This window comes from Gilliamella sp. B14448G11 (assembly GCF_016101765.1).
Taxonomy (GTDB): Bacteria; Pseudomonadota; Gammaproteobacteria; order Enterobacterales; family Orbaceae; genus Gilliamella; species Gilliamella apicola_N.
The window spans coordinates 1-51,886 of the sequence record NZ_JACFPX010000021.1 but is presented as its reverse complement, the minus strand read 5'-3'; the positions used below and the strand labels follow the sequence as shown (position 1 = coordinate 51,886).

48 protein-coding genes, 1 tRNA gene and 5 pseudogenes are annotated in these 51,886 nt (G+C 31.3%); 12 read left to right on the top strand and 42 right to left on the bottom strand.

From position 1 onward, the window contains the following. From H3S88_RS11800 to H3S88_RS11785, 4 genes and pseudogenes are all read right to left on the bottom strand, one after another. A pseudogene (locus tag H3S88_RS11800) lies at nucleotides 1-377 on the bottom strand (hypothetical protein); the annotation flags it as partial. A gap of 1,707 nt (nucleotides 378-2,084) precedes the next feature. Further along, complete coding sequence (locus H3S88_RS11795) at nucleotides 2,085-3,131, bottom strand: type VI immunity family protein (RefSeq protein ID WP_198228989.1); 1,047 nt, start codon at nucleotides 3,129-3,131, stop codon at nucleotides 2,085-2,087. 861 nt (nucleotides 3,132-3,992) lie between these two features. After that, nucleotides 3,993-4,784 carry a phosphatase PAP2 family protein gene (locus H3S88_RS11790; protein ID WP_086351263.1) on the bottom strand — a complete coding sequence of 264 codons (792 nt, stop codon included), beginning with the start codon at nucleotides 4,782-4,784 and terminating at the stop codon, nucleotides 3,993-3,995. A 228-nt stretch (nucleotides 4,785-5,012) separates the two neighbouring features. Next, entirely contained in the window at nucleotides 5,013-5,729 is a 717-nt protein-coding gene (locus H3S88_RS11785) for a GntR family transcriptional regulator (RefSeq protein ID WP_039127950.1), read from the bottom strand. Nucleotides 5,730-5,908: 179 nt separating this feature from the next. Here H3S88_RS11785 and H3S88_RS11780 point away from each other — a divergent pair, with 179 nt between their 5' ends. Both H3S88_RS11780 and H3S88_RS11775 read left to right on the top strand, forming a co-directional pair. Next, entirely contained in the window at nucleotides 5,909-7,237 is a 1,329-nt protein-coding gene (locus H3S88_RS11780) for a 6-phospho-alpha-glucosidase (RefSeq protein ID WP_065602594.1), read from the top strand. 113 nt (nucleotides 7,238-7,350) lie between these two features. After that, entirely contained in the window at nucleotides 7,351-8,931 is a 1,581-nt protein-coding gene (locus H3S88_RS11775) for an alpha-glucoside-specific PTS transporter subunit IIBC (protein WP_198228988.1), read from the top strand. A gap of 173 nt (nucleotides 8,932-9,104) precedes the next feature. On the opposite strand, the gene H3S88_RS11770 is transcribed toward H3S88_RS11775, so the two are convergent. The 25 genes and pseudogenes from H3S88_RS11770 to H3S88_RS11655 all read right to left on the bottom strand — a co-directional run bounded on the left by H3S88_RS11770 (nucleotide 9,105) and on the right by H3S88_RS11655 (nucleotide 30,709). Next, nucleotides 9,105-9,947, bottom strand: coding sequence for a hypothetical protein (locus H3S88_RS11770; RefSeq protein WP_198228987.1), 843 nt, complete (start codon nucleotides 9,945-9,947; stop codon nucleotides 9,105-9,107). Nucleotides 9,948-10,299: 352 nt separating this feature from the next. Next, nucleotides 10,300-11,538: a M20 family metallo-hydrolase gene (locus tag H3S88_RS11765; RefSeq protein WP_198228986.1), complete on the bottom strand. Its 1,239-nt coding sequence runs from the start codon at nucleotides 11,536-11,538 to the stop codon at nucleotides 10,300-10,302. Then, complete coding sequence (locus H3S88_RS11760; protein WP_198228985.1) at nucleotides 11,528-12,013, bottom strand: L-2-amino-thiazoline-4-carboxylic acid hydrolase; 486 nt, start codon at nucleotides 12,011-12,013, stop codon at nucleotides 11,528-11,530. The genes H3S88_RS11765 and H3S88_RS11760 overlap by 11 nt, the downstream gene beginning before the upstream one ends. Nucleotides 12,014-12,051: 38 nt before the next feature. Continuing rightward, nucleotides 12,052-13,557: an amino acid ABC transporter permease/ATP-binding protein gene (locus H3S88_RS13600; RefSeq protein WP_370528611.1), complete on the bottom strand. Its 1,506-nt coding sequence runs from the start codon at nucleotides 13,555-13,557 to the stop codon at nucleotides 12,052-12,054. A gap of 99 nt (nucleotides 13,558-13,656) precedes the next feature. Further along, nucleotides 13,657-14,433, bottom strand: a pseudogene (locus H3S88_RS13595) (transporter substrate-binding domain-containing protein); the annotation flags it as partial. Between the two features lie 993 nt (nucleotides 14,434-15,426). Further along, the gene (locus H3S88_RS11750; protein ID WP_198228984.1) at nucleotides 15,427-15,864 is read right to left on the bottom strand and encodes a hypothetical protein; all 438 of its coding nucleotides are present in this window, start codon (nucleotides 15,862-15,864) and stop codon (nucleotides 15,427-15,429) included. 995 nt (nucleotides 15,865-16,859) lie between these two features. Continuing rightward, a complete protein-coding gene (locus tag H3S88_RS11745; protein ID WP_198228983.1) occupies nucleotides 16,860-17,048 on the bottom strand; it encodes a hypothetical protein in 189 nt (62 codons plus the stop codon). A 1,477-nt stretch (nucleotides 17,049-18,525) separates the two neighbouring features. Beyond that, nucleotides 18,526-18,792 (bottom strand): YkgJ family cysteine cluster protein, encoded by a 267-nt coding sequence (locus H3S88_RS11740; RefSeq protein ID WP_198228982.1) that lies wholly within the window; start codon nucleotides 18,790-18,792, stop codon nucleotides 18,526-18,528. Continuing rightward, the gene (locus H3S88_RS11735) at nucleotides 18,789-20,360 is read right to left on the bottom strand and encodes a hypothetical protein (protein ID WP_198228981.1); all 1,572 of its coding nucleotides are present in this window, start codon (nucleotides 20,358-20,360) and stop codon (nucleotides 18,789-18,791) included. The genes H3S88_RS11740 and H3S88_RS11735 overlap by 4 nt, the downstream gene beginning before the upstream one ends. A 45-nt stretch (nucleotides 20,361-20,405) precedes the next feature. Beyond that, on the bottom strand, nucleotides 20,406-21,494 hold the full coding sequence (locus H3S88_RS11730; RefSeq protein ID WP_198228980.1) for a hypothetical protein: 1,089 nt from the start codon (nucleotides 21,492-21,494) through the stop codon (nucleotides 20,406-20,408). Nucleotides 21,495-21,624: 130 nt separating this feature from the next. Continuing rightward, complete coding sequence (locus H3S88_RS11725; protein ID WP_198228979.1) at nucleotides 21,625-22,500, bottom strand: WYL domain-containing protein; 876 nt, start codon at nucleotides 22,498-22,500, stop codon at nucleotides 21,625-21,627. A 774-nt stretch (nucleotides 22,501-23,274) separates the two neighbouring features. Then, complete coding sequence (locus H3S88_RS11720) at nucleotides 23,275-23,619, bottom strand: hypothetical protein (protein WP_039127924.1); 345 nt, start codon at nucleotides 23,617-23,619, stop codon at nucleotides 23,275-23,277. Beyond that, on the bottom strand, nucleotides 23,619-23,807 hold the full coding sequence (locus tag H3S88_RS13590) for a DNA/RNA non-specific endonuclease (protein ID WP_144093467.1): 189 nt from the start codon (nucleotides 23,805-23,807) through the stop codon (nucleotides 23,619-23,621). Before H3S88_RS13590 ends, H3S88_RS11720 begins: the two co-directional genes overlap by 1 nt. 291 nt (nucleotides 23,808-24,098) lie before the next feature. Further along, on the bottom strand, nucleotides 24,099-24,446 hold the full coding sequence (locus tag H3S88_RS11710) for a hypothetical protein (RefSeq protein WP_039127922.1): 348 nt from the start codon (nucleotides 24,444-24,446) through the stop codon (nucleotides 24,099-24,101). Further along, the gene (locus H3S88_RS11705) at nucleotides 24,446-24,616 is read right to left on the bottom strand and encodes a hypothetical protein (protein WP_232352590.1); all 171 of its coding nucleotides are present in this window, start codon (nucleotides 24,614-24,616) and stop codon (nucleotides 24,446-24,448) included. The genes H3S88_RS11710 and H3S88_RS11705 overlap by 1 nt, the downstream gene beginning before the upstream one ends. Before the next feature lie 290 nt (nucleotides 24,617-24,906). Next, nucleotides 24,907-25,257: a hypothetical protein gene (locus H3S88_RS11700; protein WP_198228977.1), complete on the bottom strand. Its 351-nt coding sequence runs from the start codon at nucleotides 25,255-25,257 to the stop codon at nucleotides 24,907-24,909. 2 nt (nucleotides 25,258-25,259) lie between these two features. Then, a pseudogene (locus tag H3S88_RS13585) lies at nucleotides 25,260-25,487 on the bottom strand (DNA/RNA non-specific endonuclease); the annotation flags it as partial. Between the two features lie 237 nt (nucleotides 25,488-25,724). After that, nucleotides 25,725-26,096, bottom strand: coding sequence for a hypothetical protein (locus H3S88_RS11690; RefSeq protein ID WP_198228975.1), 372 nt, complete (start codon nucleotides 26,094-26,096; stop codon nucleotides 25,725-25,727). Between the two features lies 1 nt (nucleotide 26,097). Further along, a complete protein-coding gene (locus H3S88_RS11685; RefSeq protein ID WP_232352592.1) occupies nucleotides 26,098-26,307 on the bottom strand; it encodes a DNA/RNA non-specific endonuclease in 210 nt (69 codons plus the stop codon). 238 nt (nucleotides 26,308-26,545) lie between these two features. Further along, entirely contained in the window at nucleotides 26,546-26,899 is a 354-nt protein-coding gene (locus H3S88_RS11680) for a hypothetical protein (RefSeq protein ID WP_198228974.1), read from the bottom strand. A gap of 2 nt (nucleotides 26,900-26,901) precedes the next feature. Next, nucleotides 26,902-27,129, bottom strand: a pseudogene (locus tag H3S88_RS11675) (DNA/RNA non-specific endonuclease); the annotation flags it as partial. 237 nt (nucleotides 27,130-27,366) lie between these two features. After that, on the bottom strand, nucleotides 27,367-27,738 hold the full coding sequence (locus H3S88_RS11670; protein WP_198228972.1) for a hypothetical protein: 372 nt from the start codon (nucleotides 27,736-27,738) through the stop codon (nucleotides 27,367-27,369). 1 nt (nucleotide 27,739) lies between these two features. Further along, nucleotides 27,740-29,449, bottom strand: a complete 1,710-nt coding sequence (locus tag H3S88_RS11665) for a DNA/RNA non-specific endonuclease (protein ID WP_198228971.1) — start codon at nucleotides 29,447-29,449, stop codon at nucleotides 27,740-27,742. Between the two features lie 591 nt (nucleotides 29,450-30,040). Next, entirely contained in the window at nucleotides 30,041-30,322 is a 282-nt protein-coding gene (locus tag H3S88_RS11660) for a hypothetical protein (protein WP_198228970.1), read from the bottom strand. Nucleotides 30,323-30,622: 300 nt separating this feature from the next. After that, nucleotides 30,623-30,709 (bottom strand) — tRNA-Leu (locus tag H3S88_RS11655). 372 nt (nucleotides 30,710-31,081) lie between these two features. On the opposite strand from H3S88_RS11655, the gene H3S88_RS11650 reads away from it, so the two are divergent. Beyond that, nucleotides 31,082-32,017 (top strand): esterase family protein, encoded by a 936-nt coding sequence (locus H3S88_RS11650; protein WP_198228969.1) that lies wholly within the window; start codon nucleotides 31,082-31,084, stop codon nucleotides 32,015-32,017. A 130-nt stretch (nucleotides 32,018-32,147) separates the two neighbouring features. On the opposite strand, the gene H3S88_RS11645 is transcribed toward H3S88_RS11650, so the two are convergent. The 3 genes from H3S88_RS11645 to hemA all read right to left on the bottom strand — a co-directional run bounded on the left by H3S88_RS11645 (nucleotide 32,148) and on the right by hemA (nucleotide 34,078). Beyond that, complete coding sequence (locus H3S88_RS11645; RefSeq protein ID WP_025315648.1) at nucleotides 32,148-32,390, bottom strand: zinc ribbon domain-containing protein; 243 nt, start codon at nucleotides 32,388-32,390, stop codon at nucleotides 32,148-32,150. A 129-nt stretch (nucleotides 32,391-32,519) separates the two neighbouring features. Continuing rightward, the gene (locus H3S88_RS11640) at nucleotides 32,520-32,771 is read right to left on the bottom strand and encodes a DUF1289 domain-containing protein (RefSeq protein WP_065736973.1); all 252 of its coding nucleotides are present in this window, start codon (nucleotides 32,769-32,771) and stop codon (nucleotides 32,520-32,522) included. A gap of 35 nt (nucleotides 32,772-32,806) precedes the next feature. Continuing rightward, nucleotides 32,807-34,078 carry a glutamyl-tRNA reductase gene (gene hemA, locus H3S88_RS11635; RefSeq protein WP_198228968.1) on the bottom strand — a complete coding sequence of 424 codons (1,272 nt, stop codon included), beginning with the start codon at nucleotides 34,076-34,078 and terminating at the stop codon, nucleotides 32,807-32,809. Nucleotides 34,079-34,250: 172 nt separating this feature from the next. Here hemA and lolB point away from each other — a divergent pair, with 172 nt between their 5' ends. Then, nucleotides 34,251-34,868, top strand: a complete 618-nt coding sequence (lolB, locus tag H3S88_RS11630) for a lipoprotein insertase outer membrane protein LolB (RefSeq protein WP_065736971.1) — start codon at nucleotides 34,251-34,253, stop codon at nucleotides 34,866-34,868. Nucleotides 34,869-34,880: 12 nt separating this feature from the next. Beyond that, on the top strand, nucleotides 34,881-35,720 hold the full coding sequence (gene ispE / locus H3S88_RS11625) for a 4-(cytidine 5'-diphospho)-2-C-methyl-D-erythritol kinase (RefSeq protein ID WP_232352589.1): 840 nt from the start codon (nucleotides 34,881-34,883) through the stop codon (nucleotides 35,718-35,720). A 79-nt stretch (nucleotides 35,721-35,799) separates the two neighbouring features. Here the strand turns inward: ispE and H3S88_RS11620 are convergent, their stop codons facing one another. Both H3S88_RS11620 and H3S88_RS11615 read right to left on the bottom strand, forming a co-directional pair. Next, entirely contained in the window at nucleotides 35,800-36,447 is a 648-nt protein-coding gene (locus H3S88_RS11620) for a DUF421 domain-containing protein (RefSeq protein WP_198228967.1), read from the bottom strand. A 157-nt stretch (nucleotides 36,448-36,604) separates the two neighbouring features. Next, the gene (locus H3S88_RS11615; protein WP_039128737.1) at nucleotides 36,605-37,372 is read right to left on the bottom strand and encodes a transporter substrate-binding domain-containing protein; all 768 of its coding nucleotides are present in this window, start codon (nucleotides 37,370-37,372) and stop codon (nucleotides 36,605-36,607) included. A 295-nt stretch (nucleotides 37,373-37,667) separates the two neighbouring features. Between H3S88_RS11615 and H3S88_RS11610 the strand changes: the two genes are divergently transcribed. Then, nucleotides 37,668-38,735 (top strand): bifunctional transcriptional activator/DNA repair enzyme AdaA, encoded by a 1,068-nt coding sequence (locus tag H3S88_RS11610; RefSeq protein WP_198228966.1) that lies wholly within the window; start codon nucleotides 37,668-37,670, stop codon nucleotides 38,733-38,735. Between the two features lie 41 nt (nucleotides 38,736-38,776). Here the strand turns inward: H3S88_RS11610 and H3S88_RS11605 are convergent. Next, nucleotides 38,777-39,181 (bottom strand): annotated as a pseudogene (locus tag H3S88_RS11605) (response regulator transcription factor); the annotation flags it as partial. Between the two features lie 256 nt (nucleotides 39,182-39,437). On the opposite strand from H3S88_RS11605, the gene apt reads away from it, so the two are divergent. The 3 genes from apt (at nucleotide 39,438) to H3S88_RS11590 (ending at nucleotide 42,462) form a co-directional block, all read left to right on the top strand. Beyond that, entirely contained in the window at nucleotides 39,438-39,989 is a 552-nt protein-coding gene (apt, locus tag H3S88_RS11600) for an adenine phosphoribosyltransferase (protein ID WP_198228964.1), read from the top strand. Nucleotides 39,990-40,236: 247 nt separating this feature from the next. Continuing rightward, the gene (gene ddaH, locus H3S88_RS11595; protein WP_198228963.1) at nucleotides 40,237-41,007 is read left to right on the top strand and encodes a dimethylargininase; all 771 of its coding nucleotides are present in this window, start codon (nucleotides 40,237-40,239) and stop codon (nucleotides 41,005-41,007) included. A gap of 45 nt (nucleotides 41,008-41,052) precedes the next feature. Beyond that, nucleotides 41,053-42,462 (top strand): basic amino acid/polyamine antiporter, encoded by a 1,410-nt coding sequence (locus H3S88_RS11590; protein ID WP_198228962.1) that lies wholly within the window; start codon nucleotides 41,053-41,055, stop codon nucleotides 42,460-42,462. A 14-nt stretch (nucleotides 42,463-42,476) separates the two neighbouring features. Here H3S88_RS11590 and H3S88_RS11585 read toward each other — a convergent pair whose 3' ends face one another. Continuing rightward, nucleotides 42,477-43,226, bottom strand: a complete 750-nt coding sequence (locus H3S88_RS11585; protein WP_198228961.1) for a tRNA1(Val) (adenine(37)-N6)-methyltransferase — start codon at nucleotides 43,224-43,226, stop codon at nucleotides 42,477-42,479. Further along, nucleotides 43,216-43,881, bottom strand: a complete 666-nt coding sequence (gene nfi / locus H3S88_RS11580; RefSeq protein ID WP_198228991.1) for a deoxyribonuclease V — start codon at nucleotides 43,879-43,881, stop codon at nucleotides 43,216-43,218. Before nfi ends, H3S88_RS11585 begins: the two co-directional genes overlap by 11 nt. Nucleotides 43,882-43,941: 60 nt before the next feature. On the opposite strand from nfi, the gene H3S88_RS11575 reads away from it, so the two are divergent. Continuing rightward, complete coding sequence (locus tag H3S88_RS11575; RefSeq protein ID WP_198228960.1) at nucleotides 43,942-44,523, top strand: YigZ family protein; 582 nt, start codon at nucleotides 43,942-43,944, stop codon at nucleotides 44,521-44,523. Between the two features lie 762 nt (nucleotides 44,524-45,285). Here the strand turns inward: H3S88_RS11575 and H3S88_RS11570 are convergent. The 5 genes from H3S88_RS11570 to H3S88_RS11550 form a co-directional block, all read right to left on the bottom strand. After that, complete coding sequence (locus H3S88_RS11570) at nucleotides 45,286-45,708, bottom strand: hypothetical protein (protein WP_198228959.1); 423 nt, start codon at nucleotides 45,706-45,708, stop codon at nucleotides 45,286-45,288. A gap of 838 nt (nucleotides 45,709-46,546) precedes the next feature. Beyond that, the gene (locus tag H3S88_RS11565) at nucleotides 46,547-46,717 is read right to left on the bottom strand and encodes a hypothetical protein (protein ID WP_198228958.1); all 171 of its coding nucleotides are present in this window, start codon (nucleotides 46,715-46,717) and stop codon (nucleotides 46,547-46,549) included. Between the two features lie 233 nt (nucleotides 46,718-46,950). Next, on the bottom strand, nucleotides 46,951-47,742 hold the full coding sequence (locus tag H3S88_RS11560; protein WP_198228957.1) for a hypothetical protein: 792 nt from the start codon (nucleotides 47,740-47,742) through the stop codon (nucleotides 46,951-46,953). 65 nt (nucleotides 47,743-47,807) lie between these two features. Further along, on the bottom strand, nucleotides 47,808-48,599 hold the full coding sequence (locus H3S88_RS11555; RefSeq protein WP_198228956.1) for a hypothetical protein: 792 nt from the start codon (nucleotides 48,597-48,599) through the stop codon (nucleotides 47,808-47,810). 65 nt (nucleotides 48,600-48,664) lie between these two features. After that, entirely contained in the window at nucleotides 48,665-49,456 is a 792-nt protein-coding gene (locus H3S88_RS11550; protein WP_198228955.1) for a hypothetical protein, read from the bottom strand. Nucleotides 49,457-50,499: 1,043 nt separating this feature from the next. Here H3S88_RS11550 and H3S88_RS11545 point away from each other — a divergent pair. Both H3S88_RS11545 and H3S88_RS11540 read left to right on the top strand, forming a co-directional pair. Next, nucleotides 50,500-50,994, top strand: a complete 495-nt coding sequence (locus H3S88_RS11545; RefSeq protein WP_198228954.1) for a GNAT family N-acetyltransferase — start codon at nucleotides 50,500-50,502, stop codon at nucleotides 50,992-50,994. A gap of 51 nt (nucleotides 50,995-51,045) precedes the next feature. Next, nucleotides 51,046-51,780, top strand: coding sequence for a rhomboid family intramembrane serine protease (locus tag H3S88_RS11540; protein ID WP_198228953.1), 735 nt, complete (start codon nucleotides 51,046-51,048; stop codon nucleotides 51,778-51,780). Nucleotides 51,781-51,886: the final 106 nt, after the last annotated feature.

Below are 51,886 nucleotides of genomic sequence, written 5' to 3'. Positions count from 1 at the left end.
AACTGTTTTAATGGCCCAGACTGTTTTAATGCATCTAATGGATTAGCCGAAGTTAAGGAATTAAGTGCATTAAGTCCTTGAGTTGCAAAGTCGCTTAAACTGCCAGAATTAGCAGGATTAAAACTCAAACGGGCATTTTGGTTAAGAAATGGCTCAACAGAAAGTTGTTTATCCGAGCTGGTAAAGGTAATGGTGTAATACCAAGGCTGGTTAAGTTGCTCATTACCCTCAACTTGTAAAACTGATACCTCAGCAGACAAACCATCAATATTTAACGTATAGCGATTATGGCCGACTCCATTAACTAAACCTTGCTTTAAGCCCCGACTTAAACCATTACCCAATTGATTCACCAAATTGGTTAATCCTTTATCCATGCTATCCTCGATATATTTCAAGTGCGCTGCAAATAAAACTTTGTTTTATTGAACTATTTATTATTAATATTTATTTAATATTATTTTTTACTAAAAAATTGATTATTTTAATGATTTACCATTATTAGTTAAATATTTTTATGAAGTTACGTTAAAAAATAATCTAAAGAGCATATAAAATACGCTTTTTTACGTTTTTTGCAATCTTTTTTTAATATTTCTTTAAGTTTAATTACACATATAACTTACTGATATTATTAATTATATTTATAACAAATCATTAAATATTTGTTACTTAAACATGATCAAACAAGGATTAACAGAACTTGGATTTTGCTGATTTTTTATTAAATATTTTGCACCGAATTTTTATTGAGATTTGTAACTAGAAAATCATTTTTACTCAAACATAGCTATAACCTGAAACCTTTTGGCATAAATAACTAACCACCAATTACAAAAAAATTTCTCTTTAAAAATAACAATAAAATTTTTGAGTAATTAAATAATTGAGTTAAAGATATTTAAAAATTTAATTATATAAATAAGTTATGATTAATTTTGTAAAAATATTCAGGAGTCTATACCATTTCATCATAAAATCACGCCAATTTTAAATTCAAAGAAAGAATGATCATTGTGAATTGTAGATAGAATTTGGATTTTATGTATTCTGCATAAGTATTTTGTAGAGTGTTTTTTAAATCATTAGGCCTAAAAATTGATTTTTACTCAAACATAGCCATAACCTGAAACTTTTTGACAAAATAACTGATTTTTCAAATATCAAAAATAGTGGCTTTATAAAGCGATCAATTAGGCTATAAACAGGATTTTAGTGTGATTAAATAATTGGGTTGAAGTTATTTTAAATAATCTAATTATATTATTGGGTTATAATTTACTATGTAAAAAATATTCAGGAGTCTATGCCGTTTCATTATAAAATCACGCCAATTTTAAATTCTAAACAACAATGGTAATTGTGAATTGTAGATAGAATTTGGATTTTGTGTATTCTGCAAAAGTACTTTTTAAATCATTAGGCCTAAAAATTGATTTTTACTCAAATATAACCATAACCTGAAACCTTTTGGCATAAATAACTAACCACCAATTACAGAAAAAATTTCTTTTTAGAAATAAAAATAAAATTATGAATAAAATTTTTAAGTAATTAAATAATTGAGTTAAAGATATTTAAAAATTTAATTATATAAATAAGTTATGATTAATTTTGTAAAAAATATTCAGGAGTCTATACCATTTCGTCTTTTTAATTGAGTTAAATTTTCTGATATCAATGAAAAGTTATGTATGATTGGAAACATTCAGATTTTTTAAACTTTTTAAGTGTTGTGTTGTGTTGTGTTGTGTTGTGTTGTGTTGTGTTGTGTTGTGTTGTGTTGTGTTGTGTTGTGTTGTGTTGTGTTGTGTTGTGCAATAATCTTACATCTAATATTAGTATCTAAAACGATTTTTTTATAAACTCTATTTTTAGCATAAAGCTTTTTTATAAAATAAAACTACAATTTAAAATTAACCATTTTTTTATATAAAATAGACTTAAATCAAAATACATACCCGATCTAAAACTTTTCAACAATAGTCAAAAAAACTAATGTTAATGGTAAAAGATCAGGTATTTTATAATTTAGTTTAAAAAAGCCTAATTATTGGGATAAAACATACTTTAATAGACACATCTCAAGTTTCATTTATCCCAACACTTTCCTCTTCTTCAGATTCCTCTGGAGGAAGATCAGTTGGGGTTACATCGTCAAAACGAGATTGCCATTCTTTAGAAGTTTGGCTATCTTGAATTTTACCATTATTGGATGTAAAACCAAATGAAGCAATCATTGGAGCACGTGCTTGTTTTAATAAAGCATTAGCATTAACATAATGTTCAGGATAAGGGTTACGACCAATATCACAAAATTCTGGTACTTCACCAGCCTGAACAACGACTCCCCCATCGTAGGGATGAAAAATAACGCTTTCATCACTATTTTTTTGTTTAACGTCATCGAGACTACCTAATTTTTCAGTAAAAAGCTCTTCACTAAGAATAGTTAGCCAGTTAATACTTTTAAATCCGTCTCTAAAATGTATATCTTCTTCATCAGTGGAAATATCTAAACCTAAATATTTACGCGCTAACTCACCTTCTAAATATTGATAATCATAATATTTATAACGTTGTCTTATACCTAAACCAAAAAAACCATGCATAGGTTTTAAAATTTGGCTGACTTGTCGGATGAATTCTACCATTTTATCAACACCAAAATATTTTAATTCATAAATTGGCAAGTAAAATTGTAAATAACTCACTGTGTTATATTCTTTTTCAACAGATTCTGCTCTTGATAAAACTTTAATTAAATAATCAGGGATTAGATATAGTTTATCTACATTACTCCAATAAAAACTTAAAGTATCTAAACAAAATCCGTTATTAAGTATTATTTTTTGAGCTAAACTGATATTTTGATAACGATATAGAGTATTGGGATCACCATCCCCAAAGCCATGAGTGAGGTGGTCACCCCAATTTTTATCATATAATGCGAGGACTTGGTTAATTGCTTGACGCTTTTCAGATTTATAAGATTTATCTAAATAAAAGCATCCTACTAAACCGACTTTTAAAGCACTTTCGGTGTGATCAAAGTCCAAATAATGACCGAAACCAAATTTATCATAGTTTAGTTTATATTCATCTAAGAGTTTCTGCAATTTATCGTTCATTAGTTTATCCTATCTTTTTATGTGACATTGCATTAGTCAATATCTTATTATATTACATATAAAACGTTTTATTTGTATAAAGGAATTGAGAATTATTAGATAACATATTAAATATACTGAAAAAAATGGTGGCATTATACCTGTAATGGTTTGATTGTTCATTATGAACAACAATTAATAAAGAAATAATTAAATATATCTCATCAACTGTTAAAGTATAATGATTATAAATAAAATTTTCATGCAACTGTTTAATGAATTCGAATGATTCATTTTTCATACCTTTCTCCTTTTATAATCCCTACATTATTTTGTAATGATTAATATTTCTATATTTTTTTAATATTGAGTTTTTTAGAATTTTGATTTGACATCATGATTATCATTATAACTGGAGTAATTCTACTGATATTGATTCAATTAGTAACTTACAAAAGTTTACAAAAAATAACCAAATGTAATGTATAAACTACCTGTTTTATAATAATTTGCAACCATTTTTATCTGATTATTTTACTTTTTTAAATTAGCCTCAATATTTTGAGTGAAATTTATACAATAATGGTGCGGATACGCTTCTATAAATTGTATTATCACCTCATAGATAGCACTTTTATTTTTTGGGAATGGATAACTCAACCTTATTTTTAAATAAATAATATAGAATTATATAAAAAGAGTTATACAAAAATGGGATATTAATAGTCTTATTAAAAATAACCATAAATCATATAGTTAATACATATTAGTTAATTTTTAATTCTTTGTTCGGTAATTATTTTTTAACCTATTAAGGAAAATAATTTTCCATTACTTTCCCTAATCATTATATAGAATGATAAAAATTCATATCATTCATCTTTATTTATTAACTAAATTAAGTTGATTTTGAACTTCTTCTGTTGCTTTTTTAAGATCTTCTTGAAATTTGGGAATAGTAAGTAAGCGAGAATATTCAACCGCCCCCACAAGTCGTCCTGCATCCACATCACTTTGCCAATGAGCACCACAGATCATACGACTCTGACCAAATTCATATCCACGTTTTATAATTGCTTCAGCGTGTGATGGAGCTATTTGAGCAAGAACTAATGCTAAAGTCCACCCGTATGAAGTATGACCAGACGGAAACGATCCATTTTGACGTAGACGTTCTTCTTCATCTTCAGGTTGACAGCTATGATTACCGAAGTAGACAAATGGACGCCCTCTATTATATGCTTCTTTCGCTGTTTTAGTCGCATTATCCGCTGAATCCACCAGAAGATCGCCTAGCATTTTATATAAAGTTGGAGTTGTTTCAGGTGAAATTGTGATACCTAAAGGAGCAGAAAAAATTTTAGCCACGTTTGGGGTATGCAAATCAGCATCTGTGGTTGCCTGTTTCCAACGTTCTGTTCCTTTAAGGTTATACCCATGAAGATAAGCAATCTTGTCTGCTTCAAATTCAGGAGTACCTTCTTTTGGATAGATTGGCAAATAGGCCTTACTACTTACAGCTTGCTCAGCAGTATGATAAGTAATCCCTATTTCATGACCTAAAAAATCCTCAGTTGAGCCTTTTTGAAAAGCGAATGATGATGAAAAAAATAGAGAACAATAGAGTGCAGAAATCAATATTGTCAGTTTATTAACGCTTACATTTTTTTTCATTATTTACTCCTATTACCTAATTTATGATTAAACAACAATGAATTAATTATGGAGAACTTGAAATTATAAAAAAGCGATTAACTAATGGAGCACTAACGCTCTAAATTTTTATAGATTATAAAATATATTTAACATAAATTATACGATATTTTTACAGTTTACAATAATATTAGGACTTTTGTATTTATATAAAACACCTTTAAGTGATATATTTTCCAAAATAGCATGTTAACCTAATCCCCTACGGGCAATATATTCGAATCGATACTGAAATCCTCTTAAATATTGAATACTGTATTCAAACCTTTCACCCGTCTTTAATTCACTCACTGAGCGAAGCCGTAATATTGGATGATTTGTATCAATATTTAAATGTTTAGCAACGATATTTGTCGCCAAAACGGGTTTTACATCTTGCTTACTATGGGATATTTGATAGCCTTTCTGGTGCTCTACATAATAGTACTTTGATGATTGCATGACTTTAACGCTTAAATCAGGAAATAATGAGAGTGGCATATAGCTTTGTTCTAAAATTTCTGGCTCATCATCAATTGTTCTTATACGTATTATTGAAAATATTGACGCTCCAACTTCTATTTTTAAATGTTTAGCAATAGCCGGTAAAGCTTGTTCTAATTGGAAATGTATTACTTTTGTACCCGCTATTCGACCTAACGAAGTAATATTCTCATCAAATCCTTTCAATTGAATCGCATCATGCTTGGCTGAATTATATTTTACATAAGTCCCACTTCCTTTAATTCTCTCTACTAATCCAAGATTTTCCAATTGCTCAAGCGCTTTGCGAACAGTCACACGACTGACTTTATAGAGGTCTTGTAAAGCCTGCTCTGTAGGTAACACATCTTCTAAATCCAATTCACCAGAATAAATTTTTTGTTCAAAGGTTTCAGCTATTTGTCGGTATAGTGGTTTTGCCATTTAAAGTCTCAACAGATTAAATTTATGTCATTTTATCATTTAATTAGCAAATTGAGGTTAAAAATATTTTGTGATCATTTTCACATTTGTATTAAATAAGTATTATTTTAAATAATACTTATTGATAACATATTTGTACTTTATTTGTTTTTTAATCAACAATACAATTAGGAAAAACTATGAAAAAGATAAATTTAACTGTTGTTGGGGCGGGAAGCACTTATACGTTAGGTATTATGAGAAGTCTGATTACTGAAAAAGATAACTTTCCTTTAAAACGAGTTGTTTTCTATGATATTGACGCACCACGCCAAGAACTAAATGCTAAAGCAACAAAAATAATGTTTCAGGAACTTTATCCAGAGCTTGAAGAATTTATCTATACCACAGACAGAAAAGTGGCTTTTGAAAAATCCGATTTCTTTTTTATGCAAATCCGAACGGGTGGATTGAAGATGCGGGAACGTGATGAGCAAATTCCTCTATCGCATCAGTGCGTAGGTCAAGAAACCTGTGGCGCAGGCGGAATGGCTTATGGCCTACGTTCTATTGGTGACATGATAGATCTTATTCGTGAAATCCGATGTTATCAAAAAGAGGCTTGGATCTTAAATTATACTAACCCTGCCGCTATTGTTGCCGAAGCTTTAAATAGAGAATTTCCTGATGACAAACGAATTTTAAATATCTGTGATATGCCTGCTGCTATAATGGTGAGTTATGCCAAATTACTTGGCTGTCAAATTTGGGATTTTGTACCTGAATATTTTGGTCTTAATCATTATGGTTGGTTCACAAAAATAAAAAATAAACAGGGAGAAGATCTTACTCAGAAGATTAAAGACATTATCTTAAAAGAGGGTATTAGCGCCGTTGATTCGGTTATTGCTAATGACCCTTCTTGGCAAGCAACTTTCAAGAATATGGAAATAATGCTAAGGGATAATCCAGAATTCCTACCAAACACTTATTTACAATATTATTTGTATCCGGAAAAAATGGTTAGCAAAGAGGATATCAATAATACCCGAGCTCGTCAGGTTATTAATGGACGAGAAAAACAAGTATTTGAAATGTGCCGTCGCATCATTGAAAAAAATTCAATTCAAGGGGAAGATCTTCATGATGATATACATGGTCGGTATATGATCCGCGTAGCATCATCTTTAGCGTATAACAAAGGCGATATCTACCTTGTCATTGTTCCTAACAATGGCGCTATTAATAACATTCAAGATGATGCAATGGTTGAAATCCCATGCATGCTCACATCAGATGGACCTAAATCGTTTACTATCGGTAATATTCCAACATTCCAAAAAGCAATGATTGAAATTCAATTAGGTTATGAAAAACTTGTCGTTGATGCTTGGTATGAAGGTTCGAAGCAAAAGCTTATTAATGCATTAACACTAAATAGAACAGTGGTTAATGTACCTAAAGCGAAGACAATCGTCGAAGAAATATTAAACGAAAATAGAAAATATCTACCTCAATTTTTTAAATAATTAATTTAATTGAAACAAATAACACTAGGTTTGCTATCAAACCTTAGTGTTAGCATAAGTTATCAATAAATTAAAATAAATATTAATCAATTTGTTAAAGGATTAATGTCTATATGAGAAATACAATTCAACGCTTTGGTGCAGCAATGTTTGTTCCGGTTTTATTATTTCCTGCTGCCGGTATTTTGTTAGGTTTAACCGTTGTTTTACTTAATCCCCATTTGTTTCCATTCGCTACTGAGGGTTCTACATATGTAAAAATTCTTGGCATACTACAAAAGGCATCGATGGTTTTATTTCAAAATATGCCAATGCTTTTCGCTCTAGGTTTACCTATTGCTTTAGCCAAAAAAGCATCAGGGCGTGCAGTACTTGAAGCTTTTATTTCATATCTAACATTCAATTATTTTATTGGTGGGATTATTGATGTATGGAGTGAACAATTAGGGATAAATTATCAAATAGGGCAAGCTGGATTAATTCAAATTTGTGGTGTCTTAACTTTAGATACGTCAATCGTTGGCTCAATTTTAACTGCAAGTTTCACCGTTTGGCTCCATAATCGCTTTTATGATTTACGTTTACCTGAGTGGGCAAATGTATTTACTGGAACCCCAATTATTGTCATTCTTAGTTTTCCTTTAATGCTAATACTAGCTATATTAACCGTTATTGTTTGGCCTCCAATCCAAAGTGGAATACAAAGCCTACAAGTGATTATTTTAAATTCTGGGGCTATTGGTGTTTGGCTATTTACTTTTTTAGAGCGAATTTTAATACCAACGGGTTTGCATCATTTTGTCTATGGCCCAATTTACTTCGGTCCAATTGTTACTGATGGCGGGACTGTAAATTATTGGATTTCACACATTTCAGAATTTGCAGATAGCACTAAACCATTAACAGAACTTTTCCCTCAAGGCGGATTTATGCTTATTGGTATGGGAAAGGTATTTGGTTGCACGGGCATCTCGATGGCGATTTATTCAACCGCCAAACCTGAAAATAAAAAAATGGTTTTTGGATTATTAATTGGTGCAACAATCACTGCAGTTTTGACCGGTATTACTGAACCCATTGAGTTTACTTTTTTATTTATTGCACCAATGCTATTTTTAGCTCATGCTCTTTTAGCTGCAACAATGGCAACAATCATGTTTATGTTTGGCGTATCCGGAAATTTCTATTTAGGTGTGATCGATTTCATCTTCCAAAATTGGTTACCATTAGGTGCAAATCATTGGGTTACTTATGTTATTCAAATTGTGATTGGTTTGACTTTCACCGTAATTTACTATTTTGTATTTAAATTTCTTATCCTCAGATTTAATTTAATGACTCCGGGACGCGCAGATACCAATATAAAATTGTTTACTAAAGCTGATTATAAAAATAGTAAACATAACTCAACAACGAGTACCCAAACAGATGAGGAAGAAAAACAAAATGATGAAATTAGACAGAAAGCGATAGCTTTTCTTGAAGGTTTAGGAGGAAAAGATAATATTTCACATTTAACTAATTGTGCAACTCGGCTTCGTGTTCAAATTAACAATCCAGAATTAGTGTATGACGTCGAATATTTTCAAAGTAATGGTGCAATAAATATCGTAAACAAAGGCAAATCTATACAAATTATTGTAGGATTAACGGTTCCTCTTGTCAGAGAAGAGATAAATGCATTAATGAAATAAAACCAATCTAGTAAAAAAGGCAATACAGATACCTTGCTATTTATATTGCCTTTTTGTACTAGATTATTTAACAAAAAAATTTAAGTAGCAGTTTATTGAATAATAAACCTGATTCCTTACCTCTTAATGATTAACCTATATTTAATTATTACTTCAATAACTGCAAAGTATTTTTAATTAATATCAGTTGTATCACACAAATACTCTAACCATTTTTTAATATCAATTTTTTCGCCGTTTTCAAACTCTATTTTACATTTAATATTCTCAATTGGTGCTAAAGTTCTTTTCTGTTTTGATACATTTTTCATCAAGATTGCTTTATCATTATTATGAAAAATATAGTATTTTTCGATTTCAAATAGTTCGTTGTTGTTATTTATGGGTAACAAGACTTTTGTCGGAGGATCAAATGTAAAAATATATTTTTCATTGAGAGATACTTGTTTTCGAACATGATCAGCAAATTTAAATATTTTATCTAATTCTAACTTTAACACATCTTTACATAAGGATTTGAAACTATAATGTGTTGCATTAATCGTAATTTGAATCGTCGATGTAAGTTCATTAAATGCAATTTGTTCAATTTTATGACCATTTGCAACAGATAGATAAAAGTTACCATCCTCTTTTAGAATTAATTGTTTTATATAACCACTAAAATTTTTGCTATTACCTGGTAAATTAAAATTTGCAAAAATTGCATCTTTTTCCCAAATAAGAGCAACACCTTGATTCATCCTATAATCTAAAAATTCGTAACTTTTCTCATTATTTTGAACCGTTTTTATTACTTTAGGTTTGACCATTTTTTTAAGTAACCATTTATCATGAAACAGCCGTATGTTAATGAAACCAACCAAACAAACCAAAATAATGATCAATGAGATGAGTTTCAAATAAGAAACAGATTCGGGTATAAAAGCGTTGTTAAAATACCCCATCAAACTCGTGATAATGAAAACCAATGTAGAAACTACTAAAAACAACTTTATCGTTATAATCTTTTTCATCAATTTCTTTCCTAGACAAATCCAATTTATACTAATCCATATATTAATCACATATTATATAAATACCCAATTACTAAGCATTAGTTAATTTTTTTACTGGATAAATAGTTAATTTAAATTAGTAAGTTAAATCCATTTTAATACAAACCAGCATTAAGTTGCTAGAATATAACAGGCAGATTTTCCATAATATGCTTGGCAATAGGTTTTTCAGTATGTTGTACAACCATTATTGATAAATAACCTATTGATTAAAAGTAATGAAACAATTTTTTTCATATTTTATTATGGCAACTGATAAATTAGTATTGTCTAAACACGCCCATTACTTTACTTAAAATAATTAGATAAATTATTGTGTTAAGTCTAATAATGTATCAAGTAAAACATCCGCTCCAGCTTTACACCATAATGTTGTTATCGATTCTGCTTCATTATGACTTATCCCTTTAATACAAGGAATAAATATCATTGAAGTCGGGGCGACTGTACTTAAATGACATGCGTCATGACCTGCTCCTGAAATCATCTCAATGGCAGAATAATTATTTTTTACCGATGCATTTTTTACAGCGTTTATACAGGCGGGATCGAAATGTATGGCTGGCATACTCAGTATTTTTTTGATTTCAAGTTTTAAATTTAATTTTTTTGTTATTTCAGATAATAAAGCGTACATTTGTGTTTCAAAACTTTCCAACAAATCTGAATCATAATGTCGTAAATCAATAGTAAAAAAGCAATGTCCAGCAACAACATTACGAGAATTAGGACTAACCGTTATCATACCAACTGTTAAGCGAATATCTTTACTGTCTGGATTCAAAGCTAATTCATTCAAAGCGGTTACACATTCAGACAAGCCGACAACTGCATCTTGGCGCATATTTACTGGTGTAGTTCCTGCATGAGTAGCCAAACCAGTCAAATTTACTTCGTACCAACGTTGGGCAAATGCACCTTTAACAATACCAATAGTTTTATTTTCGAGTTCCAATATAGGCCCCTGCTCAATATGAGCCTCGATAATAGCTTTAATAGAATAATTTTCAGTATTATCACTTCCCAAATAGCCTATTTTTTGTAAAGCTTGTTTTACTGTAATTCCTTGTTGATCTTTAATTACATAAGCGTCTTCAAGTTTTAGTTTTCCCGTAAAAACAGCGGAACCCATCATGGCAGGTGCAAAACGTGACCCCTCCTCATTCGTCCACATGACTAGTTCAATGGGATGATTGGTCTTAATATTAAAATCATTCAATGTTAATAGCACTTCCAAACCAGCTAATACGCCATAAATGCCGTCATAACGCCCCCCTTTTGGTTGACTATCACCATGAGAGCCTGTCATAACAACGGGTAAGTCCTTTAGACCATCTCTGCGTATGAAGATGTTTCCAATTGCATCAATGCGTACTTTGAAGCCAGCAGATTGACTAATTTGAATTAATAAATCACGTGCTTGTTTATCTAACATTGTTAATGTTAAACGACTCACTCCACCATTATCCGTTCTACCGATTTTTGCAAAATCATCTAATAACTTTTCAAGACGTTTTATATTAATTTGGGGCTGTATATTATTCATCATTTTTAACTCGCAGACAGTAACGAAAATCACAAATACCATCACCCATCATAATTGTATGAGGACGGTCTAAATTAACTTGTGGTGCATAACCTTCTATGAATTTACTATCACGGTTACACGATAATAGAAAACCGATTTCAGCTAATCCCATTTCTTTATACATTTCGGCATATTTACAGCGATGTACATTATAATCATACTTTTCATGGCTACTCTCAACAACAGTGATTGTTAATGCATCATCTTGTTCCCAAAGATGTTGTAATGCTACAAAACTTTCAACACTAGTGCCATTGGGTTCTTTTGCAGCAAACTCCTTTCCTGCGTCAATAGCTGCTTTTGCAACAGCTTCTTCAATAACAGCTTTAGCTGCCTTGTTACCGTAATTTCTTATTAATATTTCATAGATCGGCTTGATTATTTCGGCTTCGATTTTACGACGATGTAAAATACCAATTTCGGGAAATTCCTGCATCACTTATACCTCATTTGATCCTATTCATGTTTATCAAATTAATGTTCATTCTGATTTAAAAATTGTTGTAAACGTTTATCATCACTATTTTTTAAAACATCAGGATTATCATCATGGATTATCTGACCTTTTTCCATAAAGATAATACGATTAGACACTTTGAATGCAAAAGACATTTCATGGGTGACAATTAACATAGTCATGCCTTCCGTTGCTAATTGTGCAATTACGAGCAAGACTTCATTAACCAGTTCAGGATCCAGAGCTGAAGTAGGCTCATCAAATAACATAATACTGGGCTCCATAACAAGTGCTCGAGCAATTGCAACTCTTTGCTGTTGTCCTCCAGATAATTGATGCGGATATTTATTGGCATGTTCTAGCATTCCAACCTTATCTAATAAAGCCAATGCCAATTGTTTGCTGTTATCTAGATCCTTATCATGATATTGAGGTGCTAAAAGTAAATTTTCTAAGACCGTTTTATGGGGAAATAAATTATAATTTTGAAAGACCATCCCCAAGTGGACAATACGGTTGTAAAATTGTTTATCATGTAATTTTCGTCCGTCAATAAAAGGAACTCCTTCAAATAGAATTGTTCCTTCATCCAAATTTGATAACCCGTTTATAGTTCTTATAAGGGTTGTTTTGCCTGAGCCTGATGGTCCAATTATTGAAATAACATCTCCCCAATTGACATTTAAATTTATATTGTTTAATACTTTAGTATGTTCATAACTTTTATTTAAATGCTGCAACTCCAATACATACTTACTCGTTTTATTTGTTGATAAAGAATCACTCTCTTTTTTGGAAACGGAATCAAGGGTAATAAATTGGATTTTTTCGTTGTTAGCCCTTTTAGTGACATCTAAATAAACCTCAAAGCGTTTAATTAACCAAGTCACGATTGTCACGATTGCAACGTAGTAAATCGCTACAATCGTTAATGTTTCAATTACCAGAAAATTACGAGTATAAAGTTGTTGGCCAACTAATAGAATTTCTGTTAATGAAATGACAGACACTAATGATGTTAATTTTATAATGGTGACTAATTGATTAGTCAGCGGTGGGAGTGCTACTCTCAATGCTTGGGGAAATACAATTTTAGTTTGAATCGCCCAGTATCTTAATCCTAAAGCTCTTCCAGCATCTATTTGGTCGTTTGAGACAGCTTGTAACGCACCTCGATGAATTTCTGCCATATAAGCACTTTCACTCAGAACTAAAGCGATAAGCCCTGCCCAAAAAGGATTAGATAAAATGATACTACTTGCTTCCCAAAATCTTGGTAAACTATAAATATAAATTAGTAAAACGAGTAATGGCAAACTTCTAAATAACCAGATATACAATGATGTAACTTTGATTAAAATAAACTGTTTTGAACGATTACCTAATGCCAATAGCAAACCAAAAAGTAGCGCACTTATCCACGCCAAACAACTTAAAGAGATAACTGTAAAACTGGCTTTTACAAAATTTGGATTGATTAATTCGTTAAAGAAATAATTCCAATTAAAGCCTTTTTGTTCGATCTTATTGTTGTTTTTTAGATTGCCATCTAGATCCGTTGCGATATAGTCTAAATTGTCATTTAATAAAGTTTGACTAGGATAAGCTAAATTATATTTTTTAAGCAAAGCATCATACTCTCCAGACTGTTTTACCATTTTAATAAGATCGACCAGATTCTGTTTAAACACCAGATCATTTTTACGAACGGCTAAACCGATTAAAACTGGATTAAGCATGTTCTTACTGGTAATTTTCAATGTATTGTTTAGCTGATTTATAACCATATTGGCTACAGCTGCATCTTCATATTGAACATCGACACCTCGTGAGAGTAATGCTTGTGAGGCCTCGGGAGCGCTTGGATACTCTTTCACAACAATTGGATTCAACTTGTTAGGTTTGCAATATGTCTGACTAACCTGATTTATGGTTTCAATCCACGCAGCCCCTTTCATTGAAGATACCCTTTTACCACATAAATCTTTTAAAGTTTGCGGGTTAAAATTATCATCTTGTCGAACAAGCAAAACGCCACCAGTTTGTAAATACGGAATAAAATCAACCTGTTTAGCACGCGTCGCATTTACATATAATGCACTTGCAACAACATCATAATGACCTGACTCAAGCCCAATAATGATATTTTCAATTCGAGTATCATTAAAATTAGCTATTTTATGGGATTTTTCTGCCAACAATCGCATAAAATCAGGATCAAAACCTTCAGCTTGATTGTTTTCTAAATACGCAAAAGGTGCATAAGTCAAATCAATACCAACGTTTAATACATCAGATTTTTCGTCGATAGCCGCTATAGCTAAAGGACTTATTAAGATAAAAATATAGCCAACAATAATTCTTAGAATTTTTTCATTAAATGATAGGAAAGAGAACATAACTTTTCCATCCTTGTCTGATTTCAATACAAAAATAGATTACATTGATGTTATTTGGATGAGTTTGATTATAATTAGATAGAAATATTTAAATAATAATAAATAGTTATATTGTTATATCATTTAAGTATATAGACTAAATAAGTAATCAGATTTCGGTAATTTGAGTAATGACGGAGAGGATCATGTAAATATTTATTATTAATCAAATTGATTAAATTCTTAATAATTTTGGTTAGAATATAAAAAAACAAAAAGACTTTTATCCTTGCATGTGGTTTTCAATTCTTTTAATAGTTTATTTAGTCAATGGGATCATTTTGATAGTCATTTTCATATTTGCGTATATCAAATCAAAAAGATTCTTTAAGTTATTTCAATAATATATCCCATTTTTTGCTTAAAAAGATAGTATTAATGGATGAAAAAACAAGCTTTAAGCGTTGTGTTAACTAGTTTTGAAAATGCTTCAAGAATTTAAAAAAATGTTACTGTTGATTGATTTTGTGCAGCAGTTAGACTTGAACTGACACGCATTTAAGAGAGATTTTTGAATTCTAATGTCATGCATTTAGAACCAAAAAATTAATGATAATCAGGATATAATTGACCATTACCGAGTATAGCCGGACACAACCGCCGATATACCGCTCATTCTATTTTATGGCAATCAGTAAATAATTTAGCCATACTATTTTTGGCAACTGGGTAGTTGATTGATTTTCACATAAACTCAATAAGTTTTTACTCTATCTTTAAGCGTTAAACTGTACAATTGATACCAAGTGTTAACAAAATCAGATATTCTTCACCGATCTTGTTTTTTAGTCATCCATTGATTAGTTGCGGTTTACGCTTTTATAGAGTTTTATAGGCTATGCCCTCACCCTCATCTTTTGTAATAAATGATTCACGGATTAGTCCACCACCTTAAAAAGCTTTCTGAAACAGCCATTTGCCGTTTTTTTCTTATTGACATTAGAGTATATTGATTTAAAAATCATTAGTAGAGATTTTGTCGCAAATATCTTTAATATGGTACGACGATGACATTGTCTTTTTATCTTTAAATGTGAATCGGTTAACCCACTCAATATCCTTTTCTTTAAAAAATGAAACTATCTCCTCATTTTGACAAAGTTCTTCATCAAACAATAATTCCGAAAATGAATCTACATCTTTTTGACTAAATTTAACGCTTTTAGCTTTATAACGATAATCGTAAATTATTGATCGACCTTTTGAACTTATATTTGTCAATGATATTTTATCATCAACTTTTATTGGAAAATTGCCATAGTTTTTATTTAAATCCTTTTTTATCCATGAAGCTAATTCTCTTGCTAGTTTGCTTTCATAATCGGCAAAACTAGAAGATGTAAATAAAAGACATGCTGCTAGTGATAAAGTCAATGTAATAATTTTTTTCATCATTCTATCCTTGAATAAATCTATATTTTATTTTTTAAATACACAATTTTTTAATAGTACGAATTCATTTTCTGTTATCGCATTTTCTTTCTTTAATTTTAAAATACGCCCTATTTCCGTAAACATATCACAAGATAAAATAACTTTTTTATTGATTGTAGCCCATTTATACTTGGTTCACCCTAGCCTGTTAATAACTAAGAAGCGTTTACTTCAGTTTCAATAGTACATCTCAAAACAATATCTGAAAGTAAAGTATTGTATTTTAATTACAATAACACTTGTAGTTGTATCTCAGTTCTTACATAACCTTTTTAAGGTAGTTAACTTGAAAATCTTTAAATTCTAGAAATAACAGATTCGAAATCATCAAAATTGAGCATATTTTCCCTTATTGTAAAAAGGTCTACTCAACCTATTAAAATATTGAAACTGTATTATATATCTTAAAAAACATATCTAATTGCTTTAAATAAAACCAAATAAACACTATTTAAGGAAATAATTTATCCTAAACAAAATTTATCAATAAGTTTTGATAACGCTAATATGATTGTTGACAAATACACAAAACATTCAGTTATGAAAGTTAAAATAATCAAAGATCATGTTTTAAAGGGTTATGAGCCGATTTGTAAAAGAACATCGAATTAGGAATAAAACTTCAAGACGACAAAATACATCAGGAGAAATAACCGTAATAACATTCTGAATTAATTTAGAATTATATTAAAATTCTGGTTAATTTAATTAGTAGTTAAAGGGTATAATAATCAATGAAATGTCCACACTAAAATCAAAAACCACAATTCGCATTAGTAAAAGAATCAGTAGGATAACAGCCAAACAATATTTGTAATGTACTAATATTGACTGTAGTTACTCATTTGTTACATTGTAATCAGTTGTGACAACGTTAGAGCCGAGCGATATACCAAACTATACAATTATTAATATTCCCCTATCACAAAAAATTATGCAGCATCATAACAAGACTATGCTCCACCATCGTTGGTATTGGTATTGGTATTGGTATTGGTATTCATTATCATTTTATACAAAAGCTCATGCAATAAACACAAACCAATTTTGACATCTTTTTCTGACAAATCAGAGTCAATCATCAATCTGCTAACAAACTCTGCGCGCTCTAATTTAATATAGTTTTTGGTTATTTCATCCATACTCGCACCCTAACACTGTTTTTTTATACAGTGTATTAGGTGCGCTGAGTATTTTCAAGAAAATTTTCTAATTTGTCTATTACAAATATATGTTTCAATTAAATATATACCTAACCATGTTATTTCTTTTAATAAAAAATAGATAAAAACGAATAATAAATATCGATAAATAGAAATCAATCGCTATTTTATCGACTACGGTAAAATATTATACAGTAGAAAGCCAGGCAGCGCTAAAAGTAACCATTTGAGTTTATTGAATTTTATTAACTTAAAAAAATGTTATAAACACTTTTAATTAAAGGAAGTTAATAATTTAAAATTCATTTCGTATACCTAAAAAAAATGGCCCTTAAATTAGGTATTTTTAGTACTTATTTTTTAGATTAAAAGTCGATTTTTCGCAGATATAAAAATTTGACCAAAATTCAGTCCTCACATTTGAACATTTAAGAAATTACTCTCCCTCATTAAAATAATATAAAAACTGTGCATACTATCCATTATTTCTTGTAAGCATTGTTATATAAGGCTTTATACCATGTATGTTTATATTTTTACTGTCCATAAAAACAAAAAAACCGCCAATCAAGGTGGTTTAAACAATAACAGACAATTTTTTGGATGTTATCAGTGCTATTTTCAAGTTTTCTAATCCTAAAATAAAAAGGTTTCTAAGACTAAAAACTTACCTATAAATTTAACTGATTCAATAGAGACCGAACAAAAAGTGAAATTAATGGGACATTAGATAATATTACTAGAAATTTGTTAGAATACATTAATAACCTAAGAGGTACTTGTTCTATTTCATAAGCGGGAATATTGACTTTAAAAAATTATGAGAAATTGTTAGATACACAATATGAAATAGCAGAAATCATAATTTCATCAATCCAGAGTCAATTTTAATATAAAAATATTGATTCAAAATACTTAACTACACTATTAATACAGGAACTTATTGCCCTCTTTAACTGTATTTCTTCATAATACAGGAAAAAACTACCATTATTTACACATGTAACACATTTATCAGATATAGCTACATTAATATACTTAAATCATAAAGTATAACCGTTACCCATTATAAAAATATTTGCGTAGTAAAGTTAAAAAACTAATCAAAATGAAGAATAAAGAACGTTTAGTATTTTTAAAGAAATAAAGAAACTAAAATATAGCTCAATTACAAATATTGATTTAATTCTTACTTATGTTATAACTTTATAATAACACTCAAGTTCCGAAAATCAATCTACCTGTAATCAAGAAGTTTAATATACTCGTAGCTCAACTAACGCTACGTCACAATTTATATATTACCGATTTAAATAACCTTTTGTTTAAAAAATATCGGGACTGTCTAAAATAAATACAAAATAAATTCAATAAAATAGATATACAATAAATCATTTCAATTTAGAAAATATTTAGAATGTCATAACTAAGATTGAAGAGTTTTTCTTTAAAATTTTTATTTAGATAATAAAATACGGCAGGCTATTTGATTTAATTCAATAAATTCCTGCCAAGTATATTTATTTTTATAATTTTTTTTATATTGTTCATCTACTCGACAAATATCTGGGCGTACATCATAAATACGACATAATTTTAAATGCTGATTATAAGCAATACAAATACCATCTCCTCGATCCAAAAATTGGGTTTCTAGTGATAAATTTACATGACAACAACACATGCCACATTTATCACAAGGAAAAGGTGTTAAAAAACTCATAATGAATTTAACCACGATTTTACGGAATCAGGATTTCCCTTTTCATATGGTAATTTAATATTTCGTTTATCAATTTCCTCTTTTAGTATAAAACTTCGTTCAAGTTCATTATTGACTGAAGATAAACGTAATGAAAAGAGCTCAAGTTGTTCGGTATCAATGTTAAATTCTAATTGGTAAAGTTCTAATAGGTAACAGTCTAATTTTTTATTAACTTCACGATAAAAATCAATTCTTTTAGTGCTGTTATCAGAGAATTTATCTAAAAATGACCAAATCTTCTGACAAATTTCGCCAGTTTCAAGATAATAAGTTACCCCTAGTGTAATAATACCCGTAACTAAGGTGCTACAAAAAGTGGCTATTTCTGCGCCAAAAGGGAATGTAATAACTTGAGATAACATTGAGTTAATCATTACACCACATGAGACAGCTATTCCTGCACCAACAATTTTACCGACTTCTTTTATTAATTGACCTAAAGGTAATGATTGAGGATTAAAGAATATTAATTTAATTGCTTGTACTAAGTTTCCCCAAATCTCTCGAAGTATCTTCACGATCTGTTTTTGTGTTGTAAAAAAAATATTAATCACGGTGGTACTAACGCTTGATAACACTCCACCTATTGCCGAATCTTTAAAAGCTATAAAAAATGTATGGAACTTCTTTTTAATTCTATGCCATATATTGTTAAATGTACTCATTAAATCAATTATAAAACCATTGATGGTAAAATATTGACGATTTCGCTCATATATATCAGGAATTGATTCTTTTAGTTCAAACCACACTTCAGCCAAAATTAGCCCCAGCATTTGCCTTGTGCCCATTTTAAAACCTGAAATAGCAGCCTGTTTAGTGATATTTTTTAAAAATTTACTACTTGTATAATATTCACGATTTATCTTTTTATTATAATCTGCTCTCGCTTTTTCATCGATTTTTTTCATCTTTGCTAAATCAGCATTATCTATATTTTCTAATTTTTTTAACTCTTTTTGCTCTTGTTCGGTTAAATGAGGTTTATTTTTGAGTTCAGCTTTTTTTTGTTGTCTTTCAATATGCTCATTTTGTAGTTTCAGAATAAACTGCTCCATCGACTTATCTTGCTTCTTTTTATTAATATTTTCATTAGTAAAACAAAGATTTGATTCAGCATTTGCTAAATCTTCCCCTCTCATATCTGCTAAATTTCTACCTGCATCATCATGAATCTCATTTCTAGATATAACGTGATCTAGATTTTTTATCTCATTAATACTAAAAACTTTACCTGTATATTCATCACATAACTTCCCTTGTTGATGAGCAATTTTACCTTGTTTATTTTTTGCAATATAATTACGGTGTGAATGATATTTATGAGAATCATATTTCCCACGATTATCATATCGCTCTTTTTCCTTTTCAGTCGCGTAAATCCCCTTTCTCACATTATAGATAGTATCGACATCACCGCCATTTTTATCTTTAAATAATAAAAAATCTAATCCAAAAGAAGTCGCTAGTGATTTAACAACAGTTTGATGAAGCTCGTGACTCCAGTCTATTTCAGCTTTATACATAGACGTTCCTTAGAAAAGGGCCGGAAAATATCCGGCGATATATAATTATTTTAATAAAATTCCATTATATTTTTTAGGCTGTTCAGTTAAAACTGAATCTAAAATTGTTTCATTAATTACACTTCCACCATCTTCATCAGTTTCGAATTGAATTTGTCCATCTTTAATAACCGCTTTTCCATCTTCATCAACTTGGGGTTTAAAAATCGGAGTGGTAATAATTTCAGTCATAATGGCCGCCAATGCATACCCGTTATCAATCTTCTGAAGACATTCTTTAGATTCATCAATTGAGATATCTTCCCCTTGATGACGCTTCATAATAGTTTGATGCATTGTTTTTAAGGCATCGAAATATTCAATAAAAGTATTATTAATGATAGTCAGTGATAGATTAATTCGCTGTATATAATTAGTTATTTTGTTGAGTCGTGCTTCGGCCAAGTCCATTTTTTCTAAGGCTTTATTAACTTCTTTGCTTTGTTCTTCTGCATTCGCTAATGCTTTTTCTGCATGTAATGCATAAGCCAAACCAGCAACAGCTAAAATAGGGGCTGCTGCGGCGGCACCTAATACCATCGCACCACCAGCCATTCCCCAACCTCCAGCAGCAAGCGATCCGCCGCCAATTGCAGCCATTGTTGCATTGTAGGCAGCGGCACCTGACAATGCTGCAATAGGGGTACCTGTTGATGCTGCAGCAAATGCCATCACTCCACCATAAACAGCAAAACTTGCAGCAGCACCGGTAGCGCCTGCAGCAGCTACCGTTGCTAAAAATTCAGTCGTAGAAATAGAAAGATCACTAATTTTCTTTAATTGGTTTGATGGGATAGTCAATTTTTGGTTTTTATAACCACTTTTTTCTAATTTTACTAATAATTCCTTAGCTAATTTTTCAAATTCACCAATTGATTTACCAATGCTCAGTTCCAGATCACCAAGGTTATTTAATGCTTCATCAGTATTCTGTTGTATTTTATCAAGTTGTTCTTTTCTGTTATTATATTTGTGAATTGCAGATTCCTGAATTTTATCGGCTTCTTGCTTAGTTTTATACCCATCATATGCTTTTTTTCCACCAAACGCTGTTGCCGCAGCTGCTGCTCCAATAATTATTAACGGTAATGCCATGTTTGTTTCCTCACTTAAATTACTAATGCTAGATTCTTTCACTATTATTTTTATCAACTGTTATTACTCTACTAAACTGAAGAATAAAACCTTTTCACCAAAACTTCTGACCAATGCCATAAGTTCTGGTTCACTTACATGTGGTAATCGTTAATGTAATATCACCATTATTTAACTCATCTATTTTTTGTTGTACGGCCCATACTCGTTCTTTTATATAGTTTGAAACATCTTTTCTAAACTGTATGGTAAAGGTACGAGGTTCATGCCATGGTAAGCCAAAAGTATTTGGATTAGGATCAGGAATAGCTATACAAATTTGATGTTTAATTAAGTCTAATTTTTTTATACGGTGAATAGCTAAACACATTGTATTGATTAGTTCTTTGCCTGCATTGTTAGTGCAAGCACCATAAACATATAAAGCGTTATTCATTGCAATAAGTTTTTTGGGTATAAAATAATGATTTTTTCCATTTGGATTATTATCGGATAAATAATGAAGATGACAAAAATATTGAGATCTGATGCAGGTTAATAAATTCTCAATGATCAAATCATGTGTAGAATAATCAATCTTTCCTTTGCTAAAAAAAACGATGGGTTTATTTGTATACGGAAGTTTTTCAGAATCCAGTTGTAACAAAAGTGTTGATAATTTCAAAATGGTTTGATCTAAACGCTTAAAAATATTTTGCGGAACAAAAGCTCTGGAAAGTTCCTGGCATAAACTTAGATAGTGCAGTTCCTGATAATCAAGTCCTAACTTATTATGGTGTTTAGCTTGCAAGCGGTACCATCTGCGCCCTTTATCAAGCCCCGTTTGAAAACAACTAGCACTTAATTGCTCTATTTCATTAGCTAATCGCATAATTGTTTGTGCAGAACAATTTAGTAGTTTACCTAATTCAGATTGATAATGGCACTTATCTTCCGAAAATAATATTTGGTACATACGTAATAACTTTTGCCCTGAACTACTATCTTGGTCATGTTTTATTGCCATATTAAAAGTCCATTTGTAAATCTATAACTATTTCAATAGTACATAACGAATAACAAACACTATATCAATGTTAGTTTCCACAATATGGAAACTGAAGAGTTTTTATATGAAAAATTTATTTCAACATTGTCAATAAAACAATTATCATCATGTAATTTCTCGTCAATAACCATTTATTTTTTTCATGGGCTAACAATTCATAATCTTCCGTGCTTTTTACTACCTGTGGTTTTGAATAAACTTTTTGTAGTCTATTATATTATCTATCTAAAGCTGATGGCGTTAACTCATACTCTAAAACTAAATCATTGCGTGTTTTACTTTGTCGATAAAATGTTATCATCTTTAGTTTAAAATAATTAAAATAGGTTCGACTTTCTCATCATTTTATTTTTCTTTTTTTTAAATAGTTTACCTTATCTCTTAAAAAAATTATACGAATTAGTGTACGTCATATAAATATATCAATTTTTCTTAAAAGTTCATCTTCCTGATATGAAAAAGAAAAGCTTGACTGAATTCACTATTAAAACTTGTCGTTACAAAAAATACTTCTGTGTCACTATCTAAAAAGTCGAATTCTAAATATACTCCAAAACAAGAAAATTCTATACTAAAAGCAAAAGTAGTTAGTGCTGATATATCCGCTTATCCAGCGAATATATATTTTGAATCTGAAAATCCGATACTATTTTGGTGGATATATTTTAGAAAGATTATGAATTTCATTACAAACAGATAAAAAGGTTTTATCATCATCTTTAATGAATAAGATTACCTTTCAATAAATGGCTCATATTTAAATTCAATATCAATTTTAGCATTTTCAATATCGACAGTAACAATACAGCCTACCCACGCTGGTAAACCATTAGTTAAGTTATTATCAATACTGTATTGTCTTAATTTCACTAAATAATCTAACATATCGCGATTAGCTCTAGCGCCACCAAGAAATCGTTTAATATCATTTGATTTATTTATATAATCAAATTGACACTTACAATGATCCTCGTCAGGAGACAGCTCAGCTTTCATTATGACTGTTTTTGCTCCCTCAGGAGCTATATTGAATAGCAGTTGGCCAATTTCATTATAAATACTATTATTTTTTAACATTATTTTCCTCTAGGTGCATTTTTAAATGTGTGTTCAGATAGAGTCTCACCATCAGTTGAAGAGGTTATATAAAAGCTTTCAGGCCTTAAACTCGTTCCTTCATATAAAGGCTCTATCTTAACATAGACTGTTTTAGCTTCTGGCAAGTTTTTAACCCATCTATTTTCTAGCTTTTTCCATAAGCACAATTGAGATTTGAATTCGTTGGCAGGAAGTTAATTTTTTCTTATGATCCATTTAGTTAAGATGCAATTAAGCCAAATTATTGTAAAACTTGCCATGCACACTTCTACTTGTTCAATAATGAATATTTGCTTCAGTTGACTATGGTCGCAAATGTTCGACGTTAAGCCTAGACGCAAATACTAAGACTCTAATATAAAGTAAGATGAATTATAATAATGTGTTTATATATATAAAATGTGCTTATGTTTGGATTTGCTATTACCTGATTAAGCCTAACTATTTAATGATTAATATTATTCATCAAAAATAAATGGTTCATACTTAAATTCAATATTGATTTTACTTTTTTCAACATCCACCTCAACGATACAGCCAACCCAGATAGGTTCACCATTTGAAAGGTTGTTATCAAGATAATATTTTCTTAATTCAACCAATGTATCTAAAATATCAATTTCGGCAATGCCATCTGGATCATAGTCATGCTGTTCATTACGTTTATTTACATAATAAAATTTATATTTACATACATCTCCTTCTGCATTAGGTTCTGCATGCATAATAAGTTTTTTTGCTTTATCAGGTCCTGAATTAATTAGGATACTTCCCAATTGATTCAAAATTTGATCTTCTTTAGTCATTAAATTCCTCCTGGTGAATTTTTAAAAGTAATTTTATTAAATTTGCCATTATCAAAAGAATACAGAACTCTCAAGTCTGTGGGTCTAGTATCTGTTACTCTATATAAAAGCTCAATTTTAACCTTAACAGTTTTTCCTTCTTGTAGTGCCTTAAACCAATTATTTTCCATCTGTTTCCATTCACCACGATTGAGATTTGAATTCATTGGCAGGAAGTTAATTTTTTCCTATGACCCATTTAGTTAAGATGTAATTAAGCCAAATTCTTGTAAAACTTGCCATGCATCCTTCTACTTGTTCAATAATGAATATTTGCGCCATTTCGCTACAATCGTGAATGTTCGGCTATCAGCCTAGACGCAAATAATAAGACTTTATAACACACAGTAGAGTACTTACAGCACTGCTTATGTTTGGATTTGCTATTATCTAATTCAGCCCAACTATTTAATGATTAATATTATTCATCATCATCAACATCAATAAATCGTTCATACTTAAATTCAAAATCAATTTTTGAATTTTTAATATCTATCTCAACGATACATCCCACCCAAATCGGTTTTCCATTAGTAAGATTATTATCAAGAAAATACTTTTTAAGTTCTAGCATTGTGTGAAATATATCATTTGTAACTTTAGGGTCAGGCACAAATTGTTTTCTATTGTTTTCATTATCAAAATAAATAAAAACATAAGTAGCAACATCATTTTCTTCTACAATTTCGATTTTTGTTATTATTTTTACCGCATCATCTGGGTAACTATTAACTAATATTTGCCCTATTCTATTATAAAGATCATCTATCATATTTATTTACTCGCTTGGTTATAAAATTCTAAATAATAAAATCCTTTATTATCAACATAATACGATACCCTAAACTTATTTGGTCTTATATCTGTATCCTTATATATAGGCTCTATCTTAACTTCAACTGTTTTACCTTCTTTTAAGGATTTAACCCATTCATTTTCTAGCTTTTTCCATAAGCTACGATTAAAATTAGCATTCATTGGCAGGAGGTTAATTTTTTCGTATGATCCATTTAGTTAAGAGGCAATTAAGCCAAATTCTTGTAAAACTTGCCATGCATCCTCCTACTTGTTCAATAATGAATATTTGCGCCAGCTCTCTATGGTCGCGAATGTTCGACGTTAAGCCTAGACGCAAATACTAAGACTCTAATATACAGTAAGATAAATAATAGCACTGTGTTTACATACATAAAATGTGCTTATATTTGGATTTGCTATTATCTGATCAAGCCTAACTATTTAATCTTTAAGATCGTCATCTTCAAAAAGAGGGATAAATCGTTCATACTTAAACTCAAAATCAATTTTAGCATTTTCAATATCAACAGTTATAATACAACCTCTCCACGCAGGTAAACCATTAGTTAGGTTATTATCAATATAATATTGTCTAAGCTCTGTTACAGTATCAATTAAAGGAATTGTTATATCGTCATCCAGTAGATACCAATTTAATTCATCATTTTGATTATAATAATCAAATAAATAGGTGCAAGCATCCATCTCTGGGGTAAATTCTAATCGAGCAATTACTCGTTTTGCTCCATTAGGTGATGATTTAAATAGTAATTGCCCAATTTCATTATTTAATTGATCGTCTGTTTTTGTCATTTTATCCACCTGCTTGGTTTAATAAATTTATCTGCATAAATCGCTCATTATCTATAGAATACGATACTTTAAACCTAGTTGGTCTTATATCTGTACCCTGAAATATAAGCTCTATCTTAACTTCAACTGTTTTACCTTCTGGCAAGTTTTTAGTCCATCTATTTTCTAAAGCTTTCCACTCGCCACGATTGAGATTTGAATTCGTTGGCAGGAGGTTAATTTTTTCCTATGACCCATTTAGTTAAGATGTAATTAAGCCAAATTCTTGTAAAACTTGGCATGCATCCCCTACTTGTTCAATAATGAATATTTGCTTCAGTTCGCTAGCGTTGTGAATGTTCGGGGATCAACCTAGACACAATTAATACTTTAATATACAGTTAGATAGATTATAAAACTGTATTTATATATATGGAATGTGGTTGGGTTAGCTATTTTAATGATTAAGACTAATCATCATCTTTAAAAAGACCAATAAATCGTTCATACTTAAATTCAAAATTAATTTTTGAATTTTTAATATCTATCTCAACGATACAACCCGCCCAGATCGGTTTCCCATTAGTGAGATTGTTATCAATAAAATATTTTTTAATTTCTAGCATGGTATGAAATATATCATCTGTAGCTTTAGGATCAGGCAAAAATTCTTTTTTATTATTTTTTTTATCAAAATAATTAAAAAAGTAACCGCCAACATCATTTTCTTTTGAAATTTGAATACCCGTTACTATTTTTACCGCATCATCTGGACAACTCATAACTAATATTTGCCCTATTTTATTATAAAGATCATCTATCATATTTATTTACTCGCTTGGTTATAAAATTCTAAATAATAAAATCCTTTATTATCAATAGAATATGATACTCTAAACCTATTTGGTCTTATATCTGTACCTTCATATAAAGGCTCTATCTTAACTTTGACTGTTTTACCTTTTCGCAAGGCTTTAGCCCATTCATTTTCCATCTGTTTCCATTCACCACGATTAAGATTAGCATTCATTGGCAGGAGGTTAATTTTTTCGTATGATCCATTTAGTTAAGATGCAATTAATCCAAATTCTTGTAAAACTTGCCATGCATCCCCCTACTTGTTCAATAATGAATATTTGCGCCAGCTCGCTATGGTCGCGAATGTTCGACGTTCAGCCTAGACGCAAATACTAAGACTCTAATATACAGTAAGATAAATTATAGTAATGTGTTTATATATATAAAATGTGCTTATATTTGGATTTGCTATTATCTGATTAAGCCTAACTATTTAATCTTTAAGATCGTCATCTTCAAAAAGAGGGATAAATCGTTCATACTTAAACTCAAAATCAATTTTAGCATTTTCAATATCAACAGTTATAATACAACCTCTCCACACAGGTAAGCCATTAGTTAGGTTATTATCAATATAGTATTGCCTAAGCTCTCTTACCGCTTTGATTAAAGGGCTCGTTATATCACTATTCAATGTATACCAATTTAATTCATCATTTTGATTATAATAATCAAATATACAGGTACAAGCATCCATCTCTGGTGTAAATTCTAATTGAGCAATTACTTTTTTTGCTCCATTAGGTGATGATTTAAAAAGTAATTGCCCAATTTCATTATTTAATTGATCGTCTGTTTTTGTCATTTTATCCACCTGCTTGGTTTAATAATACTGTCTTTACCCAACGCCTATTATCAATAGAATATAATACGTCAAAACTCTCTGGTCTTATATCTGTACCCTGATATACAGGCTCTATCTTAACTTTAACTGTTTTACCTTCTTGCAATGATTTAGCCCATCCATTTTCTAGCTTTTTCCATAAGCTACGATTAAGGTTGGAATTCATTGGCAACATATTAATTTTTTCGCCAGGTCCATTCAATATCGAAGCAATTAAATGACCACCTTCATCATCGGCATTACCTAGTTTACCTGCTTTCAATTGTTGGTAAGTATTTCTGTCTAATTTATCAAGTTTAAGCGTCGCCTCAACCCTTACCACTCTCCCTAAATGGTCAGTATGATATTTTTTATTACCATCTACAATATATATTTTATTAGGTTGAGGATTATTAAGTTCTTTATTCCAATTGCCTTTGCTACCTGATTCAGTTTTAATAGTTACCGTTTCATTAGTTACACATTCAAGTTTATAGTGAGCTTTTGTTTTAACGTCCGACACCATCCATTTAATTCTTGCGTATTTTAATGTTCGCAATGAATGGGAAAAAGGTTCAACTAGCGAACCAAGCAATAACCCTTCTAAAACATTTTTTAAACGTCCTTCGGCTGCACTATCATCAGGATTAGCTTGTAAATACTCTGTGACCGGATTTTGTAGTTCTTTGAACGATTGGACTAAATTTGATAGCCGTTCTTCGTGAGGTGCAAAAACCGTAAAATCAGCGACCCCGCCAGCAATCGTGCTTTGACCTAGCTTACCCATTTTCGATATAGGTTTAATAAATTTGAGCGCTTTAGATGCTGGAATAAAACCGACTAGAAACTGGGTTATGCCATGAGTAAGTGTACCTGATATAGTTTCAGCTTCAGGAACTTTACCAAATTGAAGAGGATTCTCCGTTTCGACGTTAAAACCATATTTCATTGTTAGGTTAATCGTCGAGGAATCCCATGCTAAATCGGATACAGATTGCGCTGCATCACGAATCCCTCCTAATAATTGTAATGGTACATCATAATACCATGGGCGATTATCTTGCTGCTTATCAAAAACGATATCAACATATTGGGCGTTTACGGGTAAGCTAACATAAGCGTAACCACTGCTGTCTAACGTCCCTTGCTTCAACATCTTCTGACTAGCATTATCAAATATAGTAAAAGGTTGGTTCGCTAAATTATAAACTGTAAATTCAATATAATTATCTTGATTATCATATCTTGTTTTAAGTTCATAAGCTTTTACTTCATCTGGGGTTAATTTACGAGGCACTCTATTAACATCTGATTTTATAGGATTATTTTCTGGTTGTAACATACCAGAATGATGCTCAATCGGTATTTCAAATAAAATAGCCCGCTGTGACTCTATTGCCTCTTTTAGGGCGGCTGAGAACTTTTTATCATCTTTATTATAGGTATTCGTACCATAATATAAACCAAGCTCTTCAAGGGTTGGGTATAGGTTTTTACACTCATCTTGATGTTTAACGCAATATTTAATAATGTCATCCATCTTACTACTATAATCATAGCGGACGGGTTTTAGCTTACTATCTTGAATAATAGTGTTAAATATAAAAGATCTGGGGCGAATGATTGAATTATCTTCTTTTTGTTTTTGTAATTCTTGCCACTGCCGTGTGGTCATTAATAAATAATATTTCATGATAACTATAATTTTTTATTTTATACACTATAACGATAATCTAAATAATATAGAAATCTAATCTACTATTTATTCCATGAGTTATCAATTGTTATCTTATTTTAAATTCCAAACTTTGAATGATATTTATTTTAGTTGTCTTTATTATGAAAATAACTGCTTTTAGAAATTTAATATCTATTATCATTTATTGAACTTCTCTTTTATGAACTTAAGAAACTATAATATCGCCAAGTAAAATTTAGTTGTTTATGGTGTATGTTTTTAAAAATAAATTTCTTAAAAATAAATTTCATTAAAGTGATTTATAATACTTTTTGTCTATAGTTATTGTAGAAAGATTTTGAATTCCTATAAATATTGATTTCCTCTTGTGTAGTGGCCAATAGGAAGTTTCATGTTTAGGAGAGGAAAGTCAAAAGTTCATATCGAAACATTCCAAAAATCACTCGTACCCATTCATTTCAGCGCTAACTTAATTGTCTAGTTTTTGGTTACCCTTTTAGTAACAATCAAACCAGCATGGAGAGAATCATCATTATGTTGAATTTAATATTTACTCATGAATAAACTAAATAATGACAAATTAACCTAAAAGATTTTTGATTTTTGGATATGAGATAGGTAGGTAATGTTAGCCAGTAAGTCATCATCAATAATTTCCATATTGACAGCATAATACATTATTTCATTAATTAGTCGGCAAACTTGCTTAACTGTTTCGTATTTATTGTTGTTATTTAATGGTTGTAGTGCATTAATTTCTATAATATTTGTTATTTGCTGTAGTGAAATATCAAAGTAACTACCAAAACTGAGTAATACCTCTTTTTTTGGTATACGAGCGCGTATACTTAAAACGCCAAATCTCAAAGTTATTTGCTCTGATTAAAAGGTATATACCGCAACCATCAAATAAAGAATAATCCTTATCTGTTTTGGCTAGGCTGCTTTTATTTGTATGTCAGTTAATGGTAGAGTTTTTCTTGCCATAATAATTTTAGATATATGTTTTTCTAAGTATATTGCATTAATACACCTAAAAATATAACTAAAATTTGGGTTATAAATTTCTCTTACTGATGCTTAATGAATAATAAGATAGGTATGCTTTATGTTTATTATGTTCAATGTATTTTAAGGAATTTAAAAGAGTGTTAGTGCTGATTGATTTGGTGCCAGTGGTCGGACTCGAACCGACACGCTTTTAAGGGCGGCGGATTTTGAATCCGCTGCGTCTACCAATTTCGCCACACTGGCATTAGAAGTGTAAATAAGTAAACGTGGGCATTATACTAAGCTTTGTGATATCTGCAACAATTATTATCATAAAGCTCTTTGTTTGCCTAAAAATCAAGCTATTGCCAGCGTTTATATCCTTTAGGTTTAATAGTATAGATATGTCGCTATAACTGATAGCTACATAGCAATATTAATATTTTGAATAACAGATTTTGTATATTTAATTATGCCATACAAATTATCTTCAATCGGATTCCATAATTCCATCTGAAATTGCTATAGGTTAATAATAATGTGACAGAGTTCAAAAAATTCAATCTTAATTGCCTAACAATGATTATCAGCGGTATATGATTGCTCAATCTGTTAATCAAAAAGGAGAATTATCCTATGAAATACAACCTTTGTAGTTTTTTAAAAAATATCTTTTTAGTATGCGTCTTATCAGTTTTATATGTTACAAATTGTTTTTCATCACAGGGTATTGTTGATTCTAGTAAAACGATAAAAAGTCAAATTTTAGGTAACGATGTCCATTATACGGTATATTTGCCTCCAGATTATCATAGTTCTAATAGAACATACCCTATTTTTTATTTTTTGCATGGTGGCGCAGATGGTATTCATACCGATCCTTATACTCAGGGTAACTTACAAGCTCATTTGGATAATTTAATCAATTCTGGAAAGATAACGCCCATGATTGTTGTTACGCCTGATGCAACTAGAAATGGGTCTTTTGAAAATAATACCTATTATATGAATGATGCGGATGGCCAGTTTCTTTATGAGGATATGTTTATCAAAGAATTCATGCCTCAAATTGAAAAAAGCTACAGAGTAAATAATTTACCCAAATTTAGAGCCATTGGTGGACTTTCAATGGGCGGATTTGGCGCTGTTTATTATAGTTTACAATATCCCGGCCTTTTTAAGGCGACGGTAGCCTTAAGCGGAGCGTTTAGAACCAAAGAAGATATAATTTCAATGGATATGAATGTATACAATCGACGCTATGGCAAAGCATTCGGTTTAAACCTTGTAGGCGAAAGCAGAGTAAATAATAAGTTTTATGATAAATATGATATTTTAAATACTACATCGAATAAATTGGAGTCTGAGGGCTATTTTTATCTTGATTGCGGTTCTAAGGATGATTTTCTTATTGGCAATACACTATTAAGTATGAATTTCAAGAAAAACAATATTAACTATACCTTTATTGCTCGCAATGGTGGTCATGATTGGTCATATTGGACTTCTGGATTTGATGATATGCTGATCTTTGTTAGTCAAAGGCTACAAGATTTTAGATTTATTGATTAAGATTTGTTTAAGTTTCAAATAAGTTTTACTTTATATGGGATTACTAAATAAGCAGACAACTCCTGCTTATTTAGCTAATATTCTTAGATTTAATCTAATAAACATTTTCTAGAGTAAAAATAAATACTTTTTACCACTTTCGTTTCCAAGCAGGTAATTTTTTTAGTATTACATATGCAGTATGTTTAGCTATTGAATAATCGATATGATGATTATTAGCATAACGCAGAGCAACTTCTTGCCATTTCTCATCAAACGTTTTCATTGTGCCATCATTATGAGCGCAATGCTTACAGTAATTTTTAGACATGTCATGCAAAGGATAATCACCAAGTGAAGTCATTGGCATGCCACATGCAATACACATTTTCATAGCTGAGATCTCGATTTAATTAACAATGATGACTCATTATTTGCAATAATTGCTGGTTTAAAAAATGCTACTCCGAGTTGTTATAGATTACAAGTTATCCCGTTGTAAAATAGATAACAAGGTCAGGATTTAAAAATTGAGTTCATTTTGCAAGGTTGTATCTTGGATCTTTTGTTGTTGCTGTTGCAATAATAGATAACGCCGTCTTAGCGCCCTTTGTTTACATAAGCGAAGCACTTCTTGCTTTTGAGTATCGGAAAAACTTAACCAATTAAATCGTTCTGTCCTAGAACGAAAGCATTTAATACAATAACCTTGTTTATCGGTTTCACAAACGCGTTTACAAGGAGAGGGTATTTCAAAAAATTCCAGTTGATCCAAGCAGTTCTATTCCCTTTTTACATATCAAAAACTCACTAATGACTTTTCAAACCTAATCCTTTGCTTAACACTTTAAAACAGTCTTCACAATCATGCGTTGCTGCATTAAGTAAAGTTTGGGTTGGCGCATGGATTAATTTATTTGTTAATCGATGAGAAAACTCAGCAAAGACTTCATCAACATTTGCGCCTTGCTTAATAGCATTTAACGCTTTGATCTCTAATTCGCGTTTAATGCTTTGTGCATTACTGCGATACTGTTTAACATAGTCAATTGCGTAACGAGCTTTAAGCCAGTCGATAAATTGCTCAGCTTGTTCCTGAATTATATATTGTGCTTTTTGAGCTGCCATGGCGCGTTGTTCTAAATTATTTTCAACCGTTTTTTGAAGATCATCAATCGTATATAAATGCACATTATCAAGTTCATTAATTTCTTGTTCTACATCACGGGGAACCGCTAAATCAATAAATAACATCTGCTGATGATTTCTTACCTGCAAGGTGCGTTCGACCATTCCTTTTCCAATAATTGGTAATGGGCTTGCAGTAGAACTGATAACGATATCGACCTCTTTAAGGCGATGAGCTATATCAGGTAGTGAAATAATTTCTGCATCAATAAGGGAAGCCAATTTTAATGCTTTATCACGTGTACGATTAGCAACAAGAACATGATTAAACCCATGAGGTTTTAAATAACGAGAAATCAGATCTATTGTCTCCCCTGCTCCTACTAACATGACATTTAATTTGGATGTGTCAGTAAACAACTTACGCGCAACAAGGCAAGCAGCATAGGCAACTGAAGCCGTATTAGAGCCAATATCAGTTTGACTGCGCACAAGTTTTGCTACATGGAAAATATTTTGAAAGAGTTTTTCTAATGTCACCGACAAGCACTGATTTTTTTGTGCAATTGCATAGGCAACTTTCACTTGCCCCAAGATCTGCGGTTCACCAATAATCATTGAATCCAAACCACTTGCTACAGCCATTAAATGTTCAACAGCTTGTTGACCTTCATACCAGTAAAGGGAGTTTTTGTATTGCTCAAGATCAACATTGTGAAATTGACCTAACCAATTTTCAACAAATCCTTTTAATCTAATATAATCTATTTGGTGTTCATAATTTAGATATATTTCGGTTCGATTACAGGTTGATAATATTACACACCCCTCAATTAGAGGATGTTGGTAAAGGCTATACAGTGCTTTATCTACTGTTTCGTTAGGGAAAGCAATTTTTTCTCTTAATGCTAATGGAGCCGTCTTATGATTAACACCTAATATTGTAATTGACATTGCATTGTTTCTTCTTGCGTTTTATTTTAATCAATAGCTGTATTATGAAGCGTCCTTGGCATAACATTATACATAAAAAAATATCAAACGTTAATTTACAGTTACTTTTTCTTATTGTTGTATTATCAGTTATAATAAAATAATTCAAACGTTCAACTACAAGAGATAATTCATGTCTAAAATCAAATATGCTTTTATCCTAGTTTTACCTTTTATTATCACGGCTTGCCAGATCACTAAACCCAAAGATATTGCATCAATTGAACAACAATGGAAGACTCATCAACAAACTCTTGAACAGATAAATACCTTTCGTGTTAATGGCAGTATTGCCCAAATAAGTGAAAAAACTCGTAACTACGGGCGATTTTTAATTACCCAACAATCCGTTAACCATTTTGAAGTTAAGTTAACTACTCCGGTCGGAACAAATATATTAACGTTAAAATCGGAGCCTGATTTTGCCGAACTCATTAATAAAAATGGTAACCGTTATAGTGACACTAATATTGAGAACTTAATGAAGAAAGTATCGAATGTTAATATTCCTTTTAACTCTCTCCATAATTGGTTAAAAGGTTATTCTAACAATATTAATGATAAATTAGACAATTCTGGCAGATTAGTATCAACTGAATTTATGCAAAACAATAATAAATGGAATTTAAAAATTCCGAGTTATTCAACTTATACCTATAAAAACCAAAAAATAGATTTACCTGCAATCATAGAGTTAAATCATGATGGTGAAAATATTCGTTTAAAGATCAGTAACTGGATTTTGCAATAACAGGAAGTCATAATGAAACAGTGGTATTCACCAGCAAAATTAAATTTATTTCTCTATATAACTGGGCGTCGTGCTGACAATTATCACAATTTACAAACCTTATTTCAGTTCATTGATTATTGTGACATTGTAACATTTAAAGTACGTCAGGATAACCAAATCCATTTACTGACCGAGTTTGTTAATGTACCTGAAGATAAAAACTTGATGGTTATTGCTGCCAATCGGTTAAAATCTTATACAAATCGTCAGGATTTGGGGGTAGATATCATTATTGATAAAAAAATCCCTATGGGCGGTGGGCTGGGTGGCGCGTCATCAAATGCTGCAACGGTATTAGTCGCACTTAATCAATTATGGCAACTCAATCTAACAACGGAAACATTAATTGAAATAGGACGGCAAATTGGGGCTGATGTGCCTATCTTTATTTATGGTCATGCAGCTTTTGCCCAAGGCATTGGTGATCAGTTATTAACGGTTGATATTCCACAATATTGGTATTTAGTCACCTACCCTAATATTGAAATCTCCACAGTTAAAGTGTTTAATGATCCTGAACTTACCCGTAATACACCAAGCCGAGATCTTGATGATTTATTAGCTTTACCTTTTGAGCAGTTTAAAAATGATTGTGAAAATGTCGTTCGAAAACGATATCCAATTGTTGATAAGGTTATTACTTATCTGTCTCAATTTGCCCCAACCAGATTAACTGGAACTGGTGCTTGTATCTTTACTCAATGTAAAACGGAACAAGAAGCGCAACAAATTCAGCAAAAACTCAATAATAATTTTCAAGTATCAAGCTTTATTGTTAAATCATTAAACCGATCGCCTTTATATAACTAAAATAGTTAAACTCTTTATAAAACCTTAGCCAAAATAATGGTTAAGGTTTATTAATTAAAAATTTACCATAACAAAAAACTCAATTAACAAGTTCGCTTGGTATGACAAAAAGACGATCATCATAGTATTCAACACAATATAATCCATCATAATTAGCGTAACCCTGCTCAGCTAATTTAGATTTTAGCCAATCTTCATCTTTGCCAATCGATTTTAACCCATCTTCATTAGGACTTTCATTTTCTAATACAAGGACGGATATGTCTTTATCACCTTTTTTAACCACAGTTAATTGACCATTCGGCTCCAAAATGGCTTTATCAACAGTATGAATAGTAAAAATATTCTTCATTCTAAGTAGTACAGCAAAACTGGAAAAATCCAAGTTAACACTGGTAAAGGCATCTAGTTTAATTTTACCCTTTTCCATTAAAATAATCGGATTACCAACAATGAATGCTTTGGCATTTTGACTTATTTTCTTTAAATAGTTGGAAGTATACATAATGGCTGTCCACATTATTAACACAACCAAAAAATCAAAAACGGTTAACTTTGGATTATAGATAATACCTCCCGCAATTCCACCTAAAATCATATTACCAATAAAATCAATACTCGACATTTGGGATAGTGAGGTCTTACCAGTAATTTTTAAAAATAAGATAATACAGATGAATACAACCAACAACTTTAATGCAATGACTAAAAAATCATAGTAATTCATTTTAGTATTACTCCAAAAAAGATTAATATACATTATTTAGAAGAGAGATAATGACCTAATGGATCTATTGGTAACCAACAAAAATAGAACTAAAACAGATATTATTTAGGATAATAATGGCAGTGTTAACCGCCATATTTAATAGGTTACTAGCGAACTAATTTAATTGAGTTTTTACGCCCCATTTTAACGCTAATTGCTGCTTATTTGAATTAGGAAGCCAACTATTAATTGCATCCAAAAGTTTTTGGTTGCCTGATTGAACCATATAAGCTTTATAGCTTTCTGTACCTTTAAATGGGGTGTCAGTTGCTAAACATAAAACATTTGGCTCTTTATATTGATAATACTGACCTTCAATAAGATCCGTTACCATAAGGTCGGCTGTTTTATCACGCAAAGCTTGGATATTATCAAAATTATTTTCTACGCGAATCACTTGGGCCTTATGAATATTATCATTGACAAAGCTTTCATTGGTACCACCAGGATTAACGACCACCTTAACATCAGGTTGATCAATTTTGTCTAGACTTGATAAATTGGATGCAACATGGCATGCAGCTAACGCTACTTTACCATTTGGCACTATTTCATCAGAAAGTAAGAATTTTTCTGCACGATCCTTTGTATAAGTTACACCACCCATAGCAATATCATAATTATCATCCGCTAAATCTTGTGATAAGGTTGGCCAACTAGTGATATAAAATACCGGCATCACATTTAATTGTTTTGCGAAATCTTTTGCCATATCAATATCAAAACCGACCAATTTTTCTTGGGTATTATAAAAAGCCAATGGCGCATAATCAGCGGGGACACCAATTTTTAAAAATCCTGAATTAATAATTTCATCGTAGGTTCTTGCTTGTGCAAGTCCTGAAAATAATAGTAATGCCATAATAGCAGACGCTTTTTTCATTTTTTTATTCCTTTTCATTTCTGAAATTTTGCAATTATTATTAATAAATTATAATAAAAAAATCAGATAAATCATTTATCTGAACTGATCATTATTCATAAAATTTTACTTTTATTAAGCGTGAGTATTAGATTGGATATTCATTCGTTTGGCAATTATTTTTGATCAAATATCTGAAATTTTTATCAAATAATTATGTTTGAAAATAGTTGTCAATTTTTCGGTTGCCAAGAAAATGGCTTTTTTAATAAGCTTACAACATAATGAAAATCAATTAATCTAAAAGAAACATTCGATGCTAATTACCGATACTAAACAAACAGAAATTTATTACCGAGCCTTACTTGACCGAAATCAAAGTTACGTAGGAATTTTCTATGTAGGTGTTAAAACGACATCTATTTTTTGTATTGCTACATGCCGAGCAAGAAAACCAAAATATGAAAATGTCGAATTTTTCTCAACTTTTAAATCAGCTCTTGATGAGGGATATCGACCTTGCAAAATATGTAAACCCACTGAAAATTCAAATCAAGCACCGGAAGAGGTAATTAAAGCCATTGAATTAATGAATAAAGAGCCCAAAACAAAAATAACGGATTATGAATTGAGACTGAATAACTTAAGCCCAGAAATTATTCGTCGATGGTTCAAAAAACATTATGGAATAACGTTTCATGCTTATCAGCGAATGTTTCGAATTAACAATGCTTTTCAGGAAATTAAATCAGGAAAAAATATCATCAATACCGCATTTGATACAGGTTATAATTCTTTAAGTGGTTTTGGTTATACCTATAAAAAAATCATGAAAAAATCACCCTCAACCAATCGACAGCATGACGTTATTTTAATTGATCGCTTAACCACTCCGTTAGGCCCAATGTTTATTTGTGCAACCAAGCAAGGTATTTGTTTATTAGAATTTGTTGATAGAAGAATGCTTGAAACCGAATTCAAACAATTACAAACCCAACTTAACATGAAAATTATTTTTGGAGAAAACGAACACATAAAACAAGCCAAAATTGAGATTTCCGAATATTTCCAAGGGATCAGAACTCATTTCACTGTAGCATTACATACACCTGGAACGCCTTTCCAACAAACCGTTTGGGAATGTTTAAAAGAAATTCCCTATGGTGAACTGACAACTTACAAACGGCAAGCACAAAGAATGAATAATCCATTGGCAATTCGAGCAGTAGCCAACGCCAATGGTAATAATCGTGTAGCAATCATCATTCCATGCCATCGAGTAATCGGATCTAGTGGTGAACTTATTGGCTATGGAGGAGGATTAGAAAGAAAAAAATGGTTAATAGAACATGAAAAATCACACTCACACAATCAAACTGAGTAAATCAGAAAATTGAAAATATTTAACCCAATCACTAGAACGATCTAATGCCTATAACCAATGCCATGAATAGTTTTGATTAAAATAGGTATTGTTGGGTTAATTTCTATTTGTTTTCTCAATTTTGAAATATGTTGGTCAAGCGTCCGACTGCTCGGTAAAAAATCATATCCCCATGCGTAATCGAAAAGCATGTCACGTGTAACAACCTGATTTTTATGTTGATATAAACATTCCAATATTTTGATTTCTCTTAATGTCAACTCAATAATTTGGTCATTTCGTTTTGCGTATAATTCAGTAGGATAAATTTTTAAATCACCAAATTCAAAATAATCACCTTGAGTGAGATTTGGATTTTTTGCTTTCAAATAACGTCTTGCAATGGCTTTAATTCTTACTCTTAATTCATGAATTCCAAAAGGTTTATTCATATAATCATCAGCACCTGATTACATTGAATTCTCCTTCCATATAAAGTTTATTCAATTATTAATCATTTGCAAAATTTATTGTCTAAATAATGTATTTAGTTGTAAAAATCCAATTAAACGATGCACAAATGGATATCAGTAATCGCATTCAAACTCGCCTATCTCACTATTTTACGGTGTGTTAACTGTTTGTTTATTGCCACTGTAAAGAGCATGGGTATATAATAAAAAATTAGTCGCTCTTAAAGAAAATAGTTAGAGAATATTTGATATGACTCAATTGCAAGAAAAACTTGAACTTATTAAAAATAGCATTATTACTATCCCCGATTATCCAAAACAAGGGATATTGTTTCGAGATATCACCAGTTTACTTGAAGACCCTATCGCTTTTAGAACTTCTGTCGATCTTTTAATTGATCATTATAAAGATAAAAATATTGATAAAGTTGTTGGAACAGAAGCCCGTGGTTTTATTTTTGCAGCACCTTTAGCCTTAGCATTAGGTGTGGGTTTTGTACCGGTAAGAAAACCCAATAAGTTACCCCGTAATGTGTTTAAAGAAGAATATCAACTTGAATATGGTACCGATACATTAGAAATGCATTGCGATGCAATAAAACCTAATGAACGAGTGCTAATCATTGATGATCTACTTGCGACAGGTGGGACCGTTGCCGCAACCGCTAAATTAATTCAAAAAGCGGGAGGAATAGCTGAAGATGCAGCATTTGTTATTAACTTACCAGATTTACAAGGTAAAACTAAGTTAACCAAGATGGGGATTAACTGTTATACATTGGTCGATTTTAATGGTGAATAACCTATAAAGCCTTTATAACAGCTAAAAAATAAATTTTAAGGGTAATGTTTATTACCCTTTTTTATAAAAAATAATCAGCCTCTATTTTTCTTTCATTTAAGTTTTATCCACCAATCAAATTTCCCACTTGAATAAAAAAACACAAAAATTGCATAAAAAGTCATATTAACTCTTGATAAAGTTATTGTTGTGAATTATTATTCAAAAATAAAGCATAATTATTTAATTAAAAAAGGATTTAAAACGAATGAAAAAATTTAATCATATTATTGCAAGAACACCAGCCAAATCACTTATCGATGGTTTAACATCAGCTAACTTGGGTAAACCCGATTATCAAAAAGCGTTAGATCAACACAATAACTATATTCGAGCTTTGCAACAATGTGATGTTGATATCACTATTTTACCGGCTGATGAACGTTTTCCAGATTCTGTATTTGTTGAAGATCCAGTTTTGTGTACCCCACATTGCGCCATTATTACTAGACCTGGTGCCGAAAGCCGTCGTGGCGAAACCGAAATTATTAGCGAAACTATTGAAAGATTTTACCCCAATAAAGTTGAAAGAATTACCGCACCTGGCACAGTTGAAGCGGGAGATATAATGATGGTTGGTAATCATTATTATATTGGTTTATCAGCGCGAACCAATCAATCTGGTGCAGATCAAATGATTGCTATATTAGAAAAATATGGATTATCAGGATCTGTGGTTACTTTAGAAAAAGTACTACATTTAAAAACGGGTCTTGCCTATTTAGAACATGATAATTTGTTAGCAGCGGGTGAATTTGTTACTAAACCTGAGTTTCAACACCTTAATATTATTGAAATTCCTGAGCATGAAAGTTATGCCGCTAACTGTATTTGGGTGAATGAACGAGTCATTATGCCTGCAGGCTATCCAATTACCAAAGCAAAAATCGAAGCACTTGGTTATCAAGTAATTGAAGTTGATACATCGGAATACCGTAAAATTGACGGTGGTGTAAGTTGTATGTCATTGAGATTTTAATTAAAAAAACAATTTATTATATAAATAATTAAATAAGAAATTAATATGAATACACCAGTAAGAAAAAAGCTTGGTATACTTCCTCTCACTTTAATGGTGGTGGGAAGTATTGTAGGGAGTGGTATTTTTAGCCTACCACAAAATATGGCTGAAGGAGCCGGTGCAGGAGCAATATTAATTGCATGGGTTATCACCTTATTTGGTATGCTAATGCTAACAAGAATCTTTCAGTATTTATCGATCCGTTTTTATAAAATCAATGATGGATTATATGGATATGTACGAGCGGGATTTGGTGATTATATTGGCTTTAATGCGGCATGGGGGTATTGGATTTCTGCATGGATGTCATGCACAAGTTATTTGGTTATCTTGTTTAGCGCTCTCGGCTCGTTTGATTGTTTCAGCTATTTTGGCAATGGTACCACGTTCCCAGCAGTTATCGGCGCCCTTATTTTCTTATGGATCGTCAATTCGTTTGTATTAAAAGGAATCTATCATGCATTTTTATTAAATTGCTTAGTTACTTTAGCTAAAATTGTACCAATTGGATTATTTATTGTCTGCATCATTTTAGCGTTCAAAGTAGATACCTTTAAAACAGATTTTTGGGGAACGCCACAATTAGGCTCTATTGTGGATCAAATAAAACACACTATGCTTTATACAGTTTGGGTCTATTTAGGTATTGAAAGTGCGACAGTTTATGCATCACGCGCCAAGAGTATCTTAAGCATAAGCCGAGCCACCTTTTTTGGCTTTGCTATCACTAGTTTATTACTCATTTGCGTATCGGTATTATCTTTAGGCATTGTTCCTCAACAGGAATTAGCAGAGATGAAAAATCCTTCAATGGCACTGGTCATTGAGCATGTTGTAGGTAGTTGGGGAGCGACTTTTATTAACATTGGACTTATTGTATCCGTGAGTGGTGGACTATTATCATGGCTACTACTTGCTGCAGAAATGCTGTTTCTAAGTGGACAAGGTGACGATCACACCGTACCGAGCTGTTTTGGCAAACTGAACAAGAAAGGAACCCCTGCCAATGCATTATATTTAACTTCTACTTTGATCAGTATACTCATCATCCTTGCTCACTTTTATCAATCTGGCTATAACACGCTGATTCAATTATCCACGTCCATGGTGCTTATTCCCTATCTGCTATCAGCCCTTTTTGTACTTAAATTGGCGATAAATCGTGGTAAAGCTTACTTAATCTTTTTAGGCTCAACGGGTTCAATTTATGGGGTATGGCTGATTTATGCAGGTGGAGTGTCTTATCTATTACTATCCATGATTTTATATGGCATTGGATTGGTATTTTATTTATACGCTAGAAAGCAAAGAGCACTACCTGCTTTCAGCTTTCTACACGATAAAATCTATGCTATCACCATAATTATTTTAGCAATTACTGCCATAATCTATTTTTATGTGCTACCTAATTAACTCATAATAGAGAATTATTTTCGAAATAGATAAAAATCATTCAATAATTGTCTGAATGCTGATGAATAACGTCCATCATCATCACGCATACAAAGTTGCTCACTGAGCACTTGACCACTATTAATTAAAGAAAAAGCCAATAAGGACAATGAAAAGTTTTTATTGGCATTATATTTGACATACAACTCTTGCTGTAAAAAAAGCTGATTTGCCTTACACAGACAAATAAACTGATCAGCCATATGAAAAGGGAGAACCAAACAAAACAGACCACCTGGTTTTAACAAGCGTTTAACTGAGTTTATAAGCTGTTCAAAATTCAAACTTTCAGTATAACGAGCAAGTTGACGTTGGCTATTGCGACAGTCAACTGCTGGTTCAAAATAAGGCGGATTTGTTACAATTAGGTCATAACATGCTGCCAGATTAAGACCAAATTTATTAATATCTGCTTGTTGAGCCCTGACCGATGACAAACCTGCGTGCATACTATTTTCTTGACACTGCTTTATAGCATCCGCATTAATATCAATAGCATCAATTTGGCAAGGGTCATGAGCCAAACGTTGAGCCAACATTAATGCTATCACTCCACATCCTGTACCAATATCAAGGATTTTTTGCGGATGATGGTCAATTGGAGCCCAAGCACCAAGTAAACAACTATCCGTTGTTACCTGCATAGGACTTTTATCATGCGCAACAAAAAAACGTTTAAACGTAAAACCGCCTTTTTTTAAAGGCTCTTGATGACTATTTTTCATTTAATAACTTCTTAAATAGAGGTTTATTCGACGCAATCGCATCTGCCCAACGAGTTGGCTCAGGTAAACGATAACCTCTTAAACACAGGTTCACCCACTTTAATGCACTCTCTTGACTGACACGATGTCCTGCTGAAATAAATAAAGGATTACAATTATTTTTACTTTGCAATACCCAACCTATCTGCTGTTGTTTATCTAACAAAGCAGTTACATTGCCTGCTTGTTTTGGTAATGTTTCATATTGCCCACATAATCGTTTTTTAGCCACTCCAATGGTTGGCATGTCCAACAATAAACCAAGATGACTGGCAATTCCTAAACGTCTAGGATGGGCAAAACCTTGACCATCGACCAATAGCAAATCTGGTTTTTGCTTTATTGGTTGCCATGCTGCCAATAAAGCAGGATATTCCCGAAAGGATAAATAGCCAGGAATATAAGGAAACTCAGTTTTTAAACGAGCTATATGATATTCAACAACAGAAAATTCAGGATAACTTAGCACGACTATCGCTGCTCGAGTAATATTACCATCATCTTCAAATCCCACATCAGTACCACCAATAAAATTGATTGGTTCGTTAAAGTCATCGGACAATCTCACTTGATTAGCCAACGATAACTGGGTTTGTTTTAATTGTTGTAAATTAATAGACATTTTAATTATGATCAGTATCATTATCAGTTATGAAACAATTTTACCAGAATACGAATGCCATATACATTAGCAATTCCCACCCAACTCACCGAAGAAATCAAAAAAAGTCGTTTTATTGTCAATGCGGCGCCAGTAACCTCGGCCGAACAAGCTGCTCAATTCATTGACTCAATCAATGATCCTAATGCCACTCATAATTGCTGGGCATGGAAGATTGGACAGCAATACCGTTTTAATGATGATGGCGAACCGACCAGTACAGCGGGACGCCCTATTTTGTCAGCGATTGAAGGGCAAGATTGCGATCAAGTTGTAGTTGTCGTTACTCGTTACTTTGGTGGTATAAAATTAGGCACTGGGGGGTTAATTCGTGCATATGGTGGTTCTGCAAGTCACTGCCTTCAACAAGCGACATTGATTGAACTTATAGCACGCATTACTTTGCAATTTCATTGTTACTATAACGAATGGCCTATTATCGAAAATCGCCTTAAAGAACTTGATGCGATTATTGAAAATCAAGAATTTGATGCTGAAGGAGTAAAAGTAAGCGTAGCTATTACTAAAGATAATTCAGTGATATTACAAAAAAATATCAGTGATATTACCCGTGGCAGAGTCAATATAACCTTATAAATTTTATGCCCGATTATACTGTGAAAAAGTTTCAGGTTAACTATACGTTTTAGTAAAAAATGGGATATTGAACAAATGTATTATTTAATTGATGCCCAAAGAGATTAGACCGTTACCCCTGCTATAATCAACTTTGATTTCACAGCGGTTGCAAGCATATTACAGTTTTTTATTATTTTAGATAATTTGGTTGATGATTGATCTGTTTAGAATTGATTTTACGATATTAATTTCAATCAATAATGTGGATATATGGATATCTAAGTTATGTAATAATAAATTTTGGTAATTGAAATGAGATTCATTATTGAATTAAAAAATAAAACAACCTTTCAGACAAATATGAAATGATCATTGTTGCAAGATGAGCAATTGATTTTGTTGGTTTCCGACTATCACTGCTATTATCCTACTTAAAATTAGACTTTATCATAAAACAAATTATTGAAATACAATATTTTATCTAGACAAGGCAGGTATTTCTTTCAAACCATAAAATTTTATATTAGTATTAACTAATCCATTATTGAATAGCCATATGGTAAGCTCCACTAATATAAAAAAACACTAGTATTAAGTAGATCATATTAGGTTTTGAATTGACAGTAAGATAGACCTATCATTGATTTAAATAATATTTAAAATGTATTTCAATCTTCATCATGGTTTCCTTATACGCCTTTCAATGGTATCATTTTCCTTTTTACTTAAGTATCAACTAACATACTGAACTTAGCACCAGCATATTAATACAATAACTGTTTAGTGTATGGATTTAATTAAGTGGTTTTTACCTGATATAGGCGTTGCCTCAATCATTTGCTCATCTGATTCAGATTCATCTTCAAGTTCACCAACTGTATTTGACTCATCATTATTCTCTGCATTTACGCCTTCATCAGATAGAGTTGAACCTGATTGCGTTTCAACTTCTTCAGTATTAATTAAGTACGTCGGATTAGCTTGAATTACATTTGCTGTCCTGACATTTAATGCAGTTACATCATTAATACTTAGCACTACAAAAATACTTGCACTGATCAACAAAATCTTGCAATAGAAAGATTTATCTAACATTAATTCAGATAAGCCCGATGCAAGATTAGAGACGGACTGAAAACACTTTTGGGGATTTAAAGAAGAATCTAAATTATGATCTCCTACAAACCAACTGCACTTTAACATCTTATTACTTCCTCCCGACAAATGATTGCTTTTTTATAAATGCAATCTTATGTTGCGAAGTATAATATTTTAAAAAAAATTAGCAAACTTATCTTAGAAAGATTTGTTAACTAATGTAAAATCAATTAATTGCAGGGACCTTTTTTTATTTCCAAACTCTATAATTTTTTGAACTTTTCTTATATAATATCATCGTTGTTGATTAAATTTCACACATCTCATTAGCTTATAATAATTGCTGTTCCTACTAAAATTAAGTGATATATTAATAGTGCAAATTATCATCCCTTTTGTACCAAAACAATATAATTAAACAAATAAGTTTAAATAATAAAATTAGAACCTAGAAATAAAAATTTACCTTTTTAGATCATTATATACAAGCAACTAGATCGCCAACTTGTTCATCGACCAATTTTATGAGTTCTAGTATTTTCTCATCACCATCAATAAAAATGTAAACATTGTCTAAACGAGGATAGTATTGTTTGAAAAATTTTCCACTTTTTTGTACTTGCAGGACAAAAATAGAAAACTAAAGCATCTTTACTGCATCCTATAGCCATAAAATAATCCTAATAAAATACACCGTCCATGTCTATTGATTTTATACAAATACCTTATTCAAAAAAAACACAATAACATTCAACTGCCCATGTAACTTCTTTGTAAAGTTTTTTAATTGATTATATTTCGAAATAGATTTGTACGTAATGCCTAATAAGATAGATTATAACAACTATACCTACTAATGGGATTAAATTAATAAGCTGTGTTAACTAGTTATTTAAAGTGAAAAACGGTGCAAAAGAAAACATACCAATATAAAAGCAACGACCTAACCAGCTAATACCATAAAAGCATATTTAAGGAAATGCAGGCGATGAATTGTACCTAGAATTTTTACAAATATCGCCTGTTGTGAATCGAATATAAAGCTGCGTTTAAATAGAAAATGAGCTTCATTAGGAGCAAGAGCATAATAAGGTTTATTAATTCTTTTTTTCATTGATATTCCTATATATTGTTTTGTATATGGCTTGCATCAATATTATAAAACACAATGATTAATTGAAAATTAACCTAACCTTATTATTTTATTTAAAATTTAATAGAAATGAACTAATTATATCTACAATTTTAAACCTGAACATCCTATACTCATAAGTTTTATCTTCGTATCTTTATATAAAACTTTACTTCTACCAACTAGCTAAAGTAATTATGATTACTTATCAGATCTTAATTACCATCTACCATGTATACTGAACCATCACCCCAAGTTCCAACATAGTAATTGTTTTTATAATATGCTAATGCAACTGCTCCCGATAAAGATGAAGCTAAATTTGTTACCTTTTTCGTTTTTACATCAATTTGTCGCAACATTCCAGCACCATTATCAATGACCGCCACAACATTTGACGAAATTGTTGCAATACCAACTCCTGGACGAGTGAATTGATCACCTAATTCAGTTTTATTACCGTTAGGTTCAATCATGGTTAAACGACCGCTATATTGAGATACAACTAAGCTATTATCAGCAAGTTGAGTAACACCAACTGGAGTAGTCAATCCTCGTGCTACGATAGTCTTTTGTTTCGTGTCTAAATCAAGTGATACAATTTCACCCGTTGAACGATTAGTGACTAATAGTCTACCATCATTAGAAAAAGCGATACCGGTAGGCGTATGATAGCCGTCTGATATTTTTTGTGATTGACCGTTCGGCGTAATTTTTAAAATATAATCACCACTATAAGATGAAACATATACATTATCTTGTTTATCAATGACTATTCCTGAAGGAGAAGAGATACCTCTATAAAAGGTCTCATGTTCACCATTGTCTTTAACTTTTACGATTGAACTACCAGACCAATTGGTCACATACATCACGCCTGAACTATCAAAAGCGATTCCTGTTGGGGCATTAAAGCCCGAAGCTAACTTTGTTGAAGTTGCCATACTAAATCCTGCAAAAAAGAAGCAAAACATAAATAGAAAGAAATGTGATAATCTTTTTTTCATAACGAGTTTCCTTAATAATTAGCTGCTACACTTTGGTTAAAATAATTGTAATTGTTTATAAAATCTTACTTACCATCTACCATGTATACTGAACCATCCCCCCAAGTTCCAACATAGTAATTGTTTTTATAATATGCTAATGCAACTGCTCCCGATAAAGATGAAGCTAAATTTGTTACCTTTTTCGTTTTTACATCAATTTGTCGCAACATTCCAGCACCATTATCAATGACCGCCACAACATTTGATGAAATTGTTGCAATACCAACTCCTGGACGAGTGAATTGATCGCCTAATTCAGTTTTATTACCGTTAGGTTCGATCATGGTTAAACGACCGCTATATTGAGATACAACTAAGCTATTATCAGCAAGTTGAGTAACACCAACAGGCGTATTCAATCCTCGTGCTACGATAGTCTTTTGTTTCGTGTCTAAATCAAGTGATACAATTTCACCCGTTGAACGATTAGTGACTAATAGTCGACCATCATTAGAAAAAGCGATACCGGTAGGGGTTTGATAGCCGTCTGATATTTTTTGTGATTGACCGTTTGGCGTAATTTTTAAAATATAATCACCACTATAAGATGAAACATATACATTATCTTGTTTATCAATGACTATTCCTGAAGGAGAAGAGATACCTCTATAAAAGGTCTCATGTTCACCATTCTCTTTAACTTTTACAATTGAACTACCAGACCAATTGGTCACATACATCACGCCTGAACTATCAAAAGCGATTCCTGTTGGGGCATTAAAGCCCGAAGCTAACTTTGTTGAAGTTGCCATACTAAATCCTGCAAAAAAGAAGCAAAACATAAATAGAAAGAAATGTGATAATCTTTTTTTCATAACGAGTTTCCTTAATAATTAGCTGCTACACTTTGGTTAAAATGATTGTGATTGCTTATAAAATCTTACTTACCATCTACCATGTATACTGAACCATCCCCCCAAGTTCCAACATAGTAATTGTTTTTATAATATGCTAATGCAACTGCTCCCGATAAAGATGAAGCTAAATTTGTTACCTTTTTCGTTTTTACATCAATTTGTCGCAGCATTCCAGCACCATTATCAATGACCGCCACAACATTTGATGAAATTGTTGCAATACCAACTCCTGGAACTTCGAATTGATCACCTAATTCAGTTTTATTACCGTTAGGTTCGATCATGGTCAAACGACCGCTATATTGAGATACAACTAAGCTATTATCAGCAAGTTGAGTAACACCAACAGGCGTATTCAATCCTCGTGCTACGATAGTCTTTTGTTTCGTGTCTAAATCAAGTGATACAATTTCACCCGTTGAACGATTAGTGACTAATAGTCTACCATCATTAGAAAAAGAGATACCGGTAGGGGTTTGATAGCCCTCTGATATTTTTTGTGATTGGCCGTTCGGCGTAATTTTTAAAATATAGTCATCACTATAAGATGAAACATAGATATTATCTTGTTTGTCAATGACTATTCCTGCTGGAGAAGAGATACCTGTATAAACGGTCTCATGTTCACCATTCTCTTTAACTTTTACAATTGAATCACCAGACCAATTGGTCACATACATCACACCAGAGCTATCAAAAGCGATTCCTGTTGGGGCATTAAAGCCCGAAGCTAACTTTGTTGAATTTGCCATACTAAATCCTGCATAAAAGAAGCAAAACATAAATAGAAAGAAATGTGATAATCTTTTTTTCATAACGAGTTTCCTTAATAATTAACTGCTACATTTTTAATGTATTGAATACCAACAATAGCTAAGATTAGAATAATGATCCCACTCCAAACCATGCTTTGATAAACTATACCCAATAGATAAGTGCCAATAATGCCTCACGTCAAACAAGAGATTAGACATTGATTCAATGAACAAAATAACATTTAGAGATTGATTAAGCTTAAGAAAGGGTAACTAACAAAACAAGAATTGAAAAATACATATTTTGTTATACGAAATTCGTATTGTAGAAAAAACAATATAAACTAATGCAAAAAGGAAAGATCTTATTCATAATAATGATTCGATTGAGCTAAGATAAATAGCAAAGTCATTTGAACATCTGTTAAGTAACTTATGAGGAATAGTAAATTTATAGATATTGATAGCAAAAAATTAACAAATATTTAACAATAATTTTTTGCTGTCTGCGAAAAACTTCATTTTTCTGGTGCAGCTGAAAAACTAGGTATAAGCCCCTACTTTCAACTCAAATAAAAATTTGGAAGAAACCTTACAAAGTACACTTTTTTTAAAAAACTCACACAACATCGTATTATCCAAAGATGAGGAAATACTAAAATCAAAAGCAAAATTATTAAGTGATCTCCTAGCTAAAGTAAAATAAACAAAACTAACTATTTTGAAAAGTTATTATAGGAATAACTAAAACATTAGTTTTTAAATATATTAATTTTTTATTTACCTTTATTTGGCACCATAAACCTAAAAATCACGTCGATTAATAAAGGCATTATTGATTTTTTAATTTAAGTTTAAACCATAGAATATGGTTAATTTAAAGAAATTATTTTCTACCCTTTCCTTAAAATTTATACTACTTCATTGACAATAATAATGACCTGAATAAAAAATTTATCTGGTAATATTTTTTAGGAGATATTGTGAGCATCATTCTGAATGACTTTATGATTTTTTAAGAGTTAGATCGTTTTTAACAAATATTGCTTGCCAGCATTAAAACCATTACAATGAGGCACAATTAACCACTATTTTTTATTTTTATGATTACCTATACTGATGCCACTTTAGACGATTTGCCCTTTATTGTTGATGTTTATAACTCTACCATTGCTAGCCGTCAAATTACGGCCGATTTGGAGCCGGTGTCAGTTGAAAGTCGTGTAGTTTGGTTTAATCAGCATAATCCTAAAAATCGACCTATTTGGTTAATCAAATATTCAAATCAACCATGTGGTTGGGTAAGTTTATCCTCTTTTTATGGTCGTGCAGCTTTTGAAAAAACAGTTGAGATCAGTTTGTACCTACATGAGGATTTTAGAGGAAAAAAAATCGGTCAAACAACCATCGAACGCATTGAATTATTTGCCAAACAAGCTGGTATTGAATCCATATTCAGCTATGTTTTTGGGCACAATCTTCCTAGTATGAATCTATTTAAAAAAATGAATTATCAACAATGGGCATTATTACCTAAAATTGCCGAACTTGATGGCGTTAAACGTGATTTAGTTATTTTAGGAAAGCATCTGGATTAAATCACCTATCTGTTTTTATCTATTTTGTTTTTTTATAGGAAAACTCAAAACATGAGCTTTTTAAAATATTTCCAATTTTTATATCATCAAGCCAAAATTACCAGCATTTTAGTAGTAATTAATGTTGCATGGTTTATTATTTCTCGCATTTTTGATATGCGAGGATTATCAGATTTTAGTCAAAGTAAGTTTTTAATTGACTGGGGAGCTAATGTTGCCCAACTTACATTTTCTGGTGAATATTGGCGACTTTTTACTAATATTTTCATGCATGTAGGATTAGCACATCTTGCTATGAATATGTTAGCACTATGGAGTATTGGCGTTATTTTAGAAAAATTAATACCTCCTTTAGCCTTTATTGGAATCTATTTGCTATCGGGTTTATTTGGAAGTTTAGCAAGTGATGTTGCCACAATACATATTAATGTCATTAGCTGCGGCGCTTCAGGGGCAATTTTAGGTATCATCACCGCCCTACTTGCTTACTCATTGATTAATCGTACTGATTTACAAGAGATGCCTATCAAATCCATTGTGGTGAGTTTATTACTCACTGCTGGATTGGGTTTATTACCTTCTATTGATAATATGGCACATATTGGTGGTGCAATAACCGGGTTTATCTTAGGAGGATTAATCACGCTTTGTTTGAAAAAATTTCGATATCAAAGCCAAATCTGTACAATATTAACAGTCCTAATCTTTGCCAGTGCAATTCTAATTTTATATTGGGGTTATCAGCATTATCAATATGATTTTTTGATAAATGGTTATAGGTATTAATAAAAAAAGGCGCATCAAAGGTGAAGTGACCCCATAAAGTTGGACACTTTTATTAAGCGGCTTGTAAGGCCTGATTTCGATATTCAACCGGAGTCAGGCCTTTTAA

What these genes read in the sequence shown, in the direction of transcription:
- H3S88_RS11795 (WP_198228989.1), bottom strand. Translation starts at nt 3,131, where the DNA reads ATGAACGATAAATTGCAGAAACTCTTAGATGAATATAAACTAAACTAT.
- H3S88_RS11790 (WP_086351263.1), bottom strand. Translation starts at nt 4,784, where the DNA reads ATGAAAAAAAATGTAAGCGTTAATAAACTGACAATATTGATTTCTGCA.
- H3S88_RS11785 (WP_039127950.1), bottom strand. Translation starts at nt 5,729, where the DNA reads ATGGCAAAACCACTATACCGACAAATAGCTGAAACCTTTGAACAAAAA.
- H3S88_RS11780 (WP_065602594.1), top strand. Translation starts at nt 5,909, where the DNA reads ATGAAAAAGATAAATTTAACTGTTGTTGGGGCGGGAAGCACTTATACG.
- H3S88_RS11775 (WP_198228988.1), top strand. Translation starts at nt 7,351, where the DNA reads ATGAGAAATACAATTCAACGCTTTGGTGCAGCAATGTTTGTTCCGGTT.
- H3S88_RS11770 (WP_198228987.1), bottom strand. Translation starts at nt 9,947, where the DNA reads ATGAAAAAGATTATAACGATAAAGTTGTTTTTAGTAGTTTCTACATTG.
- H3S88_RS11765 (WP_198228986.1), bottom strand. Translation starts at nt 11,538, where the DNA reads ATGATGAATAATATACAGCCCCAAATTAATATAAAACGTCTTGAAAAG.
- H3S88_RS11760 (WP_198228985.1), bottom strand. Translation starts at nt 12,013, where the DNA reads ATGCAGGAATTTCCCGAAATTGGTATTTTACATCGTCGTAAAATCGAA.
- H3S88_RS11750 (WP_198228984.1), bottom strand. Translation starts at nt 15,864, where the DNA reads ATGAAAAAAATTATTACATTGACTTTATCACTAGCAGCATGTCTTTTA.
- H3S88_RS11745 (WP_198228983.1), bottom strand. Translation starts at nt 17,048, where the DNA reads ATGGATGAAATAACCAAAAACTATATTAAATTAGAGCGCGCAGAGTTT.
- H3S88_RS11740 (WP_198228982.1), bottom strand. Translation starts at nt 18,792, where the DNA reads ATGAGTTTTTTAACACCTTTTCCTTGTGATAAATGTGGCATGTGTTGT.
- H3S88_RS11735 (WP_198228981.1), bottom strand. Translation starts at nt 20,360, where the DNA reads ATGTATAAAGCTGAAATAGACTGGAGTCACGAGCTTCATCAAACTGTT.
- H3S88_RS11730 (WP_198228980.1), bottom strand. Translation starts at nt 21,494, where the DNA reads ATGGCATTACCGTTAATAATTATTGGAGCAGCAGCTGCGGCAACAGCG.
- H3S88_RS11725 (WP_198228979.1), bottom strand. Translation starts at nt 22,500, where the DNA reads ATGGCAATAAAACATGACCAAGATAGTAGTTCAGGGCAAAAGTTATTA.
- H3S88_RS11720 (WP_039127924.1), bottom strand. Translation starts at nt 23,619, where the DNA reads ATGTTAAAAAATAATAGTATTTATAATGAAATTGGCCAACTGCTATTC.
- H3S88_RS11710 (WP_039127922.1), bottom strand. Translation starts at nt 24,446, where the DNA reads ATGACTAAAGAAGATCAAATTTTGAATCAATTGGGAAGTATCCTAATT.
- H3S88_RS11705 (WP_232352590.1), bottom strand. Translation starts at nt 24,616, where the DNA reads ATGGAAAATAATTGGTTTAAGGCACTACAAGAAGGAAAAACTGTTAAG.
- H3S88_RS11700 (WP_198228977.1), bottom strand. Translation starts at nt 25,257, where the DNA reads ATGATAGATGATCTTTATAATAGAATAGGGCAAATATTAGTTAATAGT.
- H3S88_RS11690 (WP_198228975.1), bottom strand. Translation starts at nt 26,096, where the DNA reads ATGACAAAAACAGACGATCAATTAAATAATGAAATTGGGCAATTACTA.
- H3S88_RS11680 (WP_198228974.1), bottom strand. Translation starts at nt 26,899, where the DNA reads ATGATAGATGATCTTTATAATAAAATAGGGCAAATATTAGTTATGAGT.
- H3S88_RS11670 (WP_198228972.1), bottom strand. Translation starts at nt 27,738, where the DNA reads ATGACAAAAACAGACGATCAATTAAATAATGAAATTGGGCAATTACTT.
- H3S88_RS11665 (WP_198228971.1), bottom strand. Translation starts at nt 29,449, where the DNA reads ATGAAATATTATTTATTAATGACCACACGGCAGTGGCAAGAATTACAA.
- H3S88_RS11650 (WP_198228969.1), top strand. Translation starts at nt 31,082, where the DNA reads ATGAAATACAACCTTTGTAGTTTTTTAAAAAATATCTTTTTAGTATGC.
- H3S88_RS11645 (WP_025315648.1), bottom strand. Translation starts at nt 32,390, where the DNA reads ATGAAAATGTGTATTGCATGTGGCATGCCAATGACTTCACTTGGTGAT.
- hemA (WP_198228968.1), bottom strand. Translation starts at nt 34,078, where the DNA reads ATGTCAATTACAATATTAGGTGTTAATCATAAGACGGCTCCATTAGCA.
- lolB (WP_065736971.1), top strand. Translation starts at nt 34,251, where the DNA reads ATGTCTAAAATCAAATATGCTTTTATCCTAGTTTTACCTTTTATTATC.
- ispE (WP_232352589.1), top strand. Translation starts at nt 34,881, where the DNA reads ATGAAACAGTGGTATTCACCAGCAAAATTAAATTTATTTCTCTATATA.
- H3S88_RS11620 (WP_198228967.1), bottom strand. Translation starts at nt 36,447, where the DNA reads ATGAATTACTATGATTTTTTAGTCATTGCATTAAAGTTGTTGGTTGTA.
- H3S88_RS11615 (WP_039128737.1), bottom strand. Translation starts at nt 37,372, where the DNA reads ATGAAAAAAGCGTCTGCTATTATGGCATTACTATTATTTTCAGGACTT.
- H3S88_RS11610 (WP_198228966.1), top strand. Translation starts at nt 37,668, where the DNA reads ATGCTAATTACCGATACTAAACAAACAGAAATTTATTACCGAGCCTTA.
- apt (WP_198228964.1), top strand. Translation starts at nt 39,438, where the DNA reads ATGACTCAATTGCAAGAAAAACTTGAACTTATTAAAAATAGCATTATT.
- ddaH (WP_198228963.1), top strand. Translation starts at nt 40,237, where the DNA reads ATGAAAAAATTTAATCATATTATTGCAAGAACACCAGCCAAATCACTT.
- H3S88_RS11590 (WP_198228962.1), top strand. Translation starts at nt 41,053, where the DNA reads ATGAATACACCAGTAAGAAAAAAGCTTGGTATACTTCCTCTCACTTTA.
- H3S88_RS11585 (WP_198228961.1), bottom strand. Translation starts at nt 43,226, where the DNA reads ATGAAAAATAGTCATCAAGAGCCTTTAAAAAAAGGCGGTTTTACGTTT.
- H3S88_RS11575 (WP_198228960.1), top strand. Translation starts at nt 43,942, where the DNA reads ATGCCATATACATTAGCAATTCCCACCCAACTCACCGAAGAAATCAAA.
- H3S88_RS11570 (WP_198228959.1), bottom strand. Translation starts at nt 45,708, where the DNA reads ATGTTAAAGTGCAGTTGGTTTGTAGGAGATCATAATTTAGATTCTTCT.
- H3S88_RS11565 (WP_198228958.1), bottom strand. Translation starts at nt 46,717, where the DNA reads ATGAAAAAAAGAATTAATAAACCTTATTATGCTCTTGCTCCTAATGAA.
- H3S88_RS11560 (WP_198228957.1), bottom strand. Translation starts at nt 47,742, where the DNA reads ATGAAAAAAAGATTATCACATTTCTTTCTATTTATGTTTTGCTTCTTT.
- H3S88_RS11555 (WP_198228956.1), bottom strand. Translation starts at nt 48,599, where the DNA reads ATGAAAAAAAGATTATCACATTTCTTTCTATTTATGTTTTGCTTCTTT.
- H3S88_RS11550 (WP_198228955.1), bottom strand. Translation starts at nt 49,456, where the DNA reads ATGAAAAAAAGATTATCACATTTCTTTCTATTTATGTTTTGCTTCTTT.
- H3S88_RS11545 (WP_198228954.1), top strand. Translation starts at nt 50,500, where the DNA reads ATGATTACCTATACTGATGCCACTTTAGACGATTTGCCCTTTATTGTT.
- H3S88_RS11540 (WP_198228953.1), top strand. Translation starts at nt 51,046, where the DNA reads ATGAGCTTTTTAAAATATTTCCAATTTTTATATCATCAAGCCAAAATT.